The 56,626-nt window shown below is 69.6% G+C and carries 51 protein-coding genes and 1 tRNA gene (1 of these 52 cut by a window edge); 34 read left to right on the top strand and 18 right to left on the bottom strand.

All coding sequences use genetic code 11. The features are described from left to right. Positions 1 to 2,180, top strand: the 3' portion of a protein-coding gene (locus ABD732_RS00260; RefSeq protein WP_344779397.1) for a DNA polymerase III subunit gamma and tau. The gene continues 268 nt to the left of window position 1, outside the view; only the last 2,180 of its 2,448 coding nucleotides appear in the window; the start codon falls outside the window, past its left edge; its stop codon occupies positions 2,178 to 2,180. A 14-nt stretch (positions 2,181 to 2,194) separates the two neighbouring features. Here ABD732_RS00260 and ABD732_RS00255 read toward each other — a convergent pair whose 3' ends face one another. Together ABD732_RS00255 and ABD732_RS00250 are read right to left on the bottom strand one after the other, a co-directional pair. After that, complete coding sequence (locus ABD732_RS00255) at positions 2,195 to 3,463, bottom strand: class I SAM-dependent methyltransferase (protein WP_344779395.1); 1,269 nt, start codon at positions 3,461 to 3,463, stop codon at positions 2,195 to 2,197. After that, on the bottom strand, positions 3,460 to 4,878 hold the full coding sequence (locus tag ABD732_RS00250; protein WP_344779393.1) for an FAD-binding oxidoreductase: 1,419 nt from the start codon (positions 4,876 to 4,878) through the stop codon (positions 3,460 to 3,462). The genes ABD732_RS00255 and ABD732_RS00250 overlap by 4 nt, the downstream gene beginning before the upstream one ends. Positions 4,879 to 4,964: 86 nt before the next feature. On the opposite strand from ABD732_RS00250, the gene ABD732_RS00245 reads away from it, so the two are divergent. From ABD732_RS00245 to recR, 6 genes are all read left to right on the top strand, one after another. Further along, the gene (locus ABD732_RS00245) at positions 4,965 to 5,402 is read left to right on the top strand and encodes an SRPBCC family protein (RefSeq protein ID WP_344779391.1); all 438 of its coding nucleotides are present in this window, start codon (positions 4,965 to 4,967) and stop codon (positions 5,400 to 5,402) included. 62 nt (positions 5,403 to 5,464) lie between these two features. Further along, on the top strand, positions 5,465 to 6,331 hold the full coding sequence (locus tag ABD732_RS00240) for a pseudouridine synthase (RefSeq protein WP_344779389.1): 867 nt from the start codon (positions 5,465 to 5,467) through the stop codon (positions 6,329 to 6,331). Between the two features lie 26 nt (positions 6,332 to 6,357). Next, positions 6,358 to 6,690, top strand: coding sequence for a hypothetical protein (locus ABD732_RS00235; protein WP_344779387.1), 333 nt, complete (start codon positions 6,358 to 6,360; stop codon positions 6,688 to 6,690). Positions 6,691 to 6,713: 23 nt separating this feature from the next. Then, positions 6,714 to 7,112: a YbaB/EbfC family nucleoid-associated protein gene (locus ABD732_RS00230; RefSeq protein WP_344779385.1), complete on the top strand. Its 399-nt coding sequence runs from the start codon at positions 6,714 to 6,716 to the stop codon at positions 7,110 to 7,112. A 57-nt stretch (positions 7,113 to 7,169) separates the two neighbouring features. Next, on the top strand, positions 7,170 to 7,523 hold the full coding sequence (locus ABD732_RS00225; protein ID WP_344779383.1) for a YbaB/EbfC family nucleoid-associated protein: 354 nt from the start codon (positions 7,170 to 7,172) through the stop codon (positions 7,521 to 7,523). Positions 7,524 to 7,550: 27 nt separating this feature from the next. Further along, entirely contained in the window at positions 7,551 to 8,162 is a 612-nt protein-coding gene (gene recR, locus ABD732_RS00220; RefSeq protein ID WP_344779381.1) for a recombination mediator RecR, read from the top strand. On the opposite strand, the gene ABD732_RS00215 is transcribed toward recR, so the two are convergent. Genes ABD732_RS00215 through ABD732_RS00205 form a run of 3 tightly spaced genes read right to left on the bottom strand, consistent with a single transcriptional unit; the run spans position 8,119 to position 10,718 of the window. Then, positions 8,119 to 8,703 carry a uridine kinase family protein gene (locus tag ABD732_RS00215; protein WP_344779379.1) on the bottom strand — a complete coding sequence of 195 codons (585 nt, stop codon included), beginning with the start codon at positions 8,701 to 8,703 and terminating at the stop codon, positions 8,119 to 8,121. The two genes, recR and ABD732_RS00215, sit on opposite strands and share 44 nt — an antisense overlap. A gap of 27 nt (positions 8,704 to 8,730) precedes the next feature. Beyond that, complete coding sequence (locus ABD732_RS00210) at positions 8,731 to 9,444, bottom strand: type 1 glutamine amidotransferase (protein ID WP_344779377.1); 714 nt, start codon at positions 9,442 to 9,444, stop codon at positions 8,731 to 8,733. Further along, positions 9,441 to 10,718 carry a Mur ligase family protein gene (locus ABD732_RS00205; RefSeq protein ID WP_344779375.1) on the bottom strand — a complete coding sequence of 426 codons (1,278 nt, stop codon included), beginning with the start codon at positions 10,716 to 10,718 and terminating at the stop codon, positions 9,441 to 9,443. Before ABD732_RS00205 ends, ABD732_RS00210 begins: the two co-directional genes overlap by 4 nt. Positions 10,719 to 10,797: 79 nt before the next feature. Here ABD732_RS00205 and ABD732_RS00200 point away from each other — a divergent pair, with 79 nt between their 5' ends. Both ABD732_RS00200 and ABD732_RS00195 read left to right on the top strand, forming a co-directional pair. Then, entirely contained in the window at positions 10,798 to 11,862 is a 1,065-nt protein-coding gene (locus tag ABD732_RS00200; protein WP_344779373.1) for an alpha/beta hydrolase, read from the top strand. 149 nt (positions 11,863 to 12,011) lie between these two features. Next, complete coding sequence (locus tag ABD732_RS00195; RefSeq protein WP_344779371.1) at positions 12,012 to 13,910, top strand: BCCT family transporter; 1,899 nt, start codon at positions 12,012 to 12,014, stop codon at positions 13,908 to 13,910. A gap of 43 nt (positions 13,911 to 13,953) precedes the next feature. Here the strand turns inward: ABD732_RS00195 and acmB are convergent, their stop codons facing one another. Genes acmB through leuA form a run of 3 tightly spaced genes read right to left on the bottom strand, consistent with a single transcriptional unit; the run spans position 13,954 to position 18,176 of the window. Then, positions 13,954 to 15,141: a methyl acetate hydrolase AcmB gene (acmB, locus tag ABD732_RS00190; protein ID WP_344779369.1), complete on the bottom strand. Its 1,188-nt coding sequence runs from the start codon at positions 15,139 to 15,141 to the stop codon at positions 13,954 to 13,956. Between the two features lie 53 nt (positions 15,142 to 15,194). Next, complete coding sequence (locus ABD732_RS00185; RefSeq protein ID WP_344779367.1) at positions 15,195 to 16,268, bottom strand: helix-turn-helix transcriptional regulator; 1,074 nt, start codon at positions 16,266 to 16,268, stop codon at positions 15,195 to 15,197. A 54-nt stretch (positions 16,269 to 16,322) separates the two neighbouring features. Then, positions 16,323 to 18,176 carry a 2-isopropylmalate synthase gene (gene leuA / locus ABD732_RS00180; protein ID WP_344779365.1) on the bottom strand — a complete coding sequence of 618 codons (1,854 nt, stop codon included), beginning with the start codon at positions 18,174 to 18,176 and terminating at the stop codon, positions 16,323 to 16,325. Between the two features lie 315 nt (positions 18,177 to 18,491). Between leuA and ABD732_RS00175 the strand changes: the two genes are divergently transcribed. After that, entirely contained in the window at positions 18,492 to 18,674 is a 183-nt protein-coding gene (locus tag ABD732_RS00175) for a hypothetical protein (RefSeq protein WP_344779363.1), read from the top strand. 110 nt (positions 18,675 to 18,784) lie between these two features. Here ABD732_RS00175 and ABD732_RS00170 read toward each other — a convergent pair whose 3' ends face one another. Together ABD732_RS00170 and ABD732_RS00165 are read right to left on the bottom strand one after the other, a co-directional pair. Then, positions 18,785 to 19,378 (bottom strand): nitroreductase family protein, encoded by a 594-nt coding sequence (locus ABD732_RS00170; RefSeq protein ID WP_344779361.1) that lies wholly within the window; start codon positions 19,376 to 19,378, stop codon positions 18,785 to 18,787. A gap of 23 nt (positions 19,379 to 19,401) precedes the next feature. Beyond that, positions 19,402 to 20,865: an MFS transporter gene (locus tag ABD732_RS00165; protein WP_344779359.1), complete on the bottom strand. Its 1,464-nt coding sequence runs from the start codon at positions 20,863 to 20,865 to the stop codon at positions 19,402 to 19,404. A gap of 205 nt (positions 20,866 to 21,070) precedes the next feature. On the opposite strand from ABD732_RS00165, the gene ABD732_RS00160 reads away from it, so the two are divergent. After that, a complete protein-coding gene (locus tag ABD732_RS00160; RefSeq protein ID WP_344779357.1) occupies positions 21,071 to 22,753 on the top strand; it encodes a SulP family inorganic anion transporter in 1,683 nt (560 codons plus the stop codon). A 26-nt stretch (positions 22,754 to 22,779) separates the two neighbouring features. On the opposite strand, the gene ABD732_RS00155 is transcribed toward ABD732_RS00160, so the two are convergent. Further along, positions 22,780 to 23,949, bottom strand: a complete 1,170-nt coding sequence (locus tag ABD732_RS00155) for a hypothetical protein (RefSeq protein WP_344779355.1) — start codon at positions 23,947 to 23,949, stop codon at positions 22,780 to 22,782. A gap of 105 nt (positions 23,950 to 24,054) precedes the next feature. On the opposite strand from ABD732_RS00155, the gene ABD732_RS00150 reads away from it, so the two are divergent. The 5 genes from ABD732_RS00150 to ABD732_RS00130 all read left to right on the top strand — a co-directional run bounded on the left by ABD732_RS00150 (position 24,055) and on the right by ABD732_RS00130 (position 32,044). After that, positions 24,055 to 25,029, top strand: a complete 975-nt coding sequence (locus ABD732_RS00150) for a TIGR00341 family protein (RefSeq protein WP_344779353.1) — start codon at positions 24,055 to 24,057, stop codon at positions 25,027 to 25,029. 105 nt (positions 25,030 to 25,134) lie between these two features. Next, complete coding sequence (locus tag ABD732_RS00145; protein WP_344779351.1) at positions 25,135 to 27,027, top strand: alkyl/aryl-sulfatase; 1,893 nt, start codon at positions 25,135 to 25,137, stop codon at positions 27,025 to 27,027. Between the two features lie 21 nt (positions 27,028 to 27,048). Beyond that, positions 27,049 to 28,245, top strand: coding sequence for an NAD-dependent epimerase/dehydratase family protein (locus ABD732_RS00140; protein WP_344779349.1), 1,197 nt, complete (start codon positions 27,049 to 27,051; stop codon positions 28,243 to 28,245). Continuing rightward, positions 28,242 to 30,125, top strand: a complete 1,884-nt coding sequence (locus tag ABD732_RS00135) for a hypothetical protein (RefSeq protein WP_344779347.1) — start codon at positions 28,242 to 28,244, stop codon at positions 30,123 to 30,125. The genes ABD732_RS00140 and ABD732_RS00135 overlap by 4 nt, the downstream gene beginning before the upstream one ends. After that, on the top strand, positions 30,122 to 32,044 hold the full coding sequence (locus tag ABD732_RS00130) for a glycosyltransferase family 2 protein (protein WP_344779345.1): 1,923 nt from the start codon (positions 30,122 to 30,124) through the stop codon (positions 32,042 to 32,044). The genes ABD732_RS00135 and ABD732_RS00130 overlap by 4 nt, the downstream gene beginning before the upstream one ends. Here the strand turns inward: ABD732_RS00130 and ABD732_RS00125 are convergent. Further along, positions 31,953 to 34,496 carry a winged helix-turn-helix domain-containing protein gene (locus ABD732_RS00125; RefSeq protein WP_344779343.1) on the bottom strand — a complete coding sequence of 848 codons (2,544 nt, stop codon included), beginning with the start codon at positions 34,494 to 34,496 and terminating at the stop codon, positions 31,953 to 31,955. The genes ABD732_RS00130 and ABD732_RS00125 overlap by 92 nt on opposite strands. 211 nt (positions 34,497 to 34,707) lie before the next feature. Here ABD732_RS00125 and ABD732_RS00120 point away from each other — a divergent pair, with 211 nt between their 5' ends. From ABD732_RS00120 to ABD732_RS00080, 9 genes are all read left to right on the top strand, one after another. Further along, positions 34,708 to 35,973 carry an aspartate kinase gene (locus ABD732_RS00120; RefSeq protein WP_344779341.1) on the top strand — a complete coding sequence of 422 codons (1,266 nt, stop codon included), beginning with the start codon at positions 34,708 to 34,710 and terminating at the stop codon, positions 35,971 to 35,973. Between the two features lie 3 nt (positions 35,974 to 35,976). After that, on the top strand, positions 35,977 to 36,999 hold the full coding sequence (locus ABD732_RS00115; RefSeq protein ID WP_344779339.1) for an aspartate-semialdehyde dehydrogenase: 1,023 nt from the start codon (positions 35,977 to 35,979) through the stop codon (positions 36,997 to 36,999). A gap of 62 nt (positions 37,000 to 37,061) precedes the next feature. After that, positions 37,062 to 38,480, top strand: a complete 1,419-nt coding sequence (locus ABD732_RS00110; RefSeq protein ID WP_344779337.1) for a hypothetical protein — start codon at positions 37,062 to 37,064, stop codon at positions 38,478 to 38,480. Continuing rightward, on the top strand, positions 38,477 to 39,142 hold the full coding sequence (locus ABD732_RS00105) for a hypothetical protein (RefSeq protein ID WP_344779335.1): 666 nt from the start codon (positions 38,477 to 38,479) through the stop codon (positions 39,140 to 39,142). The genes ABD732_RS00110 and ABD732_RS00105 overlap by 4 nt, the downstream gene beginning before the upstream one ends. Before the next feature lie 68 nt (positions 39,143 to 39,210). Beyond that, positions 39,211 to 39,642: an organic hydroperoxide resistance protein gene (locus tag ABD732_RS00100; RefSeq protein WP_344779333.1), complete on the top strand. Its 432-nt coding sequence runs from the start codon at positions 39,211 to 39,213 to the stop codon at positions 39,640 to 39,642. Positions 39,643 to 39,696: 54 nt separating this feature from the next. Continuing rightward, the gene (locus tag ABD732_RS00095; RefSeq protein WP_344779331.1) at positions 39,697 to 40,167 is read left to right on the top strand and encodes a hypothetical protein; all 471 of its coding nucleotides are present in this window, start codon (positions 39,697 to 39,699) and stop codon (positions 40,165 to 40,167) included. Then, on the top strand, positions 40,151 to 41,620 hold the full coding sequence (locus tag ABD732_RS00090) for a hypothetical protein (RefSeq protein ID WP_344779329.1): 1,470 nt from the start codon (positions 40,151 to 40,153) through the stop codon (positions 41,618 to 41,620). The genes ABD732_RS00095 and ABD732_RS00090 overlap by 17 nt, the downstream gene beginning before the upstream one ends. Positions 41,621 to 41,659: 39 nt before the next feature. Further along, positions 41,660 to 43,036 carry a DUF2252 domain-containing protein gene (locus tag ABD732_RS00085; protein WP_344779327.1) on the top strand — a complete coding sequence of 459 codons (1,377 nt, stop codon included), beginning with the start codon at positions 41,660 to 41,662 and terminating at the stop codon, positions 43,034 to 43,036. Positions 43,037 to 43,127: 91 nt separating this feature from the next. Then, a tRNA-Pro gene (locus ABD732_RS00080) sits at positions 43,128 to 43,201 on the top strand. Positions 43,202 to 43,544: 343 nt separating this feature from the next. Here the strand turns inward: ABD732_RS00080 and ABD732_RS00075 are convergent. Together ABD732_RS00075 and ABD732_RS00070 are read right to left on the bottom strand one after the other, a co-directional pair. Next, the gene (locus ABD732_RS00075) at positions 43,545 to 44,543 is read right to left on the bottom strand and encodes a metallophosphoesterase (protein WP_344779325.1); all 999 of its coding nucleotides are present in this window, start codon (positions 44,541 to 44,543) and stop codon (positions 43,545 to 43,547) included. 24 nt (positions 44,544 to 44,567) lie between these two features. After that, on the bottom strand, positions 44,568 to 46,976 hold the full coding sequence (locus ABD732_RS00070) for a penicillin-binding protein (protein WP_344780318.1): 2,409 nt from the start codon (positions 46,974 to 46,976) through the stop codon (positions 44,568 to 44,570). Between the two features lie 300 nt (positions 46,977 to 47,276). Here ABD732_RS00070 and ABD732_RS00065 point away from each other — a divergent pair, with 300 nt between their 5' ends. Further along, a complete protein-coding gene (locus ABD732_RS00065) occupies positions 47,277 to 47,612 on the top strand; it encodes a WhiB family transcriptional regulator (RefSeq protein WP_344779323.1) in 336 nt (111 codons plus the stop codon). A gap of 102 nt (positions 47,613 to 47,714) precedes the next feature. Further along, a complete protein-coding gene (locus ABD732_RS00060) occupies positions 47,715 to 48,215 on the top strand; it encodes a hypothetical protein (protein ID WP_344779322.1) in 501 nt (166 codons plus the stop codon). Between the two features lie 9 nt (positions 48,216 to 48,224). Here the strand turns inward: ABD732_RS00060 and bagB are convergent, their stop codons facing one another. Then, positions 48,225 to 49,319 carry an ArsA family ATPase gene (gene bagB / locus ABD732_RS00055; protein ID WP_344780316.1) on the bottom strand — a complete coding sequence of 365 codons (1,095 nt, stop codon included), beginning with the start codon at positions 49,317 to 49,319 and terminating at the stop codon, positions 48,225 to 48,227. Beyond that, positions 49,316 to 50,332 (bottom strand): ATPase BagA, encoded by a 1,017-nt coding sequence (gene bagA / locus ABD732_RS00050; RefSeq protein ID WP_344779320.1) that lies wholly within the window; start codon positions 50,330 to 50,332, stop codon positions 49,316 to 49,318. The genes bagB and bagA overlap by 4 nt, the downstream gene beginning before the upstream one ends. A gap of 82 nt (positions 50,333 to 50,414) precedes the next feature. Between bagA and sp36 the strand changes: the two genes are divergently transcribed. From sp36 to ABD732_RS00035, 3 genes are read left to right on the top strand one after another with little or no spacing between them, the layout of a single operon-like run. Then, a complete protein-coding gene (gene sp36 / locus ABD732_RS00045; protein ID WP_344779318.1) occupies positions 50,415 to 50,579 on the top strand; it encodes a Sp36 family protein in 165 nt (54 codons plus the stop codon). 2 nt (positions 50,580 to 50,581) lie between these two features. Then, entirely contained in the window at positions 50,582 to 51,055 is a 474-nt protein-coding gene (locus tag ABD732_RS00040; protein WP_344779316.1) for a RidA family protein, read from the top strand. Positions 51,056 to 51,057: 2 nt separating this feature from the next. After that, positions 51,058 to 51,873 (top strand): MBL fold metallo-hydrolase, encoded by an 816-nt coding sequence (locus tag ABD732_RS00035; protein WP_344779314.1) that lies wholly within the window; start codon positions 51,058 to 51,060, stop codon positions 51,871 to 51,873. A 26-nt stretch (positions 51,874 to 51,899) separates the two neighbouring features. Here the strand turns inward: ABD732_RS00035 and glxR are convergent, their stop codons facing one another. Both glxR and ABD732_RS00025 read right to left on the bottom strand, forming a co-directional pair. Continuing rightward, positions 51,900 to 52,574 (bottom strand): CRP-like cAMP-activated global transcriptional regulator GlxR, encoded by a 675-nt coding sequence (gene glxR, locus ABD732_RS00030; RefSeq protein WP_344779312.1) that lies wholly within the window; start codon positions 52,572 to 52,574, stop codon positions 51,900 to 51,902. A gap of 120 nt (positions 52,575 to 52,694) precedes the next feature. Next, entirely contained in the window at positions 52,695 to 52,922 is a 228-nt protein-coding gene (locus ABD732_RS00025) for a hypothetical protein (protein ID WP_344779310.1), read from the bottom strand. A 170-nt stretch (positions 52,923 to 53,092) separates the two neighbouring features. Between ABD732_RS00025 and nth the strand changes: the two genes are divergently transcribed. Genes nth through ABD732_RS00005 form a run of 4 tightly spaced genes read left to right on the top strand, consistent with a single transcriptional unit; the run spans position 53,093 to position 56,455 of the window. After that, on the top strand, positions 53,093 to 53,779 hold the full coding sequence (gene nth / locus ABD732_RS00020) for an endonuclease III (RefSeq protein WP_344780314.1): 687 nt from the start codon (positions 53,093 to 53,095) through the stop codon (positions 53,777 to 53,779). Then, complete coding sequence (locus tag ABD732_RS00015; RefSeq protein ID WP_344779308.1) at positions 53,776 to 54,462, top strand: TlpA disulfide reductase family protein; 687 nt, start codon at positions 53,776 to 53,778, stop codon at positions 54,460 to 54,462. The genes nth and ABD732_RS00015 overlap by 4 nt, the downstream gene beginning before the upstream one ends. Beyond that, positions 54,459 to 55,253: an NUDIX hydrolase gene (locus ABD732_RS00010; RefSeq protein WP_344779306.1), complete on the top strand. Its 795-nt coding sequence runs from the start codon at positions 54,459 to 54,461 to the stop codon at positions 55,251 to 55,253. Before ABD732_RS00015 ends, ABD732_RS00010 begins: the two co-directional genes overlap by 4 nt. After that, a complete protein-coding gene (locus ABD732_RS00005) occupies positions 55,250 to 56,455 on the top strand; it encodes a MarP family serine protease (protein WP_344779304.1) in 1,206 nt (401 codons plus the stop codon). Before ABD732_RS00010 ends, ABD732_RS00005 begins: the two co-directional genes overlap by 4 nt. The last annotated feature ends 171 nt before the right edge of the window (positions 56,456 to 56,626 follow it).

Below are 56,626 nucleotides of genomic sequence, written 5' to 3'. Positions count from 1 at the left end.
TGGAACTGGACGCCGCCAGCCACGGCGGCGTGGACGACACCCGCGAGCTGCGCGACCGCGCCTTCTACGCGCCGGCCGAGTCCCGGTACCGGGTGTTCATCATCGACGAGGCGCACATGGTGTCCTCGGCCGGCTTCAACGCCCTGCTGAAGATCGTGGAGGAGCCGCCGGAGCACCTCATCTTCATCTTCGCCACCACCGAGCCGGAGAAGGTGCTCACCACCATCCGCTCGCGCACCCACCACTATCCGTTCCGGCTGCTGGCGCCGCCGGTGATGCGCGGTTTGCTGGAGAACATCTGTGGGCGCGAAGGCGTCACGGTGGCCTCCGAGGTCTTCCCGCTGGTGATCCGGGCGGGCGGCGGTTCGCCCCGCGACTCGCTGTCGATCCTGGACCAACTGCTGGCCGGTGCCGGACCCGAAGGCGTCACCTACGACCGGGCCCTGAGCCTGCTGGGCGTGACCGACGCCGCGCTGATCGACGGTGCAGTCGACGCACTCGCCGCCGGCGACGGCGCCGCGCTGTTCGGTGTGGTGGAACGCGTGGTGGACGCCGGGCACGATCCGCGGCGGTTCGCGATCGACCTCCTGGACCGCTTCCGCGACCTGCTGCTGCTGCAAGCCGTTCCCGATGCCGCCGAACGCGGACTGGTGGAGGCCCCGGCCGATCAGGTGACGCGCATGCGTTCGGTGATCGACTACCTGGGACTGGCCACGCTCACCCGCTACGCCGAGGTCGCGCACGCCGCGCTCGGCGAGATGCGCGGCACCACATCACCGCGACTGCTGCTGGAGGTGATGTGCGCGCGACTGCTGCTGCCCGCGGCCAGCGCCGACGACGCCGCCCTCCTGCAGCGCCTGGACGCCCTGGAACGACGGCCCGGCGCGGTGGCCTCCGGCTCCGCCGCACCTGCTGCTCCCGCGGCCGAGTCCACTCCGGCCGCGCCGGCCGCCGATGAACCGCCGTCGCGCTTCGTCCGCCCGTCGCAACGGCGTGCTCACGACGAGACGCCACCGGCCGCTCCCGCGGTCGACTCGATGCCACCCGCACCGGAACCCGTCGTTCCGGCCCCAGTCGAGCCGGAGGCCGCAGAGCCGGCGAGTCCCGTCGAGGCCGCGCAGCCCGAACCGCCGGTCCAGGCGGAACCGCCGGTGCCGCAGCCGGAACCGGCTGCGGCGACGCCCGAGCCGGTTGCGGCTGAGCCGGAACCCGTTGCAGTGCAGGAGAGTCCGCCGGAGCCAGTGGCGTCCGAACCGGTGGTGCCCGAGCCGGTGGTGCCGCAGACTCCGCGCCGTCCCGAACCGCCGGTCTCCGCCGCGCCGCCCGTCGCCGAGGCGCCACAAGAGCCGCACCCGTCCGACCCGTATGCGGACATCCCGCCGCCGCCCGACGAGCCGTACGAACCGCACGAGGTTCCCCCGGAAGGCGTCGTCCCGCCACGGCCCGCACCGGCCGCCCAGCGGGCGCCCGAACCGGCGGCACCCGAGCCGATGGCAGCCGAACCGGCGGCACCCGAACCGGTCGCAGCTGAACCAGCGCCAGCAGAACCGGCGCCTGCCGAACCTGCCGCACCCGAGCCCGCCGCCGCAGCGCTGACGGTGGAGTCGGTTTCGGCGCGGTGGCCCGACATCCGTGCGGCCATCCGGAGTCGTCCGGCGGGCAAGGTGCTCGAGCCGATGCTCTCCGCCGCCACCGTGCAGGCGGTGGGCGACGGCTCGGTGGTGCTGGGCCACAACAATCCGCCGCTGGTGGGTCGGTTGTCCGAACCCGCACGCCTGCAGATGTTCGGGGAGATCTTCACTGAGATCTTCGGCGGTCAGTGGCAGGTGCAGGTGGTGCACGCGCAGAGCGGTCCCGCACCGGCGGCCGCGGCGAACCGGCAGAACCGGCCGCCGCAGCAGCCGCGGCAGACCTTCACCCGGCCGAGCCGGCCGGGACCTGCCGCCGATCGTCGTCCCCCGGACGATGTCGGACCGCCCCCGCCGGAACCGCCGCCCGAGCCCGAGGAGCCCTGGCCGGCCGAACCGGTACCGGACGAGGAGCTGACCGACGCCGAGCGCGACGAGATGGTCGCCAACGTGCACCAGGGCACCCCCGATGCGCGCCTCGACCCCGACCAGGTGGCCCTGGAACTGCTCAAGTCCGAACTGGGCGCCCGCCCCGTCGACGAAGAACGCTGAACCGGCCTACAGCGCTACGGAGTCCACCACGGGCGGAGGGGAACGTTCGGGAGACGCTTGTCGTCGAGCTTGACGGCCAGCACGTGGTGCAGTTCGATCACGTTGCGGTCGAAGCCGATCCGGCAGCCGGCCATGTACAGCCCCCACAGCCGCGCCGTGCCCTCGCCGACCTCGGCGACGGCGGCCTCCCAGTTGTCCACCAGGTACTTGTTCCAGTCCCGCAGCGTCATGGAGTAGTGCTCGCGGAAGTTCTCCTCGTGCACCACCTCCAGCCCGGGAACGTCCTGCAGCTTGGAGATGATGGTGCCCGAGCCGGTGAGCTCGCCGTCCGGGAAGACGTACCGGTCGATGAACGGGCCGGCCTTGCTGCGGGTCCGGTTGTCCGGGCGCGTGATGCAGTGATTCAGGAGCAGACCACCGGGGCGCAGCTTCTCGTCGATGAAGCCGAAGTACGACGGGTAGTTGGCCAGCCCGATGTGCTCGGTGAGACCGATCGAACTGACCGCGTCGAAACCGGACTCGGGGACGTCGCGGTAGTCGCTGTGTCGGATCTCGGCGAACTCGCCGAGCCCCTCGTCGACGATGGCCTGCTGTCCCCACGCGGCCTGCTCGGCCGACAGCGTGACCCCGAGAGCGTGCACGCCGCGCTGCGCCGCGTAGCGGACCATGCCGCCCCAGCCGCAACCGATGTCCAGAAGCCGGTCGCCGGGCTTGAGGGCCAGCTTCTCGAAGATCAAGCGGTACTTGTTCTCCTGGGCTTCCTCGAGCGAGGCATCCCGGTCCGGGTACACGGCGCAGGTGTAGGTCATCGACGGTCCCAGCACCAACTCGTAGAAGGCGTTGGAGACGTCGTAGTGGTACTGGATCACCTCGGCGTCCCGAGCGCGGCTGTGTCGCAGCCCCTCGGTGAACCGGCGCCAGCGGGGCAGCGCCTCCTGCGGCGGCGGGGCGATCGGCTTGAAGTGCTCGATACCGATCGCCTTGGCGACGTTGGCGAGCGTCAGCGGGCTCGGCTTGGTGAACTGGAGGTCGTCGGCCAGGGCGCGCAGCGCACCGTAGGGGTCGCCGGGATGGGCACCGACCAGTTCGAGGTCGCCGGAGACGTAGGCGCGGGCCAGGCCCAGGTCGCCGGGCGCGGTCACCAGGTACGTGGTGCCGCGCGGCGTCTTCAGGTCCAGGCCGAACTCGGCGTCCTCCGGGCCGGCACTGCTCCCGTCGTACGCCGTGAATCGGATGTTCAGCTCCCGTCCCAGGAGCGCCTCGAAGATCTCCGCGAGGTTCATGCGCGCTTCACCGCTTTCTCGTAGAGGCTCAGCAGCCGGGTCCGTGGATCGTAGGAATCCTTGACCGCGCGATAGGCCGCGGAGCCGTACAGCTCATCGAACTCGTCCTCCGGGTAGAACGACTCGGAGTACAGGGATTTGTGGCCGTCGAGCTCGCTGACCTTGCGCTCGATCCGGCGGTTGGCGTGGCCCGGCTCGCCCGGCGTCTCCGGGACGGCCGACCAGAAGCCGATGTTGGTGTACGCGTGACCGCGCTTGAGCGGATACAGCGGCCACGGCTGATCCGCGTCGGCGCCGGCCGGGCCGGGCTCCACCAGTTGCAGCGGGCACAGCCAGATCGGTTCGATCGGGATCTCGTCGAGGAACCAGTTGATGAAGTCTGCAGTGCGCTCGATGGGCACCTCGATGTCCTGCACCACGCGCTCGCCGGGCGGCTCGCCCTTGCGGGCGTTCAACCGGTCGCCGATGTCCCAGCGCTGGTCGTAGCCGATCAGCTTCCAGTAGAAGCTCGAGCGCAGATACTTCTTGGGCCAGAACCGGCGGATCTTGGGGTTCTGCGCGCCGAACGCCCGGGAACACCAGAACCAGTCGGTGTCCCAGCGCCAGAGATAGTCGGCGATGGTGAGCCGGTCGCGCTTGGGTTCCGCCGACGGCTCGTGCTGGATGGACCGGTAGAAGACGTCCATGCCGGTGTAGTCGCTCACCGGACCGGGCTCGTCGGTCTGCCGCCCGAGTACCAGGTAGCACTCGTCGCGGGAGAAGACGACGCCGTCGAGGTAGTCGACCCGCTCGCCGCGGTACTCGCGCTGCTCGACGATGTCGATCATCGCGGCCTGCAGGTCTTCGATCGACGTGAAACGCACGTGCCGCAGTTCGACGAACGGCGGCACCGGCTCCAGATCGATCTCCAGCCGCACCGAGTAGCCGAGCGTGCCGTACGAGTTCGGGAAGGCGAAGTACAGGTCCGCGTTCTCGTTGTCGGGGCGGGCGATCACCAGATCGCCTGTGCCGGTGAGGATCTGCATCTCGCGGACGGATTCGTGGGGGAGGCCGTTGCGGAACGACGTGCTCTCGATGCCCAGACCGGTCACCGCCCCGCCCAGGGTGATGGTCTTGAGCTGCGGCACCACCAGCGGGACCAGCCCGTACTGCAGGGTGGTCGCGACCAGGTCCTCGTAGGTGCACATCCCGGCGACCTGCGCGGTGCGGTTGACCGCGTCCACCGAGATCACGCGATCCAGTCCGGACACGTCCAGTCCGGGCGCCGGATTGTCGGCGCGCTTGCGGAACAGGTTCGAGGTCTTCTTGGCCAGCCGAACCTTCGCGCCCTCCGGGATCGCGCGGTAACTGGCCAGAAGGCGGTCTATCCCGTTCTGGAATGCTGCAGTGCCGTATTCCAGGCGCTCAGAAGCCACGTTCTAACCGTAGCGCGGTCGCTCGGTACGGTGGAGGGAGCCCCGAATCCCGGGACGTATCCCAGCGACACAAGGAGTGCCCCGCCGTGGGTCAGGTTTCCGCCACCTCTTCCATCGACATCGCCGCCGCCCCCGAGCAGGTGCTGGCCGCCGTGTCCGACTACCGCGACGTGCGCCCGGCCATCCTGCCGGCGAACTACCGCGACTACCGCGTGGACGAGGGCGGGACGGGCTCCGGCACCGTGGTGCACTGGATCCTGCAGGCCACCGAGAAGCGCTCGCGGGACGTCCTGGCCGACATCACCGTCACCGGCGACTCGGTCACCGAGAAGGACCGCAATTCGACGATGGTGACCGTCTACCGCGTCACCGGCGCCGGTGCGGGCAGCCGGGTGGAGGTGACCACCAGCTGGCAGGGCGCCGGCGGGATCGGCGGCTTCTTCGAGAAGACCTTCGCCCCGAAGGGCCTGAGCCGCATCCAGGCCGAGCTGCTGGGCAACCTCAAGGCGCGGCTGGAAAGCTGAGCCGCCGAGGGCGTCGTCGCATCAAGCCGCTGCCCCCGCGCGGCGGCGTCGATGCGACCCGGGTGGTGTTGCGCCCCGGGGTGGACGCCGGTCTGACGGTGCACGATGCACTGTTGGCCGCGCCGGTCCTCGCCGGGGTCACCACCGCGCAGTTACAGGCCCAATGGCTCGACGGCGACGTGGTCGACGTCGACGGACGCCCGGTGGACCTGGAGGCGCCGGTGCTGCGCCCGATCCCGGTCTACGTCTACCGCGGGCTGCCCGACGAGCCGGCGGTCCCGTTCGATCTGCCGATCCTGCACCGCGACGCCGACCTGGTGGTGGTGGACAAGCCGCACTTCCTCGCCACCATGCCGCGCGGACGCCACGTGCGGGAGACGGCACTGGTGCGCCTGCGCCGTGAACTCGGCAACGATCACCTCGCCCCGGCGCACCGGCTCGACCGGCTCACCGCCGGCGTGCTCCTGTTCACCGCCGCCCCCGGGGTGCGGTCGGCGTACCAGGGGCTGTTCGCCGACCGGTCGGTCCGCAAGGAGTACCGCGCGCTCGCCCCGGCCGACGAGGCGCTGCGCACCACGGTGCGGGTGACCGACCGGATCGAGAAGACGGCCGGCGACCTGCGGGCCCGCGTCGTGCCCGGCGAACCCAATGCCATCAGCGACATCACCCTGGAATCGGTCCGGGACGACGGACTGGGCGTCTACCGCCTGGTTCCGCTCACCGGCCGCACCCACCAGTTGCGGCTGCACATGGCTGCGCTCGGAGTGCCCATCGTCGGCGATCCGCTGTACCCGGAGGTGGATCCGGACCTGGCGGCGGCGCCCGACCGCGGCGACTACTCCAGCCCGCTGCGCCTGGTCGCGGCGAGCCTGGAGTTCGACGACCCGTTCACCGGACGGCCGCGCCGCTTCACGTCCCGCCGGAGCTGAGAACCCGGGCCGAATACCCTGGGGGCATGGCGATCATCGGTTCCTACGAGCACCATCCGGACCTGGGCTGCGAGGCCGTCGTCTTCCTCGATCCCGAATCCGAATCCTGCTTCCAGCTCCAGCGCGACCTGCCCGGCGGGCCGCGGGCCGACGAGCACTGCGTCACCACCGGCATGAGCGCCCCGGTCTACGGCGGAGTGCTGCAGTGGCGGCGCGTCGGCGACGACCGCTTCGAATTCGCCCTGAATCGGCGCGCGACCGCGCTGTTCGCCGACGACGTGCTCACTTTCGAGGTGCGGCCGGTCGCCGACCAGACCCTCGATGAGCTCGCGGCACACGTGGACCGGCTCTTGAGCTGACCGCAGTCGCTAGCCTGGTCGCCATGAACGATGCATTCGGTGCGGTGCCCGGGTTCGGCGACGGTTCGGCGGCCGGCGGATCCCCCGATCGGGCCCAGCAGATCCAGGAGCAGCTGATCGAGGTGCAGCGGCAGATCGCGGCCGCGCAGGTGACCGGTTCCGCCGGAGGCGGGGTGGTCACCGTCGCCGGGAACGGCATCGGCGAGGTCACCGCGGTCAGCATCTCCCCGGACGTCGACCGGGACGACCTTCCCGCCCTCGAGGGTCTCGTCCTGGACGCCCTCGCCGATCTGGCGAAGTCGCGCGAGGCGCTCGTCGCGCGGATGGTGCAGCCGTTGTCGGAGGCCCCGGACGAGTCCGGCCCCGGCCTGCCCGCCGGCGGTCCGCCGCTCACCGCCGACGGCCTGATCGACCTCAGCTGACCCGGCGGCGCATGTCGGGCGCCTCGCACGGTCCGAGCAGCGGCTACGCTGGAGTTCGTGACTGACGCATTCGACCCCAACGCCCTGTTCGACGGTAGTGGCGACGAGAACCCCATGGCCGGTCTGCTGGCGCAGGCACAGGAGATGCAGTCTCGCCTGCTGGCCGCACAGCAGGAGATCGCGGCCACCGTCGTGACCGGCAGCGCCGGCAACGGGCTGGTCACCGTGACCGGCAACGGCACCGGCGAGATCAACGCGGTGACCATCTCGCCGGAGGTGGTCGATCCGCAGGACGTCGAGACGCTGCAGGACCTGCTGGTGGGTGCGCTGGCCGATCTCGCGCAGCACCGCGACACTCTTTCCGCCGAGAAGCTGGGACCGCTCGCCGGCGGCATGCCCGGCCTCGGCTGACCACGCCGAAGCTTCAGAGAGGGCCTGATGTACGAGGGGCCGATCCAGGTACTGATCGACCAGCTGGCGAAACTGCCCGGGCTGGGCCCGAAGGGTGCCCAGCGCATCGCCTTCGCTCTGCTCGCCGGGGACAAGGCGGAGATCGACCGGCTGGTCAGCGCGCTCGGCGAGGTGCGCGACAACGTGAACTTCTGCGCCGAGTGCGGCAACGTCGCCGCCGACCGGCTGTGCCGGATCTGCAGCGACGCGCGGCGCGACGCGACCAAGATCTGCGTCGTGGAAGAGCCCAGGGACATCTACGCCATCGAGCGGACCCGCGAGTTCGACGGCCGCTACCACGTGCTCGGCGGCGCGCTCGATCCGCTGTCGGGGATCGGGCCCGACCAGCTCCGGATCCGCGAACTGCTGCAGCGACTGGCCAATCAGGCCGACGGCGTCGACGTCACCGAGGTGATCATCGCGACCGACCCCAACACCGAGGGCGAGGCGACGGCCACCTATCTGCTGCGCATGCTGGCCGACTTCCCGGGCCTGTCGCTGACGCGGCTGGCGTCCGGTCTGCCGATGGGCAGCGACCTGGAGTTCGCCGACGAGCTCACCCTCGGCCGGGCGCTGTCGGGACGTCGCATCCTGGCTTGAGGATCTCGCAGCGGGAGCGGGTGTCGTCGACGGCGAACCAGCCGTCCTCGAACCGCTGCCAGGCGGCGAGGTGGTCGCGCTGGTCCTCACCGTCGCGGGCGACGGAGCGCGCCAGCCGTTCGACCGGGTCGGGCCCTTCGATCCAGAGCGCACGATCGAGTCGGCTCGCGATGGCCCGTCGCGCGGACGTCACGCCCTCCAGGATCAGCAGCGGCGCCCAGGGCAAGCGACGCTCCGGCCCGGGATGCGGCACCCCGTCCACCCAGACCCGCGGCCGGTACGACACATCGTGGCTGCGGCGGTACGGAGCCAGCACGTGGCGCTCGAGTTCGGGCCACCAGGAGGCGGGCTCGTCCCAGGTGGCGTAGTCGTCGGTGCGGATCAGCAGGCAGTGGCGGCCGAGTTCGGTCAGTCGGGACACCAGAGAGTCGGCGAAGGTGCTCTTCCCGGCGCCGGAGGGCCCGTCGACCGCGATGATCCCGCTCTGCAACGCGCGGTCGTCGGCGATCCGGTGCGCGGCGGCGGTGAACACCTTCGACATACCGCCCACGCTAGCGCGGAAGCGGCGTCAGCGGGCGGCGGCGAGGCGCTCGCGGCGGAGTCGGTCGACCTCGGGGAGATCCAGGGGGGCCAGTGCCGTGCCGGTGGCCTGCGCCAGCAGGTAGTCGGCCAGCTCCGGGTTCCGGGCCAGCAGCGGACCGTGCATGTACGTGCCGACGACGCTGCCCTGCACCACGCCTTCGACCCGGTCACGTGACCCGTTGCCGGTGCCGTGCCGGACCTTGCCGAGCGGGCGGGCCTCGGAGCCCAGCGACGTGGCGCCGCGATGGTTCTCGAAACCGGACAGCGGCTGGGTGAGGCCGTCGAGCAGCGGCTGCGTCACCAGTTCGCCGATGGCGCGCTCGGCCATCGGGGAGGTGGTGCAGTCGAACAGTCCGACACCGTCCACCTTCTCCCCGGCGGCGGTCTGATACCAGTGGCCGAGCACCTGGATCGCGGCGCAGATGGCCAGGATCGGGCGTCCGGCGGCCGCGGCGCGCTGCATGCCCGGATGCTTGGTCAGGTGCCGGGTGGCCAGGCGCTGTGCGAAGTCCTCGGCGCCGCCGAGCGTGTAGACGTCGAGGGAGTCCGGGACCGCGTCGTCGAGGGTGATCTCCACGATCTGGGCGTCCAGACCGCGCATGCGGGCGCGCTGACGCAGCACCAGGGCGTTGCCGCCGTCGCCGTAGGTGCCCATCACATCGGGCAGCACCAGGCCGATCCGCAGGGTCGATTCGCTCATCGGGCGCCTCCCGCCGAGTCGTCCGCCGGGATCGGGGTGGCCCCGGCGCGTTCCATCGCGGTCCCGAGGTCACGGAACGCGGTGTAGTTGGCCAGCACCTCAACCCGGCCGGCCGGGCAGGCGGCGATCGCCGCCATCGGATCGGCAGTGGTGGTGTGCTCGGCCCCGGCGTACAGCAGCCGGACGCTCAGGTCGGCGGCGCGCTCGCCGGCGGCGATCACCTTCATGGTCTCGAAGGCCTCGAAGCGCACGTCCCACAGCCACGACAGGTCCTCGCCGTCGGGCACCTGCCCGTTCACGGCGATCACCAGCGAGTCGGCGTCGGTGTCGATCATCGCCAGCGCCTCCTGCCAACCCGCCGGATTCTTGGCGAGCAGTGTGCGGATACGGTGCTCGCCCAGCTGGGTGGAGCCGTACCGGCCGGCCACCTCGCCGACGGTGCCGACAGCGGCCGCGGCGGCCGCGGGGTCGGCGCCCATCGCGACGGCGGCGGCCACCGCCTGCGTGGCATTGCCCCGATTGGCGCGGCCGGGAACCGACAGCGTCATCGGCGCCTGGAAACCGTCGGGACCGTAGACGTTCTCGTCGTCGAACCACCACTGCGGGCGTGGCCGGCGGAAGCCGGGGTCGCCGGTGGACTCCCAGTCGTCGCCGCTGCGCACGATCGGCTCACCGGTGCGGGGACAGCTGACCGAGTCGCCGACCCAGCCGGCGCCGGCGGCCACCCAGATCACCTCCGGCGCGTCGTAGGCGGCCGAGGTGACCAGCACATCGTCGCAGTTGGCGACGATGACGGTGTCCCGGTGGCGCGCGATGCCCTCGCGGAGCCGGCGTTCGATGGCGTTGATCTCGCCGACGCGGTCGAGTTGGTCCCGGGACAGGTTCAGCAGCACCAGCACGTTCGGGTCGGTCGCGTCGCTGACGTGCGGGACGTGCAGCTCGTCCACTTCGAGGACGGCCAGCGGTGCGCGGCGGGCCAGGGAGAGGGTCGCGATGATGCCGGCGTCCATGTTGGCGCCGTCGGCCTGGGTGGCCACCTCGCCGAGCGAGGTGAGGGCCGCAGCGGTCATCCGGGTGGTGGTCGACTTGCCGTTGGTACCGGTGATCAGGACCGTCTTCCGGCCGGCCGCCAGGCGGGACATGATGTTCGGGTCGATCTTGGCGGCGACCAGGCCGCCGATCATCGAGCCTTTGCCGCGGCCGGCGGCGCGCGAGGCCCAGCGCGCGGAGGCGGCCGCCGCGAGAGCGGCCCGGGTGCGTAATGGCAGGCGCATGAGAGAAAGTCTGTCACAGGGGCCCAGGGCGGTCGCTCCGCTGCTCCGGCCCGTGTGAGCGGTGATACGGTCGGGCACTGTGAGCCGTGCAACAGCTGTCCGACTGTCCGCATTCGATCGCGCCCAGCGCGGCCTGTTCCAGGCCGCCGGGCTGCTCCCGGCCCCGGTGCTGGGGCTGGTCACCCGCTTCACCAAGGTGAACTCCGACGGCGAGCACCTCGCCCCGGAAATGGCCCTGGTGTCCACCGCCACCGCGAAGGTACCCGGCATGGCGATGAGCTCCCGGCCGCCGGCGGGTGCGCGGAAGCAACTCGACGCCACCGCCGCCTCGATGGCCGAGACCTTCCCCGCGTTCGCGATCGAAGAAGATCTGGTGTTCGACGGCCCCGGCGGCCCGATCGGCGCCACCCGCTACCGCGTGGAGACCGGCGAGGCGCGCGGCCTCATCCTGTTCTTCCACGGCGGCGGATACGTGGTCGGTAGCCGCGGCAGCCACGACTCGGCGGTCCGGTCCCTCGCCCTGGCGTCCGGCGCCGACGTGTTGTCGGTCGACTACCGCCTCGCCCCGGAGGCCAAGTTCCCGGCCGCCGTCGACGACGCACTGGCCGCCTGGCGATTCGCCGTGGACCAGGCCCCGGGCTGGGGGATCGACCCGGCGCAGATCGTCGTCTCCGGCGACTCCGCCGGCGGCTGCCTGGCCGCCGTCGTCGCCCAGCAGACGCGCGGGGAGCCGGTGGTGCCGAAGCTGCAGCTGCTGATCTATCCGGTCACCGACATGGACGGCGACAGTCCGTCGCGCCGCGAGTTCAGTGCGGGCTACTTCCTCACCGCCGCCGACATCGACTACTTCACCGAGCACTACCTGTCGGACCGGGCCGAAGCCGCCGATCCGCGGGTCTCGCCGCTGCTGGCCGACGATCTGACCGGACTGCCGCCGGCCTTCGTCGTCGTCGCCGGTTTCGACCCGCTGCGCGACGAGGGCATCGCCTACGCCGAGGCCATGCGCGCCGCCGGGGTGCCGGTCACTTTGGAGCGGGCCGGATCGATGATCCACGGCTTTGTGAACATGGGGCTGATCTCGCCGGCCGCCCGCGAATACATCGCCCGGATGGGCGCCGCGGTGATCGACGCGCTCGGGTCGTGACCGGCCCTGAGCAGACCCGCGTGCGATAACGATTCCTTCACGAAGACGGTGTTCGTCTCCGGGGTGTTTTGCTAACCCCGCAACAGTTGACCATGGTGTAAGGGCTACGTAACTGAAGAGGATGCTGACGAGAACGTGAAGACGACCTGATGACGACCACACCGAACACCGACGAGCAACCGATGGATCCGGGCGATTCCGCTGCGGCCGAATCCGAGCCGACCACGTCCGAACACCCGGTTCCCGACCTCGACGACAATCCTTCGCTGAACGGCGTACCCGCCGATCATCACATCGAGGATGAGGACTCGGACGAGGAGATCACCGCCAAGCTGCGCCGCCAGGGTGTGCGGATCGGCTGGGCGGGCGTCTCGCCCGGAGTGTTCTGGCCGGCGCTGATCCTGGTGCTCGCCGTCGTGACGGTCGCTGTGATCGCCCCGGACGGGACCGACCGGGTCTTCGCGAGCATCCAGAACTGGATCGTGGAAGAGCTCGGCTGGTACTACGTGCTCCTGGTCGCCGGCTTCGTGGTCTTCGCGATCATTCTGGGTGCGTCGCGACTCGGCACCATCACGCTCGGCCGCGACGGCGAGAAACCCGAGTACTCGACGCTCTCCTGGTTCAGCATGCTGTTCGCCGCGGGCATGGGCATCGGCCTGGTCTTCTACGGCGTGGCCGAACCACTGAGCTACGCGACCGTGGACCCGAAACCGGGTTGGGGTCAGGACGTGACGGAGAACGCCGGACTCTCCATGGCGCAGACCTTCGTGCACTGGGGCCTGCACCCGTGGGCGATCTACGCGGTGATCGGGCTGGCGCTCGCCTACGCCGTGCACCGCCGGGGCCGCCCGGTGTCCATTCGGTGGGCGCTCGAGCCGCTGCTGGGCGATCGGGTCAAGGGCTGGGCCGGCGACGTGATCGACATCCTCGCCATCCTGGGCACCGTCTTCGGTGTCGCCACCTCGCTGGGGCTGGGCGTGCAGCAGATCGCCGCGGGCCTGGACGCGATCGGCCTGGTTGAAGACCCGACCTCGACCGCCTTGCTCATCACGCTGATCACGGTGATCACGTTCATCGCGACGATGTCGGTGATCACGGGGATCGGCGCCGGCATCAAGTGGCTGTCGAACATCAATCTGTCGCTGGCGGGGATCCTGCTCGCGACGGTGCTGCTGTTGGGGCCGACCCTGTTCATCTTCCGCAATCTGGTGGAATCGCTCGGCTTCTACTTCGGCAACGTGCTGCAGATGAGCTTCGACGTCGGTGCCTACAACACCGATGAGGGACAGGCGTGGTTCAAGTCGTGGACCATCTTCTACTGGGGCTGGTGGATCTCGTGGGCGCCCTTCGTCGGCGTCTTCATCGCCCGCATCTCGCGCGGACGCACCGTGCGCCAGTTCATCGCCGGCGTGCTGCTGGCCCCCACCGTGGTCGGCTTCGTCTGGTTCGCCGTGATGGGCGGCGCCGGGCTGTTCCGCCAGCTCTTCGGTGCGGGCGACCTGGTGGAGGACGGCGCCGAGAGCATCGACGCGCCGGCCACCCTGTTCCACGTGCTGCAGGATCTACCGCTCGGCCAGATCACGTCGGTGCTGGCGATGATCGTGATCGCCCTGTTCTTCATCACCTCCTCGGACTCGGGGTCGCTGGTGGTCGACATGCTGGCCTCCGGCGGACACCCGAATCCGCCGACCTGGTCCCGCGTGCTGTGGTCGGTGGTCGAGGGGGCGGTGGCGATCTCCCTGCTGGTGGCAGGCGGTCTGGCGGCACTGCAATCGGCGGCGATAGCCACGGCGCTGCCGTTTTCGGTGGTGCTGCTCCTGATGTGTGTCGCCGTGGTGCGCGGGCTGAGATACGACTATCTCAAGGGTCAACTCGACGCCCGCCGCAGCAGGCTCGATCGCGCCGCCGGTTACATCACCGAAGGCGTGATCGAGAGCCTGCCCGACGATCCGCGAGTGAGCACCTACGTCGACAACCGCATCGACTACCGGCTTGCCCGCACCAAGGGCGGGGTCCCGTTCCGCAGGCATCGCGACGACGACAGCTGATCTGGGCCGACCGCACGCCGGCCACAGGTCGGTCGGCGTGCGGTCAGTCGAGGTTCTGGTAGACGGCGGTCTCGAAGTCCAGGTAGCCGCCCACTGATCCCGGGTCGGCGAAGGGCAGGATCTGGGTGCCCCAGATCCCCGCGACGTCGCGCGTCCGGTCGATCCAGTAGTAGAGGTTCGCCAGGCCCGCCCACGCCAGCGAGCCGGCGCTGCGTCCGGTGGGGGCCTGTTCGTCGTTGACCATGAACGAGTACGCCCACGACTTGCTCTGCCCGGGGAAGAACTCGGCGTCGTTCGACAGCGAGGGTGCCGAGGTCTTGAGCATGCCGACCTTCAGGTCGCCCAGGCCGTTGACCGATGCCGCGGCGACGGTCTCCGGGTTCAGCACCCTGCCGTGATCGCCTTCCCCGTCACGCAGCCACATGCGCAGGAACTTGGTGTAGTCCGGCATCGTCGAATAGAGACCGTGCCCGCCCATGTGGATCTCCGGGTCCTGGGGAAGAACCATGCCAGTGGGGGTCAGGGTGCCCTCGTGCGCCGACCGCTTGTGCACCGCGGTGAGCCGGGCCGTCATCGAGGGCGTCATCGTGAAAGCGGAATCGGTCATCCCGAGGGGCGCGAAGATGCGTTCGGCCATCACCTCGCCGAGCCGGCGGCCACGCACCGATTCCACCACCAGCCCGGCCCAGTCCATGTTGGTGCCGTAGTTCCAGCGGGTCCCCGGATCGAACAGCAGCGGGGTGGTCAGCGCCGCCTTCGTCGCCCCGACGATGTCGGGCTGTCCGGTGTCGGCGAGGATCCGCGAGTACACGTCTGAGAAGAACATGTAGCCGAGCCCGGCCGTGTGCAACAGCAGCATCCGGGTGGTGATCGGTGTGGCCGGCGGCCGCAGGAGCTGCGTGCCGTCGTCGGCGAAGCCCTCGATCACCTGGAGTTCGGCGATCTCGGGGACGTACTCGGCGGCCGGGGCGTCGAGGTCGAGCAGCCCCTCCTCCACACACTGCAGGACCGCGGTGCCAGTGATCGCCTTGGTGGTGGAGAACATGCAGAACACCGAATCGGTGGTCATGGCGGTGTCGCCGTCGGTGGACCGGACTCCGGCCGCGCCCTCGTACAGGGTGCCGTCGGCGCGGGTCACGGCCGCCACGACGCCGGGGACGCGGGCCGCCGGATCGTCGTCGGTGACGGCACGCTGCAGGATGTCGTCGAGTCGGGTGTTCATCGGGGACATGGGAAGACCTCCGTCGTCGGGGACCGCTGAGAAAAGTGAACGGGTGCCCGCGGTCATTGGGCGTGTGACGAATCCTCGCCCGGGACATCCGGATGCGACGTCCGCGGTCGGCAGGCGATGTCGGTGATCGGCATCCGATTGCCGGCGTTGCGCTGCAGCGTCTGTGACGGATTCTCGCCGAAACGGCGCCGATAGGAGGCGGCGAAGGCACCCATGTTCACATACCCCCAAGCGCGGGCGACCGAGGCGACCGACGGCGCGCCGGTGGACAGTTCGCGGTAGACGCCCTGCAGTCGTTGCTCGACCAGATAGCCGCGCGGCGAGGTCCCGAGGTACTTCCCGAAGGCGCCGCTCAGGGCGCGCACGCCGATCCCGGCCGCGGCCGCGACCTCGGTGACGGTCGGCAGGTCGCGGGCGTGCTGATCGATGAACTGCACCGCCGTGCGGACGTAGCCGGGCGCGGGCACCGCGGTGGCACCGCCGAGCTCGATGCCCGCCCTCGCCGACCAGTCGGCCAGAAGCTGCGCGGCCAGCATCTCCTGCAGATGCAGGCCGATCCGGCCGGTGGCGACCTCCTGCGGCGCCACCGACGCAGTGCGCGCGGCGTAGGCGAGCAACGACGACCAGGGGCTGTCCGGTCCACCGACGACGCTCGCATGCGTCCACAACCGGGTGTCGGGCACCTGCCCGTACCAGCGCAACGCCAGGTCGGCCAGCAGCCGGTGCGGGACGGTCAGGTTGAGCTGCAGATGATCGGGACCGGCCCCGAGACGGTACGCGGTGTGATCGCAGTCCACCACGAACGTCTCGCCGACGGTCAGCTCGGCCTCGCGCACGCGGTCCGTGCGGTGCCGAGTCCACCCGGTGAGCGTGGTGAGGACCAGGATGTTCCCCGAGGTGTTGTCGAAGGAATCCAGGTCGACGTGGATGCCGTAATTGAAGTGCGTCATCGTGATGTCGCCGATGGGCACCGAGTACATCGACGAGCTGGGGGTCAGGCCGCGCCCGACGGGCCGGACGTCGAACTGCATGTACTTGTCGTCGGTCCACGATCTGATCGCGTCCCAGTCGGTCTCGATGGACGGGCTGCGCGCACTGCGGGGCCGGGGGTCCAAGTCCGTCGGCATGGACTCAGCCTAGGCGCGGCAGCGCGCGCAGTCCTTCGTTAGGGGGAGACTCCCCTACGGCGCCCAGGTGCGGGCGCCCTCGGCGGCTTCCTCGGCCTCGTGCTCGCCGGCGACGCGATGTGCCCGGTTGACCGCCGACACCACCGACCGCAGACTCGCGGTGGTGATGGACGATGCGATGCCCACGCCCCACACGGCTTCCCCGTTGATCTCGGTCTCCACGTAGCAGGCCGCGCTGGCGTCGCCGCCGGCGGTCAGCGCGTGCTCGTAGTAGTCCAGGATCCGGACGTCGTAGCCGACGGTGCCCAGGGCGTCGACGAAGGCGGCGAGCGGACCGTTGCCGGTGCCGGAGATCTCGCGCTCGACGTCGTCGACGCGCACCACCGCGGTGACCGTGTCCTGGCCGTCGTCCTCCTCGGACGCGTCGACCCGCTGGCGCATGCGCTCGAGCGGGGTGACCGGCTCCAGGTACTCCTGCGCGAAGACGTCCCACATCTCCTTGGGGCTCACCTCGCCGCCCTCGCCGTCGGTGATCTTCTGGATGTCGCGGCTGAACTCGATCTGCAGGCGGCGCGGCAGTTCCATGCCGTGGTCGGCCTTCATGATGTAGGCGACGCCGCCCTTGCCGGACTGGCTGTTGACGCGGATCACGGCCTCGTAGTTGCGGCCGACGTCCTTCGGGTCGATCGGCAGGTACGGCACCTGCCAGACGATGTCGTCGACGTCGGCGTCCTGGGCGTCGGCGTCGATCTTCATCTGGTCCAGGCCCTTGTTGATGGCGTCCTGGTGGCTGCCGGAGAAGGCGGTGAAGACCAGGTCGCCGCCGTAGGGGTGCCGCTCGGGCACGTTCAGCTGGTTGCAGTACTCCACCGTGCGGCGGATCTCGTCGATGTCGGAGAAGTTGATCTGCGGGTCGATGCCCCGGGAGAACAGGTTCATGCCCAGGGTCACCAGGCAGACGTTTCCGGTGCGCTCGCCGTTGCCGAACAGACAGCCCTCGATGCGGTCGGCGCCGGCCAGGAAGCCCAGTTCGGCGGCGGCGACGCCCTCGCCGCGATCGTTGTGCGGGTGCAGGCTCAGGATGATCGAGTCGCGGCGGGCCAGGTTGCGGCTCATCCACTCGATCGAGTCGGCGTAGACGTTGGGCGTGGTCATCTCCACCGTCGCCGGCAGGTTGATGATGAGCGGTTTGTCCGGGGTCGGCGCGATCACCGCGGAGACCGCGTCGCACACGTCCTTGGCGTAGCTCAGTTCGGTGCCGGTGTACGACTCGGGGGAGTACTCGTAGCGCCAGTTGGTGTCCGGGTAGCGCTTCTCGTTCTCCAGGCACAGGGTGGCCGCGTCGGTGGCGATCTTGGTGATCGCCTCCTTGTCGGCGCGGAAGACCACGCGGCGCTGCAGCACCGAGGTGGAGTTGTAGAAGTGCACGATCACGTTCGACGCACCGGCGCACGCCTCGTAGGTCCGCTCGATCAGCTCGGGCCGGGCCTGGGTCAGCACCTGGATGGTGACGTCCTCGGGGATCGCGCCCTCTTCGATGATCTCGCGGACGAAGTCGAAGTCGGTCTGGCTGGCCGACGGGAAGCCGACCTCGATCTCCTTGTAGCCCATGCGGACCAGCAGATCGAACATCCGGCGCTTGCGGGCCGGGCTCATCGGGTCGATCAGCGCCTGGTTGCCGTCGCGCAGGTCCACGGCGCACCACAGCGGAGCGCGGTCGGCCACCTTGTCGGGCCAGGTGCGGTCCGGCAGGGAGATCTGCTCCACCTCGGAGGCGAAGTCGCGGTACCGGTGGACCGGCATCGTCGAATTGCGCTGCGGGTTGTACGAGGGCTGGTGCGCCGGAATCGGGCCGTTCGGGGTGACGATGCGGCTGGGGCCGGAAGCGAATGCGTCTGCTGCTGCCATGACTGGTCAAGCTCCTGAAGAAAGAAGAAGGGTTTGACCGGCGCGTCACAAGGCCCGCGACGGAGGGCCGGTCGAATCAGACCCCGCCGCGGCAACCGAGAAGGAGAGCGCGCTGCACGTCCGTCATAGTACGACAGCCCTCCCGGCTCGCCAAACTCCGATGTTCGGAGCGGGACGAGCGTGCATCCGGACCGTGGTCAAGACTTAGGCGGGAAATGCGACAAACCTCTCACGTTTGGCGAAGAAAGGCTGCCCTAAGTTAGGTTAGCAAAGCCTGACGCAATGGGGCGTCGAAGCAAACCTCACTCGACAAGTATGGAGACGAACAAAATGGGCAGTCTGGATTCCGTTCCGTGGCACGAGATTCCGATCATCGGTGACCTGGGCACCGCCTTCGCGCAGACCGGCGTGTTCAACGACGTGTGGCTTCCGGCATGGGACGTCTTCGCCCAGGGTGTGAACTACATCTTCGGCGCGCCGATCCTCTGGCACCGCTGAGCGAGCCGCAGCGCACCCGCCGGAACGATCCGGCCGGCGAGGTCAGGACCCCGGGAGAAGCATTCCCGGGGTCCTGACTGCATCTGAATCGGCCGTTGGCGGAGGGCGGCTCAGGAGAAGGGTGTGCCCCAGTGTTCGGCGAAGGCGATCTGGTCGAGCGGAAGACGCTCGCGCGGCCACGCATCCCGTTCCCGGATCTCGTCGGCCAGCGAGGACGGATCCTCCGCCAGCCGGCCGACGGCCAGGATCGCCATCGGCCGCACCCCCTCGGGGATCTCGAAGGCCTCGACCACCGAGGCCTTGCTGAACCCGGCCATCGGGTGACCGTTGAAACCGAGAGCCTCCGCCTGCAGGATCATCTGACTCAGCGCCAGGCCCGCGTCGACGGCGCCGTAGTCGTGCTTGGCCGCGTCCTCCGGTTCGTCGGTGGTGCACACCAGGATGTAGGCGGCCGCGGCCGGAGCCCAGCTCGCGTTGCCGCGGTTGAGGCTCGCGGTGAGCGCCCCGAAGGTGGAGTCGCCGCGCCGGCCGACCACCAGCCGCACCGGCTGGATCCGCCCCCAGGTGGGCGCCCAGCGGGCGGCTTCGAGGATGGACGTCAGTTCGGCGTCGTCGATGGTGGCGGCGGCATCGAAGCCGCGTGCGCTCCAGCGGCCGGCGATCAGTTCGTGGACCCAGGCGGCGGTCTCGGTGCTCTGCTGCATGGTCCCCAGGGTAGGGGAGGCGCTCACGGGCGGTCCCGCATGACGAAGGCGACGACGACGCTGAGGATCAGCAGGCACAGACCACCGGCCAGGGCCGCGGCGTGCATTCCGGCCACGAAGGCCTCCTTGGCGGCCAGGGCCAGGTCCGCGCCCGAGCGGCCCAGTTCCGCGGCCTCATCGAGCGTCTCCCCGAGGGAGCCGGTGAAGCGCCCGGCGCCCTTCGCGAAGAAGACGGCGGTCGCCAGCGACCCGAAGAGGGCCAGGCCGAGGGCGGTGCCGAGTTCGAAGCTGGTCTCGGAGATCCCCGAGGCCGCCCCGGAGTGTTCGGGTGGCACCGAACCGACCACCACGTCGCTGACCAGAGCGAACTGGATGCCGTAGCCCACGCCGGCGATCGCCGTCAGCACCAGGTAGATCCAGATCGGACTGGTCACGCCGAGGGACAGCAGCCCCAGGTTGCCCACCGCGGCCAGCAGCAGCGACAGCGTCAGCGCCCGGCGGACTCCCATCCACCGGGCCACCCGGGCGGCGCCGACCGAGGCGGTCGCGAGGGTCAGCGCGAGCGGCAGGCCGGCGAGAGCGGCGGCGAGGACGTCGTAGCCCTGCACCGTCTGCAGGAAGATGTTGGTGAGGTAGGCCATGCCGCCCTGCGCCATCATCCCGACGCCGGCGATCGCGATGCACGCGGTGAAGGTCGCGCTGGCGAACAACCGCAGATTCACCAGCGGCGCCGGTGCGCGCCGCTGGTGGAGCAGGAAGAGGACCAGCATCACCGCTCCGAACAATCCCAGGGCGACGGCGGGTGCCGAGAGGCCCGTGGCTGCGACGTCCTTCACCGCGTAGACCAGAGGAAGGAGACCGAGTAGCGACAGCGCCACCCCGAGCAGGTCGAACGGGTGGGTGCTCCGCACCCGGAACTCGGGGAGGACGAACGGTGCCAGGACGAACAGCGCCGCGACCACCGGTACGTTGATCAGGAAGACCACGCCCCACCAGAAGTGGTGCAGCAGGACCCCGCCGATCACCGGGCCGACGGCCGCCCCGCCGGCGAAGGCCGCGGTCCAGATGCCGATCGCCCGCGCGCGGTCGGCGGCGGCCGGAAACATGTTCGCGATCAGCGACAGGGTGGCCGGCAGCAGCGTCGCGCCGCCGATGCCCATCAGGGCGCGGGCGGCGATGAGGAAGCCCGCGGACGGGGCGAAGGCGGCGGCCACCGAGGCCGCGCCGAACAGGCCCGCGCCGCCCAGCAGAATGCGCCGGCGCCCGATCCGGTCGCCCAGGTTGCCCATGGTGATCAGCAGGCCCGCGATCAGGAAGCCGTAGACGTCGAGGATCCAGAGTTGCTGCATCGGCGACGGAAGCAAAGCGTGCGAGATGGTGGGCATCGCGAGATAAAGGACCGAGAAGTCCATCGCGACCAGAAACACCGGGAGCGTCAGGACGCCCAGGCCCACCCACGCTCGGCGCCCGATGATCTCACTGTGCATGGACGGGCGTACTCCTGATCGGTCCCGGGCGAATGATGGGCCGGGGCTGCGACCACGATAGTGCGTGGGCGCGAATGCGGACGACCCGGCGCCCTCACCCGAAACGTGTGATTTCAGACCGGGATCGGCAGCCTACGGTGGCGGCAGTCGAGTGGAAGGGCTGTCGAGTGAAAAGTGCGGTGAGAGCATTGATCGGCGGCAGCCGATGAGTTCGGCCATGTCGGTGCTGCGGGGCCATCTGTTCGGTTCGCTGAGCGGGTACCGGCCCGCTTTCCTGCGCCCGGACCTGATCGCCGGTCTGACCGTCTGGGCGGTGCTGATCCCCGAATCGCTCGCCTACGCCTCGATCGCGGGGGTGCCCGCGGTCGTGGGTCTGTACGCGGCGGTGCCGGCCCTGCTGCTGTACGCCGCGTTCGGCAGTTCCCGGCACCTCATCGTCGGCCCGATGTCGGCGACCGCGGCACTCTCCGCGGCGATCGTCGGTCCCGCGGTGGCCGGGAACCCGGGTGCCTACGTCGCGATGACCGCGGCACTGGCGATCGTCACCGGTCTGGTCGGAATCCTCGCCGGACTGGCCCGCCTCGGGTTCATCGCCTCGTTCATCTCGGCGCCGGTCCTCAAGGGCTTCATCGTGGGACTGGCCCTGACGATCATCATCGGTCAGGTGCCCAAGCTCCTCGGGATCGAGAAGGGCGACGGCGACTTCTTCGCGCAGGCGTGGTCGGTGCTCGGTCATCTCGGCGATACGAACGTGCCGTCGATGGTCGTCGGTCTGCTCACGCTCGCGGGAGTGCTCGTCCTCAAGCGCTGGTTGCCGCTGGTCCCCGGTGCGCTCCTGGCGGTGGCCGCCGGGGTTCTCGCTGTTCGGGTGCTGGGGCTGGACGAGCACGGGGTGAAGATCGTCGGGCACATCGATCCGGGCCTGCCCGATCTCGGGCTGCCGGCCGGCGTCGGCTTCAGCGACTACCTGAGCCTGGTGGTTCCCGCTGCCGGAGTGGTGATCATCGGCTTCGCCGAGGGACTCGGGGCGGCGAAGACCTACGCCGCCAAGGAGGGGTATCCGATCGATTCGAACCGGGAGTTGATCGGACTGGGGTCGGCCAACCTCGGGGCGGGACTGTGCTCGGGGATGGTGGTGAACGGCAGCTTGTCGAAGACGGCGGTCAACGGCGGCGCGGGAGCCAGAACTCAGGTCAGCGGCCTGGTGGTCGCCGCACTGACGGTGCTCACGCTCCTGTTCCTCACCGGGCTGTTCGAAAGCCTTCCCGAGGCGACACTGGCCGCCGTCGTGATCGCCGCGGTCATCGAACTGGTCGACTTCGGGTCCTTGCGCCGGCTGTACGGCGTGTGGACGTCGCGACTGGCTCGGATCTACGGCCACGCCACGCGCATCGACTTCATCGCGGCGATGGCGGCCATGTTCGGCGTCCTCGTGTTCGACACCCTGCCCGGGCTGCTGATCGGTATCGCCGCGTCACTGACGGTGCTGCTCTACCGGGTGTCCAAACCCCATGTCGCGCGCCTCGGCAGGGTGGGGGAACGCTGGGTCGACGTCGCCAACTATCCGGAAGCGCAGGTGGTCGACGGCGCACTGGTGGTGCGCGTGGAAGCGGGCATCTTCTTCGCCGACTCGGACGCGGTACGCGAGGATCTCGTCGCGATGGTCGACGACGACACCCGGCTGGTGGTTCTGGACGCGGAGAGTTCGCCGTTCATCGACGTCAGTGCGGTGCAGATGCTGCTTGAAGTGCGCGATGAGCTGTCGCGCAGCGCGATCGATCTGCGCATCGCGCGTGACGTGGCGCAGTTCGGAGACGTCGTCGCCGCCGTCGACGATTCCGGTGACCTCCAGATCTTCGATTCGATCACCGAAGCCCTGGAGGCGTAGCTTCGCCCGGACCGCGTCCGGGACGGTCAGATCGCGAATTGGAAGACGGTGAGCATGTACGCGCCGAACCAGGCGCTGACCGGCACGACGGGCACCAGCACCGAAGCCGCCACCGCGGTCCGCTGCCGGGACAGGAGCGCCGCCACCGGAATCAGCAGCACGAACGCCGGCAACAGCAGGCGGGCCCGGCTCATCATCAGGCCGCTGGACAACAGGATCGACGCCGTCACCAGGGCGCCGTAGGTGAGCACCGGCCAGGGCACCCGCGCGGCCAGGGACCAGACGAGCAATCCGAGGGTCGCCAGGATCACCAGCGTGGTCGCGATCGAGGCGAAATCCTGCGCCGACGTCAGGGAGTCGGTGACGAATCGCCAGGCGGCCGCGCCGTAGTCCAGCTGGGTGTCCCAGCCCTGCGACTGGACGGTGAACCACCCGGTGACCGATCCGGTCTGGGCGGCCACGTACCAGAGATAGCCGAGGTAACCCAGGGGAGCCAGAACGACGGCGGCCCAGGCGCGGGGGCCGTCCCGGTGCGCCAGCGCAGCAGTCACCATGACCACCGCGATCACCGCGATGCCGGTGGGCCGCACCAATCCGATCAGCAGGGCGGCGCTCCCGGCCAGCAGCCAGCGGTGCTCCAGCACTCCGACCAGCGCCCAGGCGGCGAGTGCGCAGAACAGAGCTTCGGTGTAGGTCATGTTCAGCACCACCGACATGGGGCCGGCGGCGAACAAGATCACCAGAATCAGCCCGGCGCGCTGCGGATCGTAGGCGCCGGGCATCCGCTGCACGGCCAGCATGCCGAGCCGCGCGATCCCCGCGGCGGCGATCATGCCGGCGACGACGTTCACGGCGACCGCGGCGCCGAACGTGCTGATCCCCGGGAGCGCCGACACCGCTCGCACGATCCCCGGGAAACCCGGGAAGAAGGCATAGGCGGTCACGTCGCTGTGGATGCCCTGCGCATCGGTGAGGGTCTCGGGCACGCCCCGGTAGCCGTACTCGGCGATGGCGAGCATCCACTCGCCGTCCCACTTGCTCAGCAGGGAGCCGATCGGGCGGCCGTGGACCGCACCGAAGACGGCGAGGACCGCGACACCGATTCCGCGGACCACCAGGTACGCCGGGACGGCGACGGCCGCCGAGGCGAGTCGCGGATCGGTTCGACCCGCACGACTGGTTCCGAGGGTGGTCATTGCGGCCGATCATACGCAGGCGCAGATTATCCTCAGCGGGTGATACGCCGACGATGCCGGCACGGCATCCTCGGGTCGGACCCACTGTGCCGGGAGGTGTAACCAGTGCTCAACGTGATCCCCGATGCACAGCGGCGCACGGCGGTCGAGATCGCCGACCAGCTCGATCTCACGGCGGGCGATCGAGCGGCGAAGCAATCGGCCTTCTGGATCATGCTGAGTCTGTCGGGCGTGATCGCGGTGTGCGGCGTCGCCACCGACAGCACCGCGACGGTGATCGGTGCCATGATCGTCGCGCCGCTGTCCACCCCGATCCTCGGCCTCGGATTCGGCATCGTCGTCGGGCGCCCGCGGCTGGTGCGCAACAGTGCGGTCACCGTGGTGCTGGGCGTCCTGATCGTCATCGCTCTGGGTGCCGTAGTCGCCCAGATCCTGCCCAATCCGTCCGGAGTGCTCGACAACTCGCAGGTGGTCGGCCGGACCTCTCCGGCGGTGGCCGATCTCCTCGCGGCGCTCGCGACCGGGCTGGTCGGGGCGATCGCGATCGCCCGCCGGGACGTGGCCGACGTCCTGCCCGGGGTGGCGATCGCCATCTCCCTGGTACCGCCGCTCGGTGTGGTCGGCGTGTGCCTGGGCTCGCAGGCATACTCGCTGGCGGCCGGAGCACTGGTCCTCTTCCTCTCGAATGTGATCGCGATGGTGGTCACCGGGGTGGCCGTGTTCTCGGTGGCCGGCTATCGCCCGGCGGCGGTGCCCGGGACGCGTCATTGGCGGCGGATCCGGCTGGTCCTGGCCGCAGCGCTGGTGGCGATCGCGATCCCGATGGTCGTGAACTCGCTGAACACCTTGTGGAGCAGGCAGATCGCCGATGCGACGACGGCCTGGCTGCACGACCACGGCACTCCGGCCCAGGTCACGGACGTCTCGGTGAACGGCGAAACAGCGACGGTGCAGGTGCGCGGGGCGCAGGCGCTGCCGCCGGTCGACGAGTTGCAGCGGACCGTCGACGACATCGTTCCGTGGGCGCCCAGAGTGGTCGTGGAGTACACGCTCGGCGGCCGGGAAGAGGGGCACCGCTGAGAATCACCCTTCGCGGGTGATCCCTCCCGGCGCCGGGCTCGTAGCGTCGAGATACAGACGGAATCGAGTCCGATCCGTGCCGCCGAACGGAAGGAATGACGACCCATGCCGAACACGCCCAAGCCGGTGAGTGCGCAGATCATCGCGCAGAATCAGGAAATGCTGGCCCGGTTGCCGTTCGCCGACCGGCAGGATTTCGCCGATGCCACGCGGGGTCTGATCGGGCGCCGGGATCCCAACGCCGTGCGCGACGCCGACGGGACCGTGGTCTGGGACAACGACACATACGCCTTCCTCGACTCGGAGGCCCCCGACTCGGTGAACCCGAGCCTGTGGCGCCAGTCGCAGCTGGCGGCGGTGGAAGGGCTCTTCGAGGTGGTCCCGGGGATCTACCAGGTGCGCGGCATGGACCTGTCGAACACGTCGTTCGTGGAAGGTGACGAGGGCGTCATCGTCATCGACACACTCCTCTCCGAGGAGACGGGCCGCGCGGCACTGGAGCTGTATCGGGCCCACCGCGGCGACCGGCCGGTCAAAGCGATCGTGTACACCCACTCGCACGCCGACCATTTCGGTGGTGTGCGCGGCTTCGTCTCCGAGGAGGACGTGACCTCCGGCAAGGTGAAGATCTTCGCACCCGAAGGATTCCTGGAGCACTCGGTCGCCGAGAACGTGTACGCCGGCACCGCGATGAGCCGGCGCGCGGCATACATGTACGGCGCGGCCCTGGCACGCGGCCCGCAGGGCCAGGTCGGCGCGGGCCTCGGGCAGACGGTGTCCACCGGCACCGTGACCCTGCTGCCGCCCACCGACATCATCACCACCACCGGCCAGACGGCGGACGTCGACGGTGTCCGCATGGTCTTCCAGATGGCCCCGGACACCGAGGCGCCGTCGGAGATGCTCATCTATCTTCCGCAGTTCAAAGCCCTGTGCGCGGCCGAGGATGCCACCCACAACTTCCACAACGTGCTGACCCTGCGCGGTGCGGTGGTGCGGGACCCCCACAGCTGGGCCAAGTACCTCACCGAGACCATCGATCTGTTCGGCGGCGAGGTGGAGGTGGTCTTCGCCTCCCACCACTGGCCCACCTGGGACAACGAGCGCGTCGTCGAGTTCCTGCGCGCCCAGCGCGATCTGTACGCCTACGTGCACGATCAGACCCTGCGCCTGCTGAACAAGGGGTACACCGGTCCGGAGATCGCCGAGCAGATCGAACTGCCGCCGGTGCTGGAGCAGAACTGGAGCACCCGCGGCTACTACGGCTCGGTCAGCCACAACGTGAAGGCGATCTACCAGCGTTATCTCGGCTGGTTCGACGGCAATCCGGCGTCGCTGTGGGAGCACACGCCGGTGGAGCAGTCCAAGCGTTACGTCGAGTTCATGGGCGGTGCGCAGGCCGTCCTGGACAAGGCGAAGGACTCGTTCGACGACGGTGATTACCGCTGGGTGGCGCAGGTGGTCAACCACGTGGTGTTCGCCGACCCGGACAACGCCGCGGCGCGCGAGCTCCTGGCCGACGCCTACGAGCAGCTCGGCTACGGCGCGGAGAACGGAACGTGGCGCAACTTCTATCTGTCCGGTGCCACCGAACTGCGGGCCGGGCAGTTCGGCACGCCGACGCAGACCGCCGCTCCGGACGTCGTCGCGCAGTTGACGCCGACCATGCTGTTCGACGCCATCGCCGTCCAGATCAACGGGCCCGCGGCCTGGGACGAGGACCTCTCGATCGACGTGGTGCTCACCGACCTCGACGAGCGCTACCGCCTGTACCTGAAGCACGGTGTGCTCACCTACTCGAGTGCTGCGCAACGCGGATCCGCCGACCTCGTGCTGACCACCACCAAGGCGGCACTGCCGGCGCTGGCGGGAGGTCTGTCGGACGCCGGGCAGCTGGCGGCGGCGGGGATCGACGCGGAGGGCGACACGGGAGTGCTCGCTCGGTTGGCCGCTGTTCTCGACCCCGGCGACAGCGACTTCGCGATCGTGACCCCCTAGAATGTCGGTCGCGGTTCTGCCATGAGAGTGATCATTTTCGGCGGCGACGGCTTCTGCGGCTGGCCGAGCGCCCTGCACCTGTCGGCCGCGGGGCACGACGTCACCATCGTCGACAACTTCGTCCGCCGCCGCGCGGACGAGGAACTGGGCGTGCAGTCGCTGACGCCGATCCGTTCCCTCGACGAGCGCCTGGCCGCCTGGAAGGAATCGTCGGGGCGATGTATCGGCAGCGCGGTCTTCGATCTCGCCGCCGATTACGACGCCCTCGTCCGCCTGCTGGAATCGGCGCGGCCGGATGCGGTCGTCCACTTCGCGGAACAGCGGTCCGCGCCGTATTCGATGAAGTCGCCCGCGCACCGGCGGGCGACCCTGAACAACAATCTCAATACGACGCACAATCTGCTGACCGCGATCGCGCAGACCGGGCTCGACGTCCACGTGGTGCATCTCGGGACGATGGGCGTCTACGGCTACGAGACCGTACCGGTCGACCTCCCCGAGGGATACCTGCACATCACCTATCCCGATCGCAACGGCGACCCGGTGGAGCGGGACATCCTGTACCCGACGAGGCCGGGAAGCGTCTACCACCTGTCCAAGTCGCTCGATCAGCTGGTATTCGCGTTCTACGCCCAGAACGACGGCATCCGGATCACCGACCTGCACCAGGGCATCGTCTGGGGAACGCAGACCGATGAGACCGACGGCGATGCGCGCCTGATCAACCGGTTCGACTACGACGGCGACTACGGAACGGTGCTCAACCGGTTCCTGGTGGAGGCCGCGGTCGGTCACCCGCTGACCGTGCACGGCAGCGGCGGGCAGACACGGGCGTTCATCAACATCCGTGACTCGGTGCGCTGCATCCGACTGGCGGTGGAATCCGGTGATCAGGTGACCGGCGGGGTCCGGGTGATGAATCAGCTGACCGAGACCCACCGGATCGGCGACCTGGCTCGACTGGTCGCCGATCAACTCGGCGCGCGCATCGACACCGTGGTCAACCCGCGCCAGGAGGCGGACGCCAACGATCTCGCGGCACGCAACGATCTCCTGCGCGGTCTGGGGCTGGACCCGATCGGACTGAACTCGGCGCTGCTGGCCGATGAGTTCGCACTGGCCGCCCGGTACGCCGACCGCGTGGATCGGGACCGGATCCCGTGCCGCTCGTACTGGAATCGGGAACGGCGGTCCGCGGCCGGCGGACGGTCGTCATGACCGACGAGCAGACGCCACCGGAGGGTGACGACGATGCGCCCGAGTATTTTCCGGGCGAGCGTCGCCGCACCGTGCCGAAAGCGGCCTGGGCGGTCCTCGCCGTCGCCCTGGCGGCACTGCTCATCCTGCTGATCAGCCGGCCGGCCTGGCTCACCCACGACGTCGACGACCAGACTCTCCAGGTTCCGGCGGACCGCCATTTCAGCAGGTCGCTGGTCATGGCGGGCGACCCGGACGGCATCTGGCTGTCCGACGAGACGTCGTCGCGCACCTTCGAGGTCAGGCTGCCGGTGGATTCGGCCGCCGACCAGACGCGGCTTCACCTGGTCGGCACGAGCACCGTGCCGGACACCAGCACGGCCTTCCTCAGTGTCGCGGTGGACGGGCAACTGGTCGATCGCCAGGCGGTGCCACACGGGTCGAACACGATCGACCGGTACGTGGACATCCCGGAGCAGGCCGTCGAAGACGGCGAGGTCCGGATCCGGATCTACACCGACGGGGAGCGGCACGAGGAACGGTGCACGGCCGACCATTCGGCGGGCATGCTGATTCATCTGGACTCCGGCAGCCTCATCGAGGCGGCACTCGCCGAACCGGTCCGGACCGTGCGAGACGCCGTCGCTTCGTGGAGCCGGAATACGGCGGTGGTCGTCGCCGACGACGACCCGCAATGGCTCACCGCGGCCGCCCAGGTGGGACTGGCGCTGATCCGCAACGGCTACGACGTCGAGTTCACCCGTGAACCGCCGGATTCCGCGTCCCGGGACTCGATCCTCGTCGGCCCCGCCGAGGTGCTCGCGGACAGATACGGGTGGAGCAGTGAGGATCGCCAGGACGCCGTCGCCGTGGGACGAGTGGGCGACGCCGCGGTCGTGGGGGTCACCACGGTGCAGGCCGACGCGGTGGCGCGGTTCCTCGAGGCGCCGACCGTGGCCGTCGCCGACTCCCCGGGCAGTGCGCCGGGCACCGTGACCCCCGCGCCTGTCGGGTCCGCGAACGAGGTGCCGCTCGAGGCCCTCGGCGCGGACACGGCCCCCGGACAGATCACCGAGACCCGCCGGTGGGGCACGTCGTTCGCCCTGGCCGACCTCCCGGGTGGGAGGCTCCCGTCGGCGGCGGCAGTGTCGATGACGCTCCCCGCCTCGCCCGACGACATCACCTGGATCCTGACGGCAGAACTGAACGGCCGGCTGGTGGGGAGCGTCCCGCTGAATCCGACGCGGGGCGACGTCGAGGTGCCGCTGCCGGAATCGGCGATGCTGCTCGACAATTCGCTGACCCTGACCGTCTCCCGAGACCGCGATCTCGGCGGCTGTGATGTGCGCGTATCGCCGTACCCGATCCAGCTGAACGAGACGTCGGCGCTACGGCTCGGCTCTGCCCCGGGCGCCGGTTTCACGGCATTGCCCCGGCAACTGAACTCCGGTGCCGCGGTCTACCTGCCGGGCTCGAACGACGACGACCCCGTCGTCCTGCTGAATCGCGCCGTGCCGGTGATCGCCGACTTCGTCTCCGCGCAGGAGTACCCGGACTTCCAGTGGGACACCGCACCCGACGGCCGGGCCCCGTTCATCGTCGTGGGCGACTCGGACGGGGTGGACACCGCGCTCACGCTCCGGGACGGACGGTTGGTCGACGTCCCGACCGGGTCGGTGCTGAACGTCCCGGCCTTCACCGACGGACTGCTGGTCCAGACCGCGGCCGGTGATCGCGGCGGCGCCGGACTGTCGCTGATGGGGCGGGGGCAGGTCGCCCCGACGGCGCTGCCCGACTTCGGGCGGGCGGACGCTCAGGTGGTCACCGCGCAGGGCGGCTTCGTCGTGGAGCCCGGCGGTGCGGTCGTCACCGAACCACCGATACGGCAGAGCCCGCCGTGACCCGGGCGGGCCGCACCGGTGCAGCGACCGCCGGCCCCGCGCCGGTGGCCGACTTCTTCCGGTCGGTCGACAGTGCCCCGAAAGACTATGCGGTCGATCGCCCGCCCGGCGGCGTCAACGGCTTCCTGGTCACCTTCATCGGCATCGCGGTGCTCGCCATGTGCACGCGGACGGTGCTGGTCTACACGCAGGTGATCCACTCGTCCACGGATCTGGTGATCCTGGCGGGCGGCCGCGGCGGCGTGGTGTTCCCGCTCCGAATCTTCCTGGCCGCCTTCTTCCTCACCTACGCGCTCTATGCCTACTCGAACGCCTGGCGCCGGGCCTTTCTCGCCGTCTCGCTCCTCGGCAAGTTCCTCGTCTTCTGCCTCGCCGTCGACATCGTGTCGTGGGTTCTGCACGAGTCGGGCATCGTCACGATCTCCGTGTTCGGGGCGCAGATGCTCTCCGGCCTCGCGGCGCTGGCGATCTTCCCGCACACGATTCTCCGGCAGGCGCAACTTCCGGAGACGATCACGCCACCGGCCGGATCGCGGATCGCGGCGCGCTCGTTCGCGGTGCTCGCCGGCTGTCTGCTGTTCTCCGCGCTGGGCGCCGTCATCGCCCTGCACGTGTTCGGCGAGGCGGTCGACCGGTTGAAGGACTGGGCGATCCTCGGCGGCATCGGCGCCGGAGTGTTTCTGATGCAGCAGTTGCTGGCGGCCAGCACCGCCGTCATCGGGGCCGGCGCGCTGCGCCGATCCCGGAAACTGGAGTTCGCTCCGCCGATCGGAGTGCTCGTACCCGCGCACAACGAGGCGCACAGCATCGCCGCGACAGTGGCCGCCGTCGACACGGCCGCCCTCAGCTATGCCGGGCGCATTCACGTCTATGTGGTCGACAACGCCTCCACCGACGGCACCCGGGAGGCCGCGGAGTCGGCGATCGCCGACTGCACGCACATCACCGGCCGGGTCCTCGATTGTCCGACGCCGGGCAAGGCGATCGCCCTGAACCTGGGGATAGAGCACATCGCCGAAGACTTCGTCGTCCGGATCGACGCCGACACCGTGATCGGCGACGATTGCCTGCGGCACGCGATGCGGCATTTCGCCGAGCCCGACGTCGGCTGCGTGGGCGGAATCCCGATGCCGATGGAGGAACGGACGTGGATCGACAAGTGCCGGCTGATCGAGGTGTACATGCGCCACGGGTTCTATCAAGTCTCGCTGGACGGCTACGACGGGGTGATGGGCATACCCGGCATGTTCGCGATCTACCGGCGTGACCAGGTGAGAGCCGTCGGCGGCATGGTCACGGGAATGAACGGCGAGGACACCGACATCTGCATGCGCCTGACGGCCGCGGGCTACCGCAGCGTCGCCGACCCGCGCGCCGTCTACTACAGCGAGACGCCTGCGAGCTTCGCGCATCTGCGCGAGCAACGCACCCGATGGTTCCGCAGCATCTATCACCTCGCCGGACGCAATCGGCGAATGCTGTTCGACTTCCGGACGATGGCGGGCACCTTCGTGCTGCCGTTCAATCTGGTCAACGCTGCCCGCCGGGCGATGCTCGCGCCACTGCTGATCTTCACCGTGATCGCGACGATGATCTTCGGCGCCACCTTCCCGGGGATGCGCTGGCAGCCGATCGTCGCGACACTGTTGGGGATGTCGATGATCCTCACGATCATCGTGTGTGCGATGTGGCGGTCGTCGTCGGTGAAGTACATCCCCATGTACATCGCCTTCCGGGTGCTCCGTAGCTACTTCACGCTGGCGGCTGCTCTCACCCTGATCTATCCGCCCATGCGGCCGCGGGTTCCGCAGCGCTGGCGGCCCGCGGTCAGAGCAACCCGAGTTGACGTGCTCGGGAGACGGCTTCGCGCCGTCCGGTGGCACCGAGCTTCTGATAGATCGACCGCTGATGGGTCTTGACGGTGTTCACCGACACGTAGAGCGCGGTGGCGATCTCCGCGGTGGTCATCGAACCGATCAGGTACTGCAGGACGTTGGTCTCCCGCTCGCTGAGTGGAACGAAGAAGCCGTGCTCCGGGTCGGCCCTGCGTCCCCCGGTCTTCGCCATTCGCGCCAGCAGGTCCAGGGCGAACTCGGGCCGGGCGATGCCCGTCTCGACTCGTTCGGCGAGCAGTCGCTGCATTGCGGGGCCGTGATCGAGGAACGGGCGCCGCAGGCTCTCTGCGGCGGCGAGTTCCAGTGCCGCGGCGAGTGCGTCCAGGCGCTGATCGTGTGGAAGGTCCTCGTCGAGTGCCTCGTGGAGGCGAACGTGCACGCGGTCGCGCCGCGAGCCTCCCGGTGAGTACGGGATCTGTTCCAGTGCCTGCTGCCGCGTGGCGGGTGGACCGCCGGGGTGACGAGAGTTCGAGTCGAGCTCGGAGAAGTAGTTGATCGACGCGGCGATCCGCGTCGACGAAGCCGGGGCTAGGCGGGCGGTGGCGAGCGCTTCTTCGAGTGAGGCCCGAGAGTCGGCGACGTGGCCCTGTGCTCGCTGAAGTCGCGTGCGGAGGACGGTGACCGCGAATGCCATGTGCGGCTCGCCGGTCGCCGCCTTCGCCAGGTCCAGCCACTTCGAGGCCTCCCCGGTCAGATCCCGGTCGAAGGCCACACCGGCCAGTGCGAGGTACGCCCCGGCGGCCTGCGCCGCGTGAGCGAGTCCGGCGCTGCCGAATCGAGTGGCCGCCTCCTCCGCGACCGCCTCGGCGGCCGTGAGGTCGCCGGCGGCCCAGTGGAGGAGGGCGAGGTGGGCTTGCGCGTTGAGGATCGGCAGCACCACGCGCCGGCCCAGGTCGTCGGCCGCGGCCTCGGTCAGATTCCGGCGCGCTCCGTCGTAGTCGCCGAGCCAGAGCTCGCACGACCCCTGGTTGCTGATCAACAGGTTCCGGATGGAGGCCCAGTCGGTGATCCCGACTTCGGAGAGGGTGGCCGGATCCTTCGGCATTCGCGCGAAGCCGTCGAGGACCGCCTGCAGATCACCCGTCCAGCGGCGCCATCCGCCGTCGACCAGTTCCAGGACGAAGTCGAGGCGGCGCCGGTGTGCCCCGGCTGTCGCGGCCACCAGTTCGCGGGCGACGCCCACGAGATCGTCCACGCCCTTCGGATATCCAGCCATGGTTCGTGCGGCCGCCACACCGACGGCGAGTCCGGCGTCGGTCAGAATCGCCTCCCGCGGAATGGACTCCAGCAGTTCCAGGAACTGCATCGGTGATCGCCGGACGGTCCACGACACGATGTGGGTGCCCACCAACTCGCCCGCGACGGCCCAATCGTCGCCGGCGATCGCGTGGGTCAGGGCGGTCAGCGGCTGCTGCTGACTCACGTACCACTCGGCCGCCTTGCGGTGCAGGCTCCGGGTGGTCTCGTCATCGACGATGCGGGACCGGAGGAACTCGAGGAGCAGCGGATGCAGCCGATACCAGCAGGGTTTGCCGAGTTCGTCGACGAAGGCGTTGAGCTGATCCATCTGCGCGAGCACCGCACCGGAGTCCGGACCGCCGCCGAGTGCGGAGGCCAGGGCCGGGCAGACCTCGTCAACCACGGAGATGCACCGCAGAAGGTCGCGCCATTCCCGTGGAGCCCCTTGGTACACCTCCTTCATCAGGTAGTCGGCGATGTAGTCGCTGCGGCCGGACAGCCCCCGCGCGTACTCGCCGGGATCGGCGGCCTCCCGCATGCCGAGGGCCGCGAGGCGCAGGCCGGCGGCCCAGCCCTCGGTGCGCTGTACGAGCGAGTCGACGTCGCCGCGCTCCAGAGTGAATCCGAGGGACTCGAAGAGTTCGGCGGCCTCGCGGCTTCCGAAGAGCACCCCGTCCATGCGCAGTTCGCCGAGCACCCCGTCCAGTCGCATCCGGTGCAGGGGCCAGGGCGGGTCGTACCGGGAGATCGCCACGAGATGCAGGTCGGGGCCCGCGGCGCCGATCAACTCGAGGAGCTGATCGTGCAGTTGGGGCCGGGTGACCACGTGCAGGTCGTCGAGGACCAGAAGCGTTCCGCGGCCCCGCTGGCGGATCCACGACGCCAGGGTCGCGGGGGCTTCGGCGGGCACCTGCTCGATCAGCCCCAGGACGCGGGTCAGCTCGGCCTCCTCGTCGGGGTAGGTGCGCAGCATCTCGGCGAGGATCGACGGCCACAGGGAGCCTTCCGTGGTCCCTGGCCGGACGGTGACCCAGGTCGCGCGCAGTCGGCGATCACGCAGCCACGAGGCCACGGACAGCGATTTGCCGTACCCGGCCGGGGCGCACACGAGGAAGACGAGCTGATCGGTCGCGGCGTCCAGGCGGTCGAGGACCGACGTGCGCAGAACGACGTTCCGCGCGACCGGGCCGCTGGTCCAGCGGGGGGCTTCTCCGCTGCGCGCCGGACCCAGGTCCATCGCACCCCTTCCCGATTCGGGGACTCCTACGGCCTTCGGTGTCCCGTGCTGAGGAGCCCCCAGAATACGCATCGCGCGAAGGCCGTATCCACCCGTCTCCGGCCTTCGAGTGAGCGGAGGTACAGACCGCTGGTTCGGGTTCAGCGGCGACCGGCCGGTACAGTATCTGCAGTAAGTAGATAGCGAACCGGAGTATAGGAAGGCCCCCGACGTGGCACTGGTGGTCCAGAAATACGGTGGCTCGTCGGTGTCGGATGCCGCACGGATCCGCAGCGTCGCCGAGCGTATCGTCGCGACCAAGAGGCAGGGCAACGACGTCGTCGTGGTCGTGTCCGCAATGGGCGATACGACCGATGAACTGCTCGACCTGGCCGAACAGGTCAACCCGGATCCGCCGGACCGGGAGATGGACATGCTCCTCACCTCGGGTGAGCGCATCTCCAACGCGCTGGTGGCGATGGCGATCTCGACGCTCGGCGAGGACGCGCAGTCGTTCACCGGGTCGCAGGCCGGTGTCATCACCACGTCGAGTCACGGCAAGGCCAAGATCATCGATGTGACCCCGGGCCGCGTGCGCAGCGCCCTCGACGACGGCAAGATCGTGCTCGTCGCCGGATTCCAGGGCGTCGCGCAGGACACCAAGGACGTCACCACCCTGGGCCGCGGCGGCTCGGACACCACAGCGGTGGCCCTCGCCGCCGCACTGGACGCCGACGTCTGCGAGATCTACACCGACGTCGACGGCATCTACACCGCCGATCCGCGGATCGTGCCCGACGCCCGCCACCTGGCCAACGTCTCCTTCGAGGAGATGCTCGAGATGGCCGCGTGCGGCGCCAAGGTCCTGATGCTCCGGTGCGTGGAGTACGCGCGCCGATACAACGTTCCCGTTCATGTGCGCTCGTCGTACTCGACCAAACCCGGCACGATGGTGTCCGGATCGATGGAGGACATTCCCGTGGAAGAAGCGATTCTCACCGGTGTGGCGCACGACCGCAGCGAAGCCCAGGTGACCATCTTCGGTATCGACGACAAGCCCGGCTATGCCGGCAAGGTCTTCCGTGCCGTCGCCGACGCCGAGATCAACATCGACATGGTCCTGCAGAACATCTCCGAGGTGGAGACCGGCAAGACCGACATCACCTTCACCCTGCCGAAGGAACTCGGCCCGGTCGCCATCGAGAAGCTCGGCGCACTGAAGGACGAGATCGGCTTCCACGAGATCGTGCTCGACGAGAACGTCGGCAAGGTCTCCCTGGTCGGTGCCGGCATGAAGAGCCACCCGGGCGTCACCGCGACCTTCTGCGAAGCCCTGGCCGAGGCGGGCGTCAACATCGAACTGATCTCCACGTCGGAGATCCGTATCTCGGTGCTGTGTCAGGAATCCGAGCTCGACGACGCCGTGCGCGCGCTGCACAAGGCGTTCGATCTGGGCGGCGACGAGGAAGCCGTAGTCTACGGCGGAACGGGGCGATAGGTCATGGTCAGCATCGGAGTGGTCGGCGCGACCGGTCAGGTGGGCGGCGTGATGCGCACCCTGCTGGAGGAGCGGAACTTCCCCGCCGATCAGGTGCGGTTCTTCGCCTCGCCGCGCTCGGCGGGCAAGAAGCTGCCCTGGCGCGACGGCGAGATCGTGGTGGAGGACGCCACCACCGCCGACCCGAGCGGACTCGACATCGCCCTGTTCTCTGCGGGCGGCACCATGTCGAAGGTTCAGGCCCCGCGGTTCGCCGAGGCCGGCGTCACGGTGATCGACAATTCGTCGGCCTGGCGCAAGGACCCGGACGTCCCGCTGGTGGTGGCCGAGGTGAACGGCGAGCTCGCCAAGAACCCGCCCAAGGGCATCGTCGCCAACCCGAACTGCACCACCATGGCCGCCATGCCGGTGCTCAAGGCGCTGCACGACGCCAAGGGCCTGCGCCGGCTGGTGATCTCCAGCTACCAGGCGGTCTCCGGCAGCGGCCTCGCCGGTGTCGAAGAACTGGCCACCCAGGTCCGCAAGGGCATCGACGGCGCCGAGCAGCTCGTGTTCTCCGGCGACGCCGTGGACCTCGGTGAACCGGTCAAGTACGTGGCGCCGATCGCCTTCAACGTGGTCGCACTGGCCGGGGACATCGTCGACGACGGTTCCGGCGAGACCGACGAGGACCAGAAGCTGCGCAACGAGTCGCGCAAGATCCTGAACCTGCCCGACCTGCTGGTCAGCGGCACCTGCGTGCGCGTCCCGGTCTTCACCGGGCACTCGCTGTCGATCAACGCCGAGTTCGACCAGTCGGTGACCCCGGACGAGGCGCGGGCCATCCTGGCCGACGCCGCCGGGGTGAAGGTGGTGGACGTTCCCACGCCCCTGGATGCCGCGGGCGGCGACGTCTCGCTGGTGGGCCGGATCCGCCAGGACGAGGGCGCCCCGGAGGGGCGCGGCCTGGCCATGTTCGTCTCGGGCGACAACCTGCGCAAGGGTGCGGCCCTGAACACCATCCAGATCGCCGAACTCCTGGTCTGACTTTTGGTCGGAGTCGAGTAGAACTCTCGTCCGATCGGGCGGCGGTGTGATGAACTGCCGTCATGCTCAAGTCGAATTCTCGTCGGGTCGCGGCGGTGCTCACCACGGTGGCCACCGCCGCGGCCCTTCTGTTCACCGGGGTCGGCTCGGCGTCCGCCGAGCCGAGCGGGGTGCCCGGCCTGGGGCCGGCGTGGACGTCGCTGATGCACGGCGATTTGGAATCCACCGACAGCACCGGTTACCGCGGTCCCGGCCGGTCGGCGAAACTCGCGGCCTCCACCGTGTCCGGTGGACCGTGCGCCGCCACCTTCATCGGCCGCGACGGTCACCCGGTCTCGCTGTGCACCAACTATGTGGCGGGCAATCCGCCACAGTTCGCGGCGCCGGTGGTGACTCTGTTCGACAAGTCGAACGCGACCATCCTGGCGCGGCTGCCGCTGGCCAAGGGTGGGCTCCTCGGCGGCGTCTACGGGTATCTCGACGACCGCGACCGCGTGGTCGTGGCCGACGGGAGCGGGGCCGTTCTGAAGGTGGCGCACCGCCGGACGTCCGCCGGCTGGCAGCTCTACGTGTCCGAGCGGATCGACATCTCCAAGCAGCTCGGGAACGACGCCGTGACCGGGCTGGCGCCCGACCACACCGGACGGATCTGGTGGATCACCACGCGGGGGATCGTCGGGACCATCACCGGAAAACGCGTCGTCGCCACGCATCTGCCGCGGGGCGAGGAACTGGGCAATGGACTGTCGGTACGTCCCGGTGGGGTGTCGGTGCTGACCACGCATGCGCTGTACGAGATGTGGGCGGGCTCGGACGGGGTGCCGAAGACGGTGTGGCGCAACGCCTACGACCGCGGACCGGCCCGCAAACCCGGCCAGCTGACCTGGGGGTCGGGCACCACCCCGTCGTACTTCGGTCCCGGCGGCAGCGACTGGGTCGCCATCGTCGACAACGCGCGCGTACCGCGGCTGCACGTCTTCCGCAGCGGCGACGGATCGCCGGTCTGCTCGATTCGCGCGTTCCCCACGGCGAATCAGGGGACGGAGAACTCGCCGATGGTGTGGGGCGACAGCATCGTCATCCCCAGCACCTACGGCTTCCAATATCCGCCGATGGCCGAGAGCGGCGGGCCGGCCTCGCCGGGCGGGGCGCCGTTCCTGGGGGCGATGACCCGGATCGACGTCGAACCCGGGAAGTGCACGCGAGTGTGGGAGAGCCGCGACCGGATGGCGACGCTGCCGCGGCTGTCGACCCGGGACGGGCTGATCCACGCCCTCGGCTACGGCCCGTACCGGCCGGGTCCGCAGCAGCTGGGACCGGTGAACTACGTGGCGACCGACTTCCGGACCGGACGCCGGGTGGTGACCCGCGAGGTCGGATTCGCGCCGCTGGACGAGCCGCTGCAACTGACCGGCATGATCGCCCCCGACGGGGCGCTGTGGCAGGGCACGTTCACGAGGATGCTTAAGATCGCGCCATGACCTTTCCCGGCGCCTGGGGCGATCCCGATGACGAGGACCGACTGCCCACCCAGGCCGAGCTCGACGCCGAAGACCTGGCCGAGCTCGAGCGGACCTCGCGGGACGCCGACCTGACGGCACGCTATCCGCGCCGTCCGGTGGACCCCGGGCCGCCGCCGGCGGCGCTGACCCGGGACGCGGTCTACGCCTGGTATCTGTCGGCTGCGGCCACACTGGTGTGCATCGTCTACGGCTTCGCGACCCTGGGCGCGTCGATCGACCGGCTGGCCGACCGGCTGGAGCCGCAGATGGCCGAGGTGCAGTCGATCGATGCGACGGCCTCGGCGTCGTCGATGGCGAGCTTCTGGCCGCCGACCCTGCTGGTGGGGTGGCTGATCGCGATGGCGATCACCTATCCGCTGCTGGTGTCCATCGCGCGGCACCACAGCCGCAATCTGCGCAGCATCTTCGCAGCGGTGAGTGTCCTCATCGTCCTGTTCGTGCCGCTGGTCTCGGACCTGCTGTTCGACTATCCGGAAGTGCCGTCGGCGTTCCGGGTACTGGCCTGGGTGGCGGTCGGTGCGCTGGTGCTGTCGGTGGTGATGACCTTCCGCGGCGCGGTCGGCCGCTGGCTGCCCTCGTCCACGCGCATCAGGCCGTCCCGAGTGTGGCGCGAGAGCTAGCGGGCTGGAGTAGCGTCGGAAGGGCACGAGCTTTCCGTGTGAACTCCGACTTCCGAAGGGTGTATCCGATGACCGTGAATCCCGTGTACCGAGTGTGGTCGACGTCGACCGGCGGTGGCCGCGACGGCGAGGTGGTGTCCGAGTCGGGCCGCATCGACCTGGACCTGCGCCCGCCGGTGGAGATGGGTGGCAGCGGTGAGGGCTCCAACCCGGAGGAGCTCTTCTCGGCAGGCTACGCCGCCTGCTTCAACGGCGCGCTGCACCGGATGGCCAAGAATGCCGGGGTGGACCTCCCGGAGGGATCCAACGTGAAGGTGACCGTCGGCATCGGCAAGGACGACGCCGACGACGGCGTCGGCCTGGTGGCCGACATCCACGTCACCCTGCCCGGACTTGACGCGGCGCAGGCGCAGGACCTCGCCGAGCAGGCCCACGGTTTCTGCCCGTACTCCAAGGCCACCCGCGGAAACATCGCGCACACCGTCACGTCCAGCGTCTGACGCTGCGCGGGTCGCGCACCCGCCGCGGGCGGGTGCGCGGTAGCGTGACCGGTTGTGAACAACTGGGCGATTCTGGCTGGACTCGGACTGCTGGCTGCGGCCTTGGCTACCGTCTCCTATGTGAAGTACCGGCAGCGCGAGTCCGCGGCGCTGCTGCGCGATGTGGAACTGGCACGCGGTCTGCGCGGCCTGGCCGACGGTGACCCCGTCCGCCTGGCGTGCGTGGACGAATTCGAGGTCGTTCTCTACCGCCGCCTGTTCTACGTCTCGGCGGTGGGGCCGCGGGTGCGCAGCGCCGCTTGGGCACTGCTCGGTGCCCTGCTCGCCGCGGCGGCCGCGCTGGTCTTCGACGGTCTCGACGGCACCGCACCCGACGTGTTCTGGATCGTCTCCCTGATCCTGGCCTTCTTCTTCGGGATCGCGGTGATCGTCTTCCTGGTGCTCGCCGTGTTCGCTGCGGCGACCACACCTCGGGTGTCCTTCGCCGATTCGTATGCGGCGGACACCGATGCCGTCGACGACTGAACCGGGCGGCGGCGTCCGGTTCGGCCTGGCCCTGATCGGGCTGGTCGCGATCGCTGCACTCGTCACCGCCTCGGCGGTGGCCGTCAGCCCCGGCGGCACCGCCACCGGGGGCGTGCCGAATCGTACGGTCGAAGTGGTCGCCGAACCCGGGGTCCCCGACGAGGTCCTGGTGACCCGCACCCTGCTGACGTCGTCCTCGTCGGCGGTGGTGGTGGCTTCCACGGCTGCACCGGAGGACCTGGGCCGCGCGGTGGAACTCAGCCGCACCCGCCGGGTGCCGGTCTACGTCGTCGAACCCGGCCGCGCCCCGGCGGTGGCCACCGAACTCGATCGTCTCGGCGTGCAGACGCTGGTGAACGTCGGCGAACAGGTGCCCGGGCTGGGGTTGCCGCAGACCTCCGATGCCGGCGGTCTGAGTCCCGGGGTGGTGGCGGCGCCCGGAAGCCCCGTGGTGCTGATCGCGGGTGGCCCCGCAGTTGCGGCGGACGCCGAGCTCGCAGGCGCCGAGGTGGTGACGGTCCCGGTGGCCGATCCGCGGGCCACGGGCGCGTCGGTGGAAGCGGTGCGCGAGTCGGGGGACCGGCCGATCCTCGCGATCGGCGAGCAGTTCGGGGACACCGAGCAGTTCACCGACCGCGTCGAGCAGGCGCGGACGGTGCCGCAACTGCCCGGTGGCGGGCAGTTGATGTTCCCCTCTCGCCGCGTCGTCGCGCTGTATGGCTCGCCCGGCTCGGAGGCGCTGGGCCCGCTGGGCCGGCAGAGTCTGCCGGCGACCATCGCCCGTGCCCGCCAGGTGGCCGCGCCGTACGACGCGCTGTCTCCGGTCCCGGTGATCCCCGGCTTCGAGATCATCGTGACGGTGGCGTCGGCCGACCCCGGCTACAAGGGGGCCTACACCAACATCATCGACCCGAAGGTGATCGAGCCGTGGGTGGACGCGGCGGCCGACGCCGGCGTCTATGTGACGCTGGATCTGCAGCCCGGCCGGATGGACTTCCTGACGCAGGCCAAAATGTACGAGGGGCTCCTGAAGCGGCCGCATGTCGGCCTCGCCCTGGACCCGGAGTGGCGGATCAAAGACCATCAGGTGCATCTGACGCAGATCGGCACGGTGGCCCCCGCCGAGGTGAACCGGACCGCTGATTGGCTCGCAGATCTGGTGCGCCGCAACAATCTTCCGCAGAAGGCATTCGTGCTGCACCAGTTCGACGCGGATATGCTCGGTGACCGCAGCAAACTGGACACCTCGCACCCGGAACTGGCGGTGGTCCTGCACGCCGACGGCCACGGGGTGCCCGCGGTCAAGATGGGTACGTGGAACCGGATGACCACCGATCTGCCCCCGAACATCTGGATGGGCTGGAAGAATTTCTACACCGAGGACAAGCCGACGTTCAGCCCGGCCAAGACCATGGCGGTGCGGCCGGTTCCCTACTTCATCTCCTACCAGTGACCCCGCCGCCGGGTCCGGCACCCACCGAAGGGGCACGCCATGACGATCACCGCCGACGAAATCGGAGCATGGCCCAACCTGACCGGCCGGGGCGACCCGGTGGCGCTCCTGCAGGAGCAGGACGCCACCCGGCTGCGGGACCTGATCCCGGTCCGGCACGAGCGGATGGCGGTGAGTCCTTTCACCTTCTACCGCGGGGCGGCGGCGGTGATGGCCGCCGACCTGGCCTCCACGCCGAACAGCGGCATCACCACCCAGCTCTGCGGTGACGCGCACCTGAGCAACTTCGGGCTCTTCCTGTCCCCGGAACGGCACCTGGTCTTCGATCTCAACGACTTCGACGAGACCCACCCGGGTCCCTTCGAGTGGGACGTGAAGCGCCTCGCGGCGTCCATGACGGTGGCCGCCCAGGGCAACGGCAGCACCGACAAGGAGGCCCACCGGGCCGCGCGCCGGGCCGCGCGCGCCTACCGCAAGACGATCATCGAATCGAACGGGAAGAGCGCGCTGCGCTGCTGGTACGACCGCGTCGACTCCGAAGAGGTCCTCCGCGACATCGGCGACAAGCTCGACACCGTGGCTACCGAGCGGATGGCGAAGGTGCTGCGGAAGTCACGGCACCGCAACAGCGAACAGGCGCTGTCCAAGCTGTGCGTGACCGACGAATCGGGCGTGCACATCCGGAGCGATCCGCCGCTGCTGATCCCCGCCCGGGAGGTCTTCCCGGGGTTCTCGGCCCAGGACGTGAACGAGGTGTTCCAAGGACTCTTCGAGTCCTACCGCAAGAGCGTCCCGGCGCACCTGGCAGCGCTGCTGGAGCAGTACACCTTCGTCGAGGCGGCCCGGAAGGTGGTCGGGGTGGGCAGTGTGGGCACCCGCTGCTGGATCGCGCTGTTCGCCGGCCGGGAGCTCGGCGATCCGCTGTTCCTGCAGCTGAAGGAGGCGAGCCGCTCGGTCCTGGCGCCGTACACCGCGCCGTCGCGCTTCCGGAACCAGGGGCATCGCGTGGTCTTCGGTCAGCAGCTGATGCAGGCGTCCAGCGACATTCTGCTCGGCTGGCTCAGCACCCCCACCTTCACCAGCGATGAACGGGGCACGGCGCAGGATCCGGCGGGCATCTCCGACTTCTACGTGCGCCAGTTGCGCGACGGGAAGGGATCAGTGGTGATCGAGGACATGCCGGTGGATCGGCTCACCCTGTACGGCGAGCTGTGCGGCACCGTCCTGGCGCAGGCTCACGCTCGCGGCTCCGCCCGCGCCCCGATCGCGCGCTGTCTTGACGGGCTCGGCAAGTCGTTCGATCGGGCCGTCGCGGACTGGTCCGTGCACTATTCGGCCATCAACGCCGCCGATCACTCCCGGCTGGTGGCGGCCATCGCGGCGGGTGACGTCGAGGCAGTCCCGCTCGAGGCCTGAAACGCCCGCTGTCGTGAAGCGACAATAGGCCGTTGACCAGCGGATTTCATCTCCGATGAGGTCATCAGGTAATCTCGGTGAGGTTGTAACACGGGGTATGGCGCAGCTTGGTAGCGCGCTTCGTTCGGGACGAAGAGGTCGTGGGTTCGAATCCCGCTACCCCGACGCTTTGGTTGAGAAGCAGTAGAGGCCCCCGGTCCGCGGAAACGCAGGCCGGGGGCTTCCTCGTCTCCGGGTTCAGCCCCTCGACTCCCGGAGCCGGGACGCGAAAAGGTCCCGGCGAGCCGTAGCCTGCCGGGACCTCTTCACACCCCGCGATTCGGGTCTGCGGATGCCCGCGGCCCGATGTCGGTTCGCAGTCCCCGGGTGCGTCCGATGAAAGATGAAATAGAACCGAAAGGTACCGTTTCGCGCACCACTGTAGGCCAGCTCTCAGCGACGCCGCAACGATTAGACCCAGCCCCCGCTGTTCAGGGGAGAGTGCGGGTCGAGAGCGGAGTGGGGCGCCTCAGTTCAGGGTGGAGGCGAGCTGCGGCAGGGACTGGTCGACGAACTGGTCGTCGTCCCCACCGCTGCGGGTGGCGGTCAGGGTCAGCAGCGTGGCCTCCGGGCGGCAGCAGAAGCGCGCCGGGGCGTACGGCGAGGTGCCCAGCCCCGCGCTCACGTGCAACATCATCGTCGACCCCCACTGGGACACGCCCTTGACGCGGGAGCGGTCCAGGTGGCAGTTGGTCACCAGTGCGCCGTAGCCCGGCAGGCAGAGCTGGCCGCCGTGGGTGTGCCCGGCCAGCACCAGGTCGTAGTCGTCGGCGGCGAAGTCGTCGAGCACCCGCGGCTCGGGGGAGTGGGTCAGGCCCAGACGCAGCTGTGCGAGCGGATTCGGCCGCCCGGCGATGGTCTCGTAGCGGTCCCGGCCGATGTGCGGGTCATCGACGCCGGCCGCGGCGACGCGGACGCCGGCGACCTCGAGTTCGCGGACGGTGTGGGTGGCGTCCAGCCAGCCGCGCTCGGAGAACGCGGCGCGCAGATCCTGCCAGGGCAGCGGCTGACCGTGGCTGCGCTTGTGGTCCTTCCGGAAGTACTTGAGGGGGTTCTTCGGTGTGGGAGCGAAGTAGTCATTGGAGCCGAAGACGAACAGGCCCGGACGCGCCAGCAGGCCGCCCAGCGCCTGCACCACCGCCGGCACCGCCGCCGGATGCGCCAGATTGTCGCCGGTGTTGACCACCAGGTCCGGCTCCAGCCGGTCCAGCTCGCTGATCCACGTCTGCTTCAGGAGCTGGCGCGGCATCATGTGGATGTCACTCAGGTGCAGCACCCGCAGCGGCGACGACCCCGGTTCCAGCACCGGCAGGATCGCCTGCCGCAGCGCGAAGGCGTTCCGTTCGATCACCGTCGAGTAGACCAGCCCCGCCGCAGCCGCTCCCGCGGCGCCTGCGGCCAGCCGGGCGGTCGTGGTCGAGAACAGGTCGGACGGGTGACGGCGCGGCACACCGGGGACGGAAACCATAGCCCCGAGGATACGCGTCGCCGGTCAGCTCTCGGGAACCTCGATCACCACCGGACCCACACCGGGCACGGTGACGGTCTTGGAGGTGGTGCCGCCCTCGCCGTCATTGTCGCTCTTGCCGTTGCTCACGTACACCGCGATCGTGGTGCCCGGCATGGCGCTGTCCGACGGTGCGGTGAAGACCACGGTGCCCTTCGGCTTACCGCTGTCGACCTCCAGCTCGTTCACCTTGAAGCCGGCCTCCTGCAGCCGCGAGACGGCCTGGCTGACCGGCAACCCGGCGACGTTCGGGATACGGCCGCGGTTGCTGCCGTTGACGTACTGCGGATCCTTCGGCGGCATCCGGACCGGACCGAACTTCTCGGCGACCGGCAGGATCGCGCGGAACCAGGTGCGGGCGGGTTCGAAACCGCCGTAGACGTCGCCGTCGTAGCACTGCCGCAGCGGTGAGGTGCAGATCCCGGACGGGGTGGGGCCGTCGTTGTAGATGTAGGCGGCGGCCGCCAGCTGGTTGGTGAAGCCGAGGAAGGCGGCCGAGCGGTGCGCCTCGGTGGTACCGGTCTTGCCCGACATCGGCAGGTTCCAGCCCGCCCAGGAGGCCGCGGCCGCCGAGGTGCCTGCTCCCTTGTCGTCCTCGCTCATCGCGTTGGCCAGCGTGTTGGCCAGGCCGCGTTCGACCACCTGCTCGCACTTCGGCGGGTGGAACGGCACGTCCACCGTGGCCGGCTCGCCGTCCTGGTCCATCACGACGTTGCTGTACTGGTCGCGCTTGACCTGCGTGATGGACACGACCGGGCTGGGCGGGCACCAGACGCCGCCGGAGGCGAGCGTGGCGGCCACGTTCGACAGCTCCAGGGCGTTCAGCGCGAACGGTCCCAGCGTGAACGAGCCCAGGTTGCCCTTCTTGATGTAGTCGGCCAGGCTCTGATCGCCGTTGCCCGACGAGCCCGGGACGGCGTACGAGCGCATGCCGAGCCGCACCGCCATGTCGACGGCCGGGGTGACACCCACTTGCTGCAGCATCTCGACGAACGTGGTGTTCGGCGACTGCGCGAGCGCCTGGGTCAGGCTCAGCGACCCCGGGTACGGGCCGGCGTTCTTGACGCAGTAGGCGTTCGGGGGGCAACCGAAGGCGCCGTTGCTGTTGCCCATGCCGTAGACGGCGATGCTCGGCGGGACGTTCAGGGTGGTGTTGGTGCCGAGCCCCTTCTCCATCGCCGCGGCGGTGGTGAAGATCTTGAAGACCGAGCCGGCGCCGTCGCCCACCAGCGAGAACGGCTGCGGCTGAACGGTTTCGTTCCGGCTCTGATTCAGCCCGTAATTGCGGCTGGAGACCATGGCGACCACGTCGTGCGACTCGTTGCCGGGCCGGACGACGCTCATCACGTTCGCGAGGCCGTCGACGTTCGGCGAGGCCTGCGCCTGCGCCGCGCGCAGGGCGTTGGCCTGCACCTCCGGGTTCAGGGTGGTGCGGATGGTGTAGCCGCCGCGGGCCACCGTCGAGCGGGTGAGGCCGTTCTCGGCCAGGTACTGCAGCACGTAGTCGCAGAAGAAGCCGGCGTCGCCCGCCGAGATGCAGCCCTGCACCTGGGTGCGCGGCTTCGGCAGCACTCCGAGCGGTTCCTCTTTGGCGGCGCGGATCTGGGCGGCCATCTGCGGGAAGTTCTCGATCATGGTGTCCAGGACCGTGTTCCGGCGGGCCAGCGTGGCCTCCGGATCCGTGTACGGGTTCAGCGCCGAACTGGACTGCACCATGCCGGCCAGCATCGCCGACTCGGCGACGTTGAGTTCCTTTGCCGGCTTGCCGAAGTACGTCTGCGCGGCCGCCTCGATCCCGTAGGCGTTGTTGCCGAACGGCACCATGTTCAGGTAGCGGGTGACGATCTGCTTCTTGACGTCCTGCTTGGCGGCCGCTTCGTCCATGCCGTCGCGCATGGCCTGCTCCGCCAGGGACCGCTCCAGGGTCATCGCCATCCGGGCCTCGCGCAGTTTGCGCGCCGGAGTCGACTCGACGGCCGACTCGCGGTCGGCCTCGGTGCGGGCCAGGACGAGGAGCTGATAATTCTTGATGTACTGCTGGTCCAGCGTCGAAGCGCCCTGCTGCACCTCGCCGGAGGAGGAGTTCTTCAGGGCCGCGCGGATGGTGCCGCGCCAGTCGACGCCGTCGTGCTCCAGGAACCGGCGGTCCTCCACCGAGATGATCGCGCGGATCATGTCCTGCGAGATGTCGTTGTAGCCCACCGTCGTGCGGTACTGGTCGTACAACTGCGCAATCGGGGCGCCGTTCACGTCCGTCACCGTCGTGACCTCGGGGACCGTGCCGTTCAGCAGCTCCGAGGACGTGTTCTCCATGGTCGCGGCCGCGCGGTTGGACAGCATGGCGGCCCCGCTCGCGAACGGGAACATGAGCCCGGCGACCAGCACACCGGCCATCACCAGCGCCAGTACGAGGCCTGGGAGTTTCGAGGAGTTCCGCACCACGAGGCCAGGATACGTGCCCGAGTCGCGACGTGGCCGGATCGGTGGTCTCATAGCGCCGATCCGCGTGTCGGAACGCGCGGCCGGGGCGGGTTGTTCGAACTGTGACTTGCGTTTGTAGCGTGCACCTCAATAGATTGGCAAACGTGATTCGGCTAACACTTCAGGGGGAGTGACAGACAAATCACGGGAAAGATCTTATGCACGCCCCGACCGGCGGGGAGTGTCGATGGGTTTGAAAGGCTGAGTACTGCAATGACTTTGGCCCCTCTGTCCAGTGGAGATTCGGAAGCTCGCCTCGCATGGGTGGCGCAGGCCCGGTGTCGGGGGGCAAACCCCGACGATCTCTTCGTCCGCGGCGCCGCCCAGCGAAAGGCGGCCACCATCTGCCGTCACTGCCCAGTTCAGCTCGAGTGCGGAGCCGATGCGCTGGACAATCGTGTCGAGTTCGGGGTCTGGGGAGGCATGACCGAGCGCCAGCGTCGGGCGCTGCTCCGCCAGCATCCGGAAGTGACCTCGTGGGCGGCGTTCTTCGAGGCCCAGCGCCGTCGCCAGCGGCTGGCTTCGGTGCCTACCTCACCGCACCACTGACCTGAACTCCGCGGCGGCAGGCGCCTCCGCACCGAAGATCCGGGGGAGATGCCGGTCGGTGCGCGTTGCGTCGGCCGCGGCGAGTCCCTAGCGTCAGGCGCTATGACCGATCAGCCGTCAGGCCTGCCGCGTTCCCTGCTCACGGCCGTGCGCCTGATGTATGCGGGAGCCGTACTGCAGGTGGCCGTCGGCGTGACCGTCTTCGTGGTGGTCGGCCGCCTCCGCAACGACGCGGACGTGCTCCGCGAGTACGCCGAGTACGCCGCCGAGCGAGGCGGCGATGCGCAGTCGCTGATCGACGACGCCGTCACCAACTGGCGGATCGGTGCCGCGGTCGCGACCATCCTGCTCACCGCGCTCTGGCTGTTCATGGCCTGGGCCAATCGCCGAGGCAAGCGGTGGGCCCGCACCGCGGCCACCGCGCTGGCCGCCCTCGCGCTGATCGGGGCGGTGTACACGCTGATCGGCGGCATCGACGCGATCGCGATCGTGGTGGTGCTGCTGGCCGGCGCGATCGTCTACCTGCTGTACCGGCCCGAGTCGACGGCCTACTACGCCGGCGTCAGCGGCGAGACCGGCGTCAGCGGCGAGACGCGGCCCTGAGAGGCGCGGTCAGCCGGGGGTGGTGATCTGCTCGGCGACCGCGCGGAGCGCCTCGCTGTCGGCCACCTCGAACGGCAGCGCCGGCACCCCCACCCACGGCACGCTCGGATTGGCCGAGATGAAGCGCTGCAGCAGATGCAGTTCCCGCTTGGCCGTCCGCGCCCGGTCCACATGGATATTCAGGACACCGCGCGCCAGGTCGTCGTCGGTGCGTTCCAGTGCGGCCTGCGCGGTCGGCGTCGAGATACCGGTCAGGTTCGGATGGGTGCGGTTGACGATGAGCCCGCACAGCGGCATGGAGTCGTGCGCGAGCCGATTGACGAAGAAGCTCGCCTCGCGCAGCGCATCCGGCTCGGCCGTGGCCACCACCACGAAGTTGGTGCCCGGCTCCTTGAGCAGCGCGTAGGTGCGGTTCGCGCGCTCCTGGAAACCGCCGAACATCGAGTCCAGCGACTGCACGAAGGTCGCGACGTCACGCAGGATGTCCCCGCCGATGATGGTCGCGATGCCCCGCATCGCCAGACTCATCGCGCCCGTCACCATGCGGCCCACCCCGCGGCCGCCGCCGACCAGCATCTTCATCAGGCGGCCCGACAGGAACGAGCCCAGACGCTGCGGGGCGTCCAGGAAGTCCAGGGCGTTCCGGGACGGCGGGGTGTCCACGACGATCAGGTCCCAGCGGTCCTGCTCCAGCAGCCGGCCCAGCTTCTCCATCGCCATGTACTCCTGCGTGCCGGAGAACGACGAGGCGACGGTCTGATAGAAGGCGTTGTTCATGATCGCCTCGGCCCGCTCGGGCGTCGAATGCTCGATCACCATGTCGTCGAAGGTGCGGCGCATGTCGAGCATCATCGCGTCGAGGGTGCCGGTGCCCTCCACAGGCACGGGCTGCGGTTCGTTGGTGAGTTCACTCATGCCCAGCGACTGCGCCAGCCGCCGCGCCGGGTCGATGGTGAGCACCGCGACGGTGCGGCCGTGCTCGGCCGCGTACAGCGCCATGGAGGCGGCCGTGGTGGTCTTGCCGACACCACCTGCGCCGCAGCAGATCACCACGCGGGTGGTCGGGTCGAGCAGGACGCCGCCCATCTTGAGATCGGTCATCAGACGCCTGCCTCCTTCATCACGCGGGCGAGGTGATAGAGCGCTCCGAGGTCGACGTGCTCCTCGATCTCCGGCAGGTCGATCGACGGGGCGTTCACCTCGTCGAGCTCGGCCTGGGCCACCTGCTGCGCCTGCAGCCGGACCGCGTAGTCGATGGTCTCGGTCAGCAGTCCCGCGAAGTCGTCGTCGGGCAGTTCCAGCCCCGCCGCGTCCAGGGCGGTGCGCAGCCGCTCCGCATCCACCCGGCCTTCGGCGATCTCGTCGAGCTCGTCGTCGGGCAGATACTGCGGGTTCACCCGGTTCACGAACACCGCGCCGACGTTCAGGCCCTTGGCGACCAGGTCGTCGACGGCCTCGACCGTCTCCTGGATCGGCATGGCCTCCAGCAGGGTGCACAGGTGCACGGAGGTCTGCGGCGAGTGCAGCAGCTTCACCACACCCTCGCTCTGGCTGCGGATGGGGCCGCTCTTGGCCAGGTCGCGCATGGCCGAGGTGACGTCCAGGAAACTGCCGATGCGGCCGGTGGGCGGGGAATCGACCACGATCACGTCGTACAGCAGCTCGCCCGCCTTGTCGGTGGCGATCACGCGTTCCTTGATCTTGCCGGTGATCACCACGTCGCGCAGGCCGGGGGCGACGGTGGTCACGAAGTCGATCGCGCCGACCTTCTTGATCGCCCGCCCGGCGAAACCGAGGTTGTAGAACATGTCCAGGTACTCCAGGAGGGCGTGCTCGATGTCGATCGCGAGCGCCCAGACGCCGCCGTCGCCCTCGGCCGAGGCCACCTGATGGTCGGTGGGTGGGAGGGGAGGTACATCGAAGAGCTGCGCGATGCCCTGGCGCCCTTCGGTTTCCACCAGCAGCACTTTCTTGCCGTCACTGGCGAAGGCGATGGCGAGGGCGGCGGCGACGGTGGTCTTGCCGGTGCCGCCCTTCCCGGACACGAAATGGAGCCGGGCACCGCGGGCCTGTTCGGGCCACACGCCGTCTTGCACGGTCAACGCGTCAGTCGTCACGGCCTCACCTTATCGACCGCGGTCCGGTGGAGCTCAAGAACCACCACTGTCCGGACCCGGTCACAACGGATAGGGTTGGAGCATGAGCCAACTGACCACCTGGGAATACGCGACCATTCCGCTGCTGACGCACGCGACCAAGGACATTCTGGACACGTGGGGTTCGGACGGCTGGGAACTGGTCAGCGTGCTGCCCGGCCCCACCGGGGAGCAGCACGTCGCCTACCTCAAGCGGCCCACCAACTAGCCATGGCGAGCACCGCGAGTGCGAAGCTCGCCGAACTGGGCATCGTCCTGCCGCCGGTGGCCGAGCCGGTGGGCAGCTACACGCCGGCGCTGCGCGTCGGCGATCTCGTCTACACGTCCGGACAGCTGCCGGTGGTGAACGGGGAACTGTCCGTGCGCGGCAAGGTCTCCGAAGGCGCCGAGGGCATCGTCTCCCCGGAGGAAGCCGGTGTCGCCGCGCGCGCCTGTGCGCTGAACGCGCTGGCCGCGATCGACGCGGTCGTCGGCATCGACTCCGTCGTGCGGGTGGTGAAAGTGACCGGCTTCGTGGCCTCGGCCCCGGGCTTCACCGGCCAGGCCGGCGTCCTCAACGGCGCCTCGAATCTGCTCGGCGAGATCTTCGGTCAGGCCGGGGTGCACGCCCGGTCCGCCGTCGGGGTGGCCGAGCTTCCGCTGGGATCCCCGGTGGAAGTGGAGTTGATAGTTCAGGTGAGCTGACCGTGACCGGTCAGACTCCCGCGCATCCGGCCTACGGGCTCCTCCGGCCGGTCACCGAGTTCGCCTCGGTGCTGCTGCGCGACAATCCGGGCGTGATGGAGCTCGACGGCACCAACACCTGGCTGCTGCGCGCCCCGGACAGCCCCACCGCGGTGGTGGTGGACCCCGGACCACCCCGCTCCAAGAAGCACGTGCGTGCGCTCGCCGAGGCGGCCGGGGAGGTGGAGCTGACCCTGATCACGCACCGCCACTTCGACCACACCGGGGCGATCAAGCGGATGCGCAAGGAGACCGGGGCCGTCCACCGCGCGCATTCGGCGACCTACAGTCACGGCGCACCGCGGATCACCGACCGCGAGGTGATCGAAGCCGCGGGGCTCAAGATCACCGCGCTGCACACGCCGGGGCACACCGCGGACTCGATGAGCTTCCTGGTGGAGTGGGAGGGGCAGCGCGCCATCCTCACCGGCGACATCATCCTGGGCCGCGGCACCACGGTGCTCGACCCCACCGACGGAGGCCTTGGCGACTACTTCCACTCGCTGAACCGGCTGATCGTGGAGGCCTCCGACGCCACCCTGCTGCCCGGACACGGCCCCGATCACGCCGAACTCGGACCGGTCGCGAGGTTCTACAAGGCACACCGCGAGGAGCGCCTGGATCAGATCCGGCAGGCACTGGACGAGCTGAAGGTGACGCCGCAGCAGGCCAAGCCGATGAAAGTGGTGCGCAAGGTCTACTCCGACGTGGACCCCGCGCTGTGGCCGGCCGCCAAGATGAGCGTCAAGACGCAGCTGGAATACCTGCGCACTCTCTGACCCTCCCGGCGGGCCGGCCGCCCGAGTCAGCGGGCGCGGCGGGCCAGCCGCTCGGAATCGGCGATCAGGACGCTCTTGCCTTCCAGACGGAGCCAGCCGCGCTGCGCGAAGTCGGCCAGGGCCTTGTTCACGGTCTCGCGGGAGGCACCCACCAGCTGAGCGATCTCTTCCTGCGTCAGGTCGTGGGTGACGCGCAGGGCGCCGCCCTCCTGGGTGCCGAAGCGCTGCGCCAGCTGGAGCAGCTGCTTGGCCACGCGGCCCGGGACATCGGTGAAGATGAGGTCGGCCAGGTTGTTGTTGGTGCGCCGCAGCCGCCGCGCGAGCACGCGGAGGAGCTGCTCGGCGATCTCCGGACGGTCCTTGATCCACTTGCGGAGCGCGTCGCGGTCCATCGTGGCCGCCCGCACCTCGGTGACGGTGGTGGCCGACGACGTGCGCGGACCCGGATCGAAGATGGACAGTTCACCGAACATGTCCGACGGCCCCATGATGGTCAGGAGGTTCTCCCGGCCGTCCGGGGAGCGGCGGCCGAGCTTCACCTTGCCGGACAAGATGATGTAGAGGCGGTCGCCGGGTTCGCCCTCGTGGAAGATCACGTGTCCGCGAGGGAACTCGACCTCCGTCAGCTCGGAGGCCAGTGCCGCGACGGCGGCAGGCTCAACCCCCTGGAAAATACCCGCCCGGGCAAGAATCTCGTCCACCTAGGAACCTTTCTCGTTTCGTCGCCGCTGACTGTGCGCCAGTGATTCACGCTACTCGATGAGAAAGTCTAATTGTTGCGAGAGTCACGTGTTGGGGACTGCCGAGGTATGTCGCGGCGCTCAGTCGTCGTCGCGGCCGCCGCTGCGGCGGTTGCGGAGCTCGTCCAGCGCCGCCGGCAGACCGGTCTTGGCCAGGTTGCTCACGTCGGTCTGATCGGCGCTCTCCAGGAACTCGTCCACCTGGGCGCGGCCGACGGACAGACGATCGAGGTTGGTCTGCACCTTCTCCATGGCGAGCGCGAACAGCAGCAGAGCGAAGGGGAAGACGATCACGAGCAGACCTTGCATGTCTCCACGTAAACACAGCGGCGACCGGACCGAAAACCCGGAAGGTCGTCGTCACCGATTTGTGACCTGCACACGCGCGGCGCCGACCGCGCGCCGCCCCGGTAGCCTGGGGCGTTGTGAGCAGATCGAAGACGGAGACCCGCCTGGGGCTGGTGCGCCGTGCGCGGCGGATGAACCGCACCCTGACGGTGGAGTTCCCCGAGGTCTACTGCGAACTCGACTTCACCACGCCGCTGGAGCTGTCGGTGGCCACCATCCTCTCCGCGCAGTGCACCGACGTCCGGGTCAACATGGTGACCCCCGCGCTGTTCGCCCGCTACCCGGACGCCTGGGCCTACGCGGGCGCCGACCGGACCGAACTGGAGGAACTGATCCGGTCCACCGGCTTCTACCGCAACAAGGCCAACTCGATCATCGGGCTGGGACAGGCGCTGGTGGAGCGGTTCGACGGTGAGGTCCCCGGCACGCTCCGGGAGCTGGTTACGCTGCCCGGCTTCGGCCGGAAGACGGCCAACGTGGTCCTGGGCAACGCCTTCGGCGTCCCCGGTCTCACCGTCGACACCCACTTCGGTCGCCTGGTGAACCGCTGGCAGTGGACCGACGAAACCGACCCGGTGAAGGTGGAGCGCGCCGTCGCCGAGCTGTTCCCGCGCAAGGAGTACACCGACCTCTCGCACCGGATCATCTTCCACGGGCGGCGGATCTGTCACGCCCGCAAGCCGGCCTGCGGGGTGTGCCTGCTGGCCCGCGACTGCCCGTCGTACGGCCTGGGGCCCACGGACAAGGCCGAAGCCGCCGCACTGGTGAAGGGGCCCGAGACCGAGCACCTGCTGGCTCTGGCGGGAGTCGGTGAATGAGCCGCCTCAAATCTCCGGCCGCCAAGGCGATGATCGCCTTCTGCGTGGTGATGCTCGCGCTGATCTTCGCGCTGTGGCCGCGCAGCGACGATCCCGAACCCGCCGTGAACGCCGCACCCTCGGCCGGCCGCGGCATCACCGACGAGGAGATCGCCGACGAGACCCTGGCCCAGGCGCGCACCGAGGCCGCACTGGCCCCCTGTCCGCAGAGCAACGCCCCGGTTCCGGCCGGGGCCGCGCTGGCCGGTGTCACCGCGATGTGTCTGGCCGACGGCACGCCGATCGATCTGGGGCAGGCCACCGCAGGCAAGCCCACGGTGATCAACATGTGGGCCGTGTGGTGCCTGCCGTGCCGGCGCGAGCTGCCGTATTTCGATCAGCTCTACCAGCGCGCCGGCGACCAGCTGGACGTGCTGGCCGTGCATGCGCGTGACGGCGGCGACAAGCCGTACGCGATCCTGCAGTTCTTGAAGGAGGTCGGCGTGCATCTGCCGACGGTGGCCGACACCGACGGATCGGTGGCCGGGGCGCTGCGCGCTCCCCGGGTCTACCCGTCGACCATCCTGGTGCGGGCCGACGGAACCGTCGCCGGTGTGCTTCCGCAGGTCTTCGACACCTACGACGAGCTGGCCGCCGTGGTGCGCGACGAACTGGGCGTCGACCTGGCCGGAGCGGGCTCGTGAAGCGGCGGCCCGCACCGGCGGGCGCCTTGGTGGACCGGTCGCAGATCCCGCCGTGGCTGCGCCCGGTGACCGACGACCCGTCCGCGGTGAACGAGGCGGTGCTGCGCCGCGGCGGCAACCGCGCCCGGTGGGCCGCCGCGTTCCAGGCGCAGCGCGCCGCCGCGGTGCTGGTGCTGTTCGGCGGCTCGTTCGACCCGGCCCGGGACCATCCCGGCGGCCTGCCCACCGACGCCGACATCCTGCTGACCGAGCGCGCGGCCACCATGCGCACCCACAGCGGGCAGATCGCCTTCCCCGGCGGCAGCCGCGACCCCGGCGACGACTATCCGGTCGGCACCGCCATGCGGGAGGCCCGCGAAGAGACCGGGCTGCGCGCCGACGGGGTGCAGGTCCTGGCCAGCCTGCCGACGTTCCCGGTGCCGTCCGGCTTCGAGGTGACCCCGGTGCTCGGGCACTGGACCAGCCCGAGCGAGGTGGGTGTGGTCGACGAGGCCGAGACCTCGCGCGTGGTGCGGGTGAACCTGCGCGAACTGCTGGATCCGCGCCACCGGTTCCAGGTGAGCCGCTCGATCATGGGCGCCACCGCCTACAAGGGCCCGGCCTTCCTGTACGACGACATGCTGGTGTGGGGCTTCACCGGCGGTCTGCTGGCCGCGATCAGCCAGTCCGCCGGCTGGGACGTGCCGTGGGACACCGACGACGTCCGGCCGCTGGAACAGATGATCGCCGCGACCGGCGGGCGGCAGGTGTCCGGCTTCCCGACGATGGGCGAGGACCGGGGACCGGAGTGAGTGGAGCGCTCTGGGTCGACCTGATCGTGCTGGCAGTCGCGGGCCTCGCCGCGGCCAGCGGCTACCGTCAGGGCGCTGCCGCCTCGGTGCTGGCGTTCGTCGGCGTGGTGATCGGCGTGCTCGCCGGGATCCTGCTGGTGCCCCACGTGGTCGACGGCATCGACGATCCGCGGGCCCGACTGGTCAGCGCCGTCGCGTTGCTGATCGTGCTGGTGATCATCGGCGAGGTGTCCGGCATGGTGATCGGTCGGGCGGCCCGCAGCGGTCTGAATTCGCTGCGGCTGCGCCGGGTGGACAGCCTGGTCGGCGCGGTGGTCCAGTTCATCGCCATCTGCGTGGCCGCGTGGCTGCTGGCGATCCCGATCCGGGAGGCCGCCACGCAGAACTCCTTCGTGCAGGCCGTCGGCGATTCGAAGGTGGTCGGCGCGGTCGACCGGGTGGCCCCGCAGTGGATGCGCCAGCTACCCGGAGATTTCACCGCCCTGCTCGACAGCTCCGGCATCAAACAGGTGATCAGCCCGTTCGGCGAGGCCGAGGTGGCCACCGTCGAGGCCCCCGACGAGCAGCTCGACAGTTCGGCCGCGGCCGCGAGAGTGCGGCCCAGCGTGATCAAGATCCTCGGTGTGGCCCGCGACTGCGGTCAGGCGCTGGAGGGGTCGGGGTTCGTGATCAGCCCGGAACGGGTGATGACCAACGCGCACGTGGTCGCCGGTACCGACGAGGTAGCGATCGAGACGCCGGGCGGCGATCGCTACGACGCGACGGTGGTCTGGTTCAACGCCCGCAACGACGTGGCCGTCCTGGACGTCCCCGGCCTCACCGCCCCCGCGCTCGACTTCGCGAACGCGCCGGCGTCGTCCGGCGCCGACGCGATCATCCTGGGCTATCCCGAGGACGGCCCGTTCACCGTCACTCCGGTGCGGGTGCGCAACACCGTCAACCTGGTGGGCCCGGACATCTATCAGAGCCCGCAGGAGGTCAAGCGGCAGGTGTACACCGTGCGCGGCACCGTCCGGTCGGGGAACTCCGGCGGTCCGATGATCGCCCCGGACGGCTCGGTGCTGGGCGTGGTCTTCGGCGCCTCGGAGAACATCGCCGACGACACCGGCTTCGTGCTCACCGCACAGCAGGTGGAGTCCGACGTCACCGGCTCCGAGCGACGCCAGCGGGCCGCGAGTACGGCCCAGTGCCTAAGTCGCTGAGTGCCTGATCCGCCGCCGACCTCTCCCGCTGCCTGAGCCGGTGCCGGACTCTTGCGCTGCCTGAGCCGGTCCTGACCTCTCCCGCTGCCTGAGCCGGTGCCGAACGGAACGTTCGCTGCCTGAGCCGGTGCCGAACGTAGTGAGGGGCCGTGTCGAAGGCTTTGTGTCGTT

The sequence above is a fragment of the Gordonia caeni genome, from assembly GCF_039537105.1.
GTDB classification, from domain to species: domain Bacteria; phylum Actinomycetota; class Actinomycetes; order Mycobacteriales; family Mycobacteriaceae; genus Gordonia; species Gordonia caeni.
This window is presented reverse-complemented; position numbering and strand designations above follow the sequence as displayed.

What these genes read in the sequence shown, in the direction of transcription:
- ABD732_RS00235 (WP_344779387.1), top strand. Translation starts at nt 6,358, where the DNA reads ATGGCGATCATCGGTTCCTACGAGCACCATCCGGACCTGGGCTGCGAG.
- recR (WP_344779381.1), top strand. Translation starts at nt 7,551, where the DNA reads ATGTACGAGGGGCCGATCCAGGTACTGATCGACCAGCTGGCGAAACTG.
- ABD732_RS00215 (WP_344779379.1), bottom strand. Translation starts at nt 8,703, where the DNA reads ATGTCGAAGGTGTTCACCGCCGCCGCGCACCGGATCGCCGACGACCGC.
- ABD732_RS00140 (WP_344779349.1), top strand. Translation starts at nt 27,049, where the DNA reads ATGAGAGTGATCATTTTCGGCGGCGACGGCTTCTGCGGCTGGCCGAGC.
- ABD732_RS00185 (WP_344779367.1), bottom strand. Translation starts at nt 16,268, where the DNA reads ATGCCGACGGACTTGGACCCCCGGCCCCGCAGTGCGCGCAGCCCGTCC.
- ABD732_RS00135 (WP_344779347.1), top strand. Translation starts at nt 28,242, where the DNA reads ATGACCGACGAGCAGACGCCACCGGAGGGTGACGACGATGCGCCCGAG.
- ABD732_RS00040 (WP_344779316.1), top strand. Translation starts at nt 50,582, where the DNA reads ATGGCGAGCACCGCGAGTGCGAAGCTCGCCGAACTGGGCATCGTCCTG.
- ABD732_RS00065 (WP_344779323.1), top strand. Translation starts at nt 47,277, where the DNA reads ATGACTTTGGCCCCTCTGTCCAGTGGAGATTCGGAAGCTCGCCTCGCA.
- ABD732_RS00025 (WP_344779310.1), bottom strand. Translation starts at nt 52,922, where the DNA reads ATGCAAGGTCTGCTCGTGATCGTCTTCCCCTTCGCTCTGCTGCTGTTC.
- nth (WP_344780314.1), top strand. Translation starts at nt 53,093, where the DNA reads ATGAACCGCACCCTGACGGTGGAGTTCCCCGAGGTCTACTGCGAACTC.
- ABD732_RS00160 (WP_344779357.1), top strand. Translation starts at nt 21,071, where the DNA reads ATGAGTTCGGCCATGTCGGTGCTGCGGGGCCATCTGTTCGGTTCGCTG.
- ABD732_RS00230 (WP_344779385.1), top strand. Translation starts at nt 6,714, where the DNA reads ATGAACGATGCATTCGGTGCGGTGCCCGGGTTCGGCGACGGTTCGGCG.
- leuA (WP_344779365.1), bottom strand. Translation starts at nt 18,176, where the DNA reads ATGGCAGCAGCAGACGCATTCGCTTCCGGCCCCAGCCGCATCGTCACC.
- acmB (WP_344779369.1), bottom strand. Translation starts at nt 15,141, where the DNA reads ATGTCCCCGATGAACACCCGACTCGACGACATCCTGCAGCGTGCCGTC.
- ABD732_RS00115 (WP_344779339.1), top strand. Translation starts at nt 35,977, where the DNA reads ATGGTCAGCATCGGAGTGGTCGGCGCGACCGGTCAGGTGGGCGGCGTG.
- ABD732_RS00075 (WP_344779325.1), bottom strand. Translation starts at nt 44,543, where the DNA reads ATGGTTTCCGTCCCCGGTGTGCCGCGCCGTCACCCGTCCGACCTGTTC.
- ABD732_RS00070 (WP_344780318.1), bottom strand. Translation starts at nt 46,976, where the DNA reads ATGGCCGGTGTGCTGGTCGCCGGGCTCATGTTCCCGTTCGCGAGCGGG.
- ABD732_RS00105 (WP_344779335.1), top strand. Translation starts at nt 38,477, where the DNA reads ATGACCTTTCCCGGCGCCTGGGGCGATCCCGATGACGAGGACCGACTG.
- ABD732_RS00110 (WP_344779337.1), top strand. Translation starts at nt 37,062, where the DNA reads ATGCTCAAGTCGAATTCTCGTCGGGTCGCGGCGGTGCTCACCACGGTG.
- ABD732_RS00015 (WP_344779308.1), top strand. Translation starts at nt 53,776, where the DNA reads ATGAGCCGCCTCAAATCTCCGGCCGCCAAGGCGATGATCGCCTTCTGC.
- ABD732_RS00100 (WP_344779333.1), top strand. Translation starts at nt 39,211, where the DNA reads ATGACCGTGAATCCCGTGTACCGAGTGTGGTCGACGTCGACCGGCGGT.
- ABD732_RS00170 (WP_344779361.1), bottom strand. Translation starts at nt 19,378, where the DNA reads ATGCAGCAGAGCACCGAGACCGCCGCCTGGGTCCACGAACTGATCGCC.
- ABD732_RS00155 (WP_344779355.1), bottom strand. Translation starts at nt 23,949, where the DNA reads ATGACCACCCTCGGAACCAGTCGTGCGGGTCGAACCGATCCGCGACTC.
- ABD732_RS00205 (WP_344779375.1), bottom strand. Translation starts at nt 10,718, where the DNA reads ATGCGCCTGCCATTACGCACCCGGGCCGCTCTCGCGGCGGCCGCCTCC.
- ABD732_RS00195 (WP_344779371.1), top strand. Translation starts at nt 12,012, where the DNA reads ATGACGACCACACCGAACACCGACGAGCAACCGATGGATCCGGGCGAT.
- ABD732_RS00060 (WP_344779322.1), top strand. Translation starts at nt 47,715, where the DNA reads ATGACCGATCAGCCGTCAGGCCTGCCGCGTTCCCTGCTCACGGCCGTG.
- ABD732_RS00090 (WP_344779329.1), top strand. Translation starts at nt 40,151, where the DNA reads ATGCCGTCGACGACTGAACCGGGCGGCGGCGTCCGGTTCGGCCTGGCC.
- ABD732_RS00255 (WP_344779395.1), bottom strand. Translation starts at nt 3,463, where the DNA reads ATGAACCTCGCGGAGATCTTCGAGGCGCTCCTGGGACGGGAGCTGAAC.
- ABD732_RS00210 (WP_344779377.1), bottom strand. Translation starts at nt 9,444, where the DNA reads ATGAGCGAATCGACCCTGCGGATCGGCCTGGTGCTGCCCGATGTGATG.
- ABD732_RS00145 (WP_344779351.1), top strand. Translation starts at nt 25,135, where the DNA reads ATGCCGAACACGCCCAAGCCGGTGAGTGCGCAGATCATCGCGCAGAAT.
- ABD732_RS00125 (WP_344779343.1), bottom strand. Translation starts at nt 34,496, where the DNA reads ATGGACCTGGGTCCGGCGCGCAGCGGAGAAGCCCCCCGCTGGACCAGC.
- ABD732_RS00175 (WP_344779363.1), top strand. Translation starts at nt 18,492, where the DNA reads ATGGAGACGAACAAAATGGGCAGTCTGGATTCCGTTCCGTGGCACGAG.
- sp36 (WP_344779318.1), top strand. Translation starts at nt 50,415, where the DNA reads ATGAGCCAACTGACCACCTGGGAATACGCGACCATTCCGCTGCTGACG.
- ABD732_RS00165 (WP_344779359.1), bottom strand. Translation starts at nt 20,865, where the DNA reads ATGCACAGTGAGATCATCGGGCGCCGAGCGTGGGTGGGCCTGGGCGTC.
- ABD732_RS00085 (WP_344779327.1), top strand. Translation starts at nt 41,660, where the DNA reads ATGACGATCACCGCCGACGAAATCGGAGCATGGCCCAACCTGACCGGC.